Annotated in this window: 53 protein-coding genes, 1 tRNA gene and 3 pseudogenes (1 of these 57 cut by a window edge); 31 read left to right on the top strand and 26 right to left on the bottom strand. The window is 69.4% G+C overall.

The genetic code is table 11. The features are described 5' to 3' along the window. From J8M50_RS07275 to J8M50_RS07255, 5 genes are all read right to left on the bottom strand, one after another. Nucleotides 1-1,288 carry the 5' portion of a hypothetical protein gene (locus J8M50_RS07275; protein WP_063870998.1) on the bottom strand. Its footprint begins 305 nt before the window's first position, so 1,288 of the gene's 1,593 nt are visible here — the first part of the coding sequence; it begins with the start codon at nt 1,286-1,288; its stop codon lies beyond the left edge, outside the window. Further along, nucleotides 1,285-2,139 (bottom strand): ABC transporter ATP-binding protein, encoded by an 855-nt coding sequence (locus tag J8M50_RS07270; protein WP_010351387.1) that lies wholly within the window; start codon nt 2,137-2,139, stop codon nt 1,285-1,287. The genes J8M50_RS07275 and J8M50_RS07270 overlap by 4 nt, the downstream gene beginning before the upstream one ends. Beyond that, nucleotides 2,140-3,081, bottom strand: coding sequence for a zf-HC2 domain-containing protein (locus J8M50_RS07265; protein WP_010351386.1), 942 nt, complete (start codon nt 3,079-3,081; stop codon nt 2,140-2,142). Further along, nucleotides 3,078-3,632 (bottom strand): RNA polymerase sigma factor, encoded by a 555-nt coding sequence (locus tag J8M50_RS07260; RefSeq protein ID WP_010351385.1) that lies wholly within the window; start codon nt 3,630-3,632, stop codon nt 3,078-3,080. The genes J8M50_RS07265 and J8M50_RS07260 overlap by 4 nt, the downstream gene beginning before the upstream one ends. 76 nt (nt 3,633-3,708) lie before the next feature. Next, nucleotides 3,709-4,422: an HNH endonuclease family protein gene (locus J8M50_RS07255; RefSeq protein WP_029183522.1), complete on the bottom strand. Its 714-nt coding sequence runs from the start codon at nt 4,420-4,422 to the stop codon at nt 3,709-3,711. Between the two features lie 206 nt (nt 4,423-4,628). Here J8M50_RS07255 and J8M50_RS07250 point away from each other — a divergent pair, with 206 nt between their 5' ends. The 3 genes from J8M50_RS07250 (at nt 4,629) to J8M50_RS07240 (ending at nt 5,908) form a co-directional block, all read left to right on the top strand. Then, on the top strand, nt 4,629-4,814 hold the full coding sequence (locus J8M50_RS07250; protein ID WP_029183521.1) for an antitoxin: 186 nt from the start codon (nt 4,629-4,631) through the stop codon (nt 4,812-4,814). 189 nt (nt 4,815-5,003) lie between these two features. Continuing rightward, a complete protein-coding gene (locus J8M50_RS07245) occupies nt 5,004-5,381 on the top strand; it encodes a GNAT family N-acetyltransferase (RefSeq protein ID WP_010351382.1) in 378 nt (125 codons plus the stop codon). 8 nt (nt 5,382-5,389) lie between these two features. After that, nucleotides 5,390-5,908 (top strand): hypothetical protein, encoded by a 519-nt coding sequence (locus J8M50_RS07240; protein ID WP_040835568.1) that lies wholly within the window; start codon nt 5,390-5,392, stop codon nt 5,906-5,908. 7 nt (nt 5,909-5,915) lie between these two features. Here J8M50_RS07240 and J8M50_RS07235 read toward each other — a convergent pair whose 3' ends face one another. Further along, nucleotides 5,916-6,776 carry an alpha/beta hydrolase family protein gene (locus J8M50_RS07235; RefSeq protein ID WP_010351380.1) on the bottom strand — a complete coding sequence of 287 codons (861 nt, stop codon included), beginning with the start codon at nt 6,774-6,776 and terminating at the stop codon, nt 5,916-5,918. A 161-nt stretch (nt 6,777-6,937) separates the two neighbouring features. Here J8M50_RS07235 and J8M50_RS07230 point away from each other — a divergent pair, with 161 nt between their 5' ends. Then, a complete protein-coding gene (locus tag J8M50_RS07230; RefSeq protein ID WP_010351379.1) occupies nt 6,938-7,513 on the top strand; it encodes a TetR/AcrR family transcriptional regulator in 576 nt (191 codons plus the stop codon). Nucleotides 7,514-7,539: 26 nt separating this feature from the next. Here the strand turns inward: J8M50_RS07230 and J8M50_RS07225 are convergent, their stop codons facing one another. From J8M50_RS07225 to mfd, 4 genes are all read right to left on the bottom strand, one after another. Beyond that, nucleotides 7,540-7,908 (bottom strand): MerR family transcriptional regulator, encoded by a 369-nt coding sequence (locus tag J8M50_RS07225; protein WP_029183520.1) that lies wholly within the window; start codon nt 7,906-7,908, stop codon nt 7,540-7,542. A 38-nt stretch (nt 7,909-7,946) separates the two neighbouring features. Beyond that, the gene (locus J8M50_RS07220) at nt 7,947-8,693 is read right to left on the bottom strand and encodes an SDR family NAD(P)-dependent oxidoreductase (protein ID WP_010351377.1); all 747 of its coding nucleotides are present in this window, start codon (nt 8,691-8,693) and stop codon (nt 7,947-7,949) included. A 44-nt stretch (nt 8,694-8,737) separates the two neighbouring features. Further along, nucleotides 8,738-10,744, bottom strand: a complete 2,007-nt coding sequence (locus tag J8M50_RS49655) for a choice-of-anchor D domain-containing protein (protein WP_010351376.1) — start codon at nt 10,742-10,744, stop codon at nt 8,738-8,740. A gap of 341 nt (nt 10,745-11,085) precedes the next feature. Beyond that, complete coding sequence (gene mfd / locus J8M50_RS07210) at nt 11,086-14,619, bottom strand: transcription-repair coupling factor (protein WP_010351375.1); 3,534 nt, start codon at nt 14,617-14,619, stop codon at nt 11,086-11,088. A 282-nt stretch (nt 14,620-14,901) separates the two neighbouring features. Between mfd and J8M50_RS07205 the strand changes: the two genes are divergently transcribed. The 6 genes from J8M50_RS07205 (at nt 14,902) to J8M50_RS07180 (ending at nt 19,012) form a co-directional block, all read left to right on the top strand. Continuing rightward, complete coding sequence (locus J8M50_RS07205; protein WP_010351374.1) at nt 14,902-15,291, top strand: RidA family protein; 390 nt, start codon at nt 14,902-14,904, stop codon at nt 15,289-15,291. Nucleotides 15,292-15,428: 137 nt separating this feature from the next. Next, on the top strand, nt 15,429-15,917 hold the full coding sequence (locus J8M50_RS07200) for a hemerythrin domain-containing protein (protein ID WP_010351373.1): 489 nt from the start codon (nt 15,429-15,431) through the stop codon (nt 15,915-15,917). A gap of 79 nt (nt 15,918-15,996) precedes the next feature. Further along, nucleotides 15,997-16,548, top strand: a complete 552-nt coding sequence (locus J8M50_RS07195) for a DUF6879 family protein (protein WP_178854997.1) — start codon at nt 15,997-15,999, stop codon at nt 16,546-16,548. A gap of 27 nt (nt 16,549-16,575) precedes the next feature. Then, nucleotides 16,576-17,238, top strand: coding sequence for a helix-turn-helix domain-containing protein (locus J8M50_RS49650; RefSeq protein ID WP_075661552.1), 663 nt, complete (start codon nt 16,576-16,578; stop codon nt 17,236-17,238). Further along, entirely contained in the window at nt 17,129-18,277 is a 1,149-nt protein-coding gene (locus J8M50_RS07185) for a hypothetical protein (protein ID WP_306044585.1), read from the top strand. Before J8M50_RS49650 ends, J8M50_RS07185 begins: the two co-directional genes overlap by 110 nt. 30 nt (nt 18,278-18,307) lie before the next feature. Beyond that, nucleotides 18,308-19,012 carry a 2'-5' RNA ligase family protein gene (locus J8M50_RS07180; protein WP_029183517.1) on the top strand — a complete coding sequence of 235 codons (705 nt, stop codon included), beginning with the start codon at nt 18,308-18,310 and terminating at the stop codon, nt 19,010-19,012. On the opposite strand, the gene J8M50_RS50025 is transcribed toward J8M50_RS07180, so the two are convergent. Next, complete coding sequence (locus tag J8M50_RS50025; protein ID WP_075661551.1) at nt 18,893-19,444, bottom strand: ATP-binding protein; 552 nt, start codon at nt 19,442-19,444, stop codon at nt 18,893-18,895. The two genes, J8M50_RS07180 and J8M50_RS50025, sit on opposite strands and share 120 nt — an antisense overlap. Nucleotides 19,445-19,569: 125 nt before the next feature. Between J8M50_RS50025 and J8M50_RS07175 the strand changes: the two genes are divergently transcribed. Next, nucleotides 19,570-19,887, top strand: a complete 318-nt coding sequence (locus J8M50_RS07175; protein WP_010351369.1) for a hypothetical protein — start codon at nt 19,570-19,572, stop codon at nt 19,885-19,887. A gap of 245 nt (nt 19,888-20,132) precedes the next feature. On the opposite strand, the gene J8M50_RS07170 is transcribed toward J8M50_RS07175, so the two are convergent. Continuing rightward, complete coding sequence (locus J8M50_RS07170; protein WP_010351368.1) at nt 20,133-20,363, bottom strand: GntR family transcriptional regulator; 231 nt, start codon at nt 20,361-20,363, stop codon at nt 20,133-20,135. Nucleotides 20,364-20,537: 174 nt separating this feature from the next. On the opposite strand from J8M50_RS07170, the gene J8M50_RS07165 reads away from it, so the two are divergent. Then, nucleotides 20,538-20,882, top strand: coding sequence for a hypothetical protein (locus J8M50_RS07165; protein WP_010351367.1), 345 nt, complete (start codon nt 20,538-20,540; stop codon nt 20,880-20,882). Nucleotides 20,883-21,083: 201 nt separating this feature from the next. Here J8M50_RS07165 and J8M50_RS07160 read toward each other — a convergent pair whose 3' ends face one another. From J8M50_RS07160 to J8M50_RS07150, 3 genes are all read right to left on the bottom strand, one after another. After that, nucleotides 21,084-22,670: a P-loop NTPase family protein gene (locus tag J8M50_RS07160; RefSeq protein ID WP_010351366.1), complete on the bottom strand. Its 1,587-nt coding sequence runs from the start codon at nt 22,668-22,670 to the stop codon at nt 21,084-21,086. A 203-nt stretch (nt 22,671-22,873) separates the two neighbouring features. Beyond that, nucleotides 22,874-25,456 (bottom strand): ABC transporter permease, encoded by a 2,583-nt coding sequence (locus J8M50_RS07155; RefSeq protein WP_010351364.1) that lies wholly within the window; start codon nt 25,454-25,456, stop codon nt 22,874-22,876. After that, nucleotides 25,453-26,241: an ABC transporter ATP-binding protein gene (locus tag J8M50_RS07150; protein WP_010351363.1), complete on the bottom strand. Its 789-nt coding sequence runs from the start codon at nt 26,239-26,241 to the stop codon at nt 25,453-25,455. The genes J8M50_RS07155 and J8M50_RS07150 overlap by 4 nt, the downstream gene beginning before the upstream one ends. A gap of 437 nt (nt 26,242-26,678) precedes the next feature. On the opposite strand from J8M50_RS07150, the gene J8M50_RS07145 reads away from it, so the two are divergent. The 3 genes and pseudogenes from J8M50_RS07145 to J8M50_RS07125 all read left to right on the top strand — a co-directional run bounded on the left by J8M50_RS07145 (nt 26,679) and on the right by J8M50_RS07125 (nt 30,474). Then, on the top strand, nt 26,679-28,244 hold the full coding sequence (locus J8M50_RS07145) for an MFS transporter (RefSeq protein WP_078480496.1): 1,566 nt from the start codon (nt 26,679-26,681) through the stop codon (nt 28,242-28,244). Continuing rightward, nucleotides 28,196-30,208: pseudogene (locus J8M50_RS49025) on the top strand (polymorphic toxin type 17 domain-containing protein); the annotation flags it as partial. The gene J8M50_RS07145 and the pseudogene J8M50_RS49025, both read left to right, overlap by 49 nt. After that, nucleotides 30,205-30,474 (top strand): hypothetical protein, encoded by a 270-nt coding sequence (locus J8M50_RS07125; protein ID WP_141655542.1) that lies wholly within the window; start codon nt 30,205-30,207, stop codon nt 30,472-30,474. The pseudogene J8M50_RS49025 and the gene J8M50_RS07125, both read left to right, overlap by 4 nt. A 328-nt stretch (nt 30,475-30,802) precedes the next feature. Here the strand turns inward: J8M50_RS07125 and J8M50_RS07120 are convergent. Beyond that, nucleotides 30,803-31,135, bottom strand: a pseudogene (locus J8M50_RS07120) (transposase family protein); the annotation flags it as partial. On the opposite strand from J8M50_RS07120, the gene J8M50_RS50020 reads away from it, so the two are divergent. From J8M50_RS50020 to J8M50_RS07100, 4 genes and pseudogenes are all read left to right on the top strand, one after another. Then, complete coding sequence (locus tag J8M50_RS50020; RefSeq protein WP_306080741.1) at nt 31,085-31,360, top strand: transposase family protein; 276 nt, start codon at nt 31,085-31,087, stop codon at nt 31,358-31,360. The pseudogene J8M50_RS07120 and the gene J8M50_RS50020 sit on opposite strands and share 51 nt — an antisense overlap. 147 nt (nt 31,361-31,507) lie before the next feature. Continuing rightward, nucleotides 31,508-31,945 (top strand): annotated as a pseudogene (locus J8M50_RS07110) (polymorphic toxin-type HINT domain-containing protein); the annotation flags it as partial. Between the two features lie 357 nt (nt 31,946-32,302). Further along, nucleotides 32,303-33,184: a hypothetical protein gene (locus J8M50_RS07105; protein ID WP_141655541.1), complete on the top strand. Its 882-nt coding sequence runs from the start codon at nt 32,303-32,305 to the stop codon at nt 33,182-33,184. 221 nt (nt 33,185-33,405) lie between these two features. Next, on the top strand, nt 33,406-33,981 hold the full coding sequence (locus J8M50_RS07100; RefSeq protein ID WP_141655540.1) for a hypothetical protein: 576 nt from the start codon (nt 33,406-33,408) through the stop codon (nt 33,979-33,981). Nucleotides 33,982-34,360: 379 nt separating this feature from the next. Here J8M50_RS07100 and J8M50_RS07095 read toward each other — a convergent pair whose 3' ends face one another. The 5 genes from J8M50_RS07095 to J8M50_RS07075 form a co-directional block, all read right to left on the bottom strand. Next, nucleotides 34,361-34,588: a DUF397 domain-containing protein gene (locus J8M50_RS07095; protein WP_010351357.1), complete on the bottom strand. Its 228-nt coding sequence runs from the start codon at nt 34,586-34,588 to the stop codon at nt 34,361-34,363. 83 nt (nt 34,589-34,671) lie between these two features. Continuing rightward, the gene (locus tag J8M50_RS07090) at nt 34,672-34,983 is read right to left on the bottom strand and encodes a helix-turn-helix domain-containing protein (protein WP_010351355.1); all 312 of its coding nucleotides are present in this window, start codon (nt 34,981-34,983) and stop codon (nt 34,672-34,674) included. A gap of 71 nt (nt 34,984-35,054) precedes the next feature. After that, nucleotides 35,055-35,939, bottom strand: coding sequence for a DivIVA domain-containing protein (locus J8M50_RS07085; RefSeq protein ID WP_010351354.1), 885 nt, complete (start codon nt 35,937-35,939; stop codon nt 35,055-35,057). Between the two features lie 171 nt (nt 35,940-36,110). After that, nucleotides 36,111-39,011, bottom strand: coding sequence for an SUKH-4 family immunity protein (locus J8M50_RS07080; protein WP_223786175.1), 2,901 nt, complete (start codon nt 39,009-39,011; stop codon nt 36,111-36,113). Between the two features lie 7 nt (nt 39,012-39,018). Beyond that, the gene (locus J8M50_RS07075) at nt 39,019-39,999 is read right to left on the bottom strand and encodes an SMI1/KNR4 family protein (protein WP_010354878.1); all 981 of its coding nucleotides are present in this window, start codon (nt 39,997-39,999) and stop codon (nt 39,019-39,021) included. Between the two features lie 325 nt (nt 40,000-40,324). On the opposite strand from J8M50_RS07075, the gene J8M50_RS07070 reads away from it, so the two are divergent. Both J8M50_RS07070 and J8M50_RS07065 read left to right on the top strand, forming a co-directional pair. Next, a complete protein-coding gene (locus J8M50_RS07070; RefSeq protein ID WP_010354879.1) occupies nt 40,325-40,942 on the top strand; it encodes a YwqJ-related putative deaminase in 618 nt (205 codons plus the stop codon). Nucleotides 40,943-41,154: 212 nt separating this feature from the next. Next, nucleotides 41,155-41,655 (top strand): SUKH-3 domain-containing protein, encoded by a 501-nt coding sequence (locus J8M50_RS07065; RefSeq protein WP_010354880.1) that lies wholly within the window; start codon nt 41,155-41,157, stop codon nt 41,653-41,655. A gap of 39 nt (nt 41,656-41,694) precedes the next feature. Here J8M50_RS07065 and J8M50_RS07060 read toward each other — a convergent pair whose 3' ends face one another. After that, nucleotides 41,695-42,990: a sensor histidine kinase gene (locus J8M50_RS07060; RefSeq protein ID WP_010354881.1), complete on the bottom strand. Its 1,296-nt coding sequence runs from the start codon at nt 42,988-42,990 to the stop codon at nt 41,695-41,697. Between the two features lie 161 nt (nt 42,991-43,151). Here J8M50_RS07060 and J8M50_RS07055 point away from each other — a divergent pair. From J8M50_RS07055 to J8M50_RS07030, 6 genes are all read left to right on the top strand, one after another. Further along, nucleotides 43,152-43,223: transfer RNA gene (locus J8M50_RS07055), tRNA-Gln, on the top strand. 130 nt (nt 43,224-43,353) lie between these two features. After that, a complete protein-coding gene (gene glmU / locus J8M50_RS07050) occupies nt 43,354-44,799 on the top strand; it encodes a bifunctional UDP-N-acetylglucosamine diphosphorylase/glucosamine-1-phosphate N-acetyltransferase GlmU (protein ID WP_010354883.1) in 1,446 nt (481 codons plus the stop codon). A gap of 130 nt (nt 44,800-44,929) precedes the next feature. Continuing rightward, a complete protein-coding gene (locus J8M50_RS07045) occupies nt 44,930-45,910 on the top strand; it encodes a ribose-phosphate diphosphokinase (protein WP_010354884.1) in 981 nt (326 codons plus the stop codon). Nucleotides 45,911-46,128: 218 nt separating this feature from the next. Then, nucleotides 46,129-46,716, top strand: coding sequence for a 50S ribosomal protein L25/general stress protein Ctc (locus tag J8M50_RS07040; RefSeq protein ID WP_010354885.1), 588 nt, complete (start codon nt 46,129-46,131; stop codon nt 46,714-46,716). Nucleotides 46,717-46,821: 105 nt separating this feature from the next. After that, nucleotides 46,822-47,421, top strand: coding sequence for an aminoacyl-tRNA hydrolase (gene pth / locus J8M50_RS07035; protein WP_010354886.1), 600 nt, complete (start codon nt 46,822-46,824; stop codon nt 47,419-47,421). A 49-nt stretch (nt 47,422-47,470) separates the two neighbouring features. Beyond that, nucleotides 47,471-47,983, top strand: a complete 513-nt coding sequence (locus tag J8M50_RS07030) for a hypothetical protein (RefSeq protein WP_029184016.1) — start codon at nt 47,471-47,473, stop codon at nt 47,981-47,983. A 101-nt stretch (nt 47,984-48,084) separates the two neighbouring features. Here J8M50_RS07030 and ppc read toward each other — a convergent pair whose 3' ends face one another. Then, complete coding sequence (gene ppc / locus J8M50_RS07025) at nt 48,085-50,826, bottom strand: phosphoenolpyruvate carboxylase (RefSeq protein ID WP_010354888.1); 2,742 nt, start codon at nt 50,824-50,826, stop codon at nt 48,085-48,087. A 309-nt stretch (nt 50,827-51,135) separates the two neighbouring features. Between ppc and J8M50_RS07020 the strand changes: the two genes are divergently transcribed. The 3 genes from J8M50_RS07020 to J8M50_RS07010 are packed head-to-tail and all read left to right on the top strand — an operon-like array spanning nt 51,136 to nt 53,227. Beyond that, entirely contained in the window at nt 51,136-52,155 is a 1,020-nt protein-coding gene (locus J8M50_RS07020; RefSeq protein ID WP_010354889.1) for an acyl-CoA desaturase, read from the top strand. Next, entirely contained in the window at nt 52,152-52,829 is a 678-nt protein-coding gene (locus J8M50_RS07015; RefSeq protein WP_029184017.1) for a TetR/AcrR family transcriptional regulator, read from the top strand. Before J8M50_RS07020 ends, J8M50_RS07015 begins: the two co-directional genes overlap by 4 nt. Then, nucleotides 52,826-53,227, top strand: a complete 402-nt coding sequence (locus J8M50_RS07010) for a hypothetical protein (RefSeq protein ID WP_010354891.1) — start codon at nt 52,826-52,828, stop codon at nt 53,225-53,227. The genes J8M50_RS07015 and J8M50_RS07010 overlap by 4 nt, the downstream gene beginning before the upstream one ends. Nucleotides 53,228-53,351: 124 nt before the next feature. On the opposite strand, the gene J8M50_RS07005 is transcribed toward J8M50_RS07010, so the two are convergent. Continuing rightward, on the bottom strand, nt 53,352-53,729 hold the full coding sequence (locus J8M50_RS07005; RefSeq protein ID WP_010354892.1) for a VOC family protein: 378 nt from the start codon (nt 53,727-53,729) through the stop codon (nt 53,352-53,354). A 2-nt stretch (nt 53,730-53,731) separates the two neighbouring features. Then, entirely contained in the window at nt 53,732-54,517 is a 786-nt protein-coding gene (locus J8M50_RS07000; RefSeq protein ID WP_010354893.1) for a trans-aconitate 2-methyltransferase, read from the bottom strand. An 88-nt stretch (nt 54,518-54,605) separates the two neighbouring features. Here J8M50_RS07000 and J8M50_RS06995 point away from each other — a divergent pair, with 88 nt between their 5' ends. After that, on the top strand, nt 54,606-55,103 hold the full coding sequence (locus tag J8M50_RS06995) for a MarR family winged helix-turn-helix transcriptional regulator (RefSeq protein WP_010354894.1): 498 nt from the start codon (nt 54,606-54,608) through the stop codon (nt 55,101-55,103). Nucleotides 55,104-55,174: 71 nt separating this feature from the next. Here the strand turns inward: J8M50_RS06995 and J8M50_RS06990 are convergent, their stop codons facing one another. Further along, nucleotides 55,175-55,567, bottom strand: coding sequence for a peptidoglycan-binding domain-containing protein (locus J8M50_RS06990; protein ID WP_010354895.1), 393 nt, complete (start codon nt 55,565-55,567; stop codon nt 55,175-55,177). Between the last annotated feature and the right edge of the window lie 15 nt (nt 55,568-55,582).

Below are 55,582 nucleotides of genomic sequence, written 5' to 3'. Positions count from 1 at the left end.
GCCACAGGACCGTCACGGCGCGGGCCCGGCACAGCATCCCGCCGTCCGACGGGTCGTGTCCGGGGACGACCCGGTCGGCGAACCGCACCGCGAAGGCCAGCATCTCGTCGCCGCCGGTGTCGTCCGTGCCCCAGCCGGTGCCGACGGTCACGGCGCCGGGGGTGCCGTGCCGGTCGTCGTCCCGCGCCCATGCCTCCAGCGGGGGCATGCCGGCCACGCCGTCTTGGCCGGCACCATCGTGGTCGGCGCCGAGGAAGATCCGCTGCCGTACCGCGTACGGGCCCTCGGTGGCCGGGGCGCCGGTGAGGATGCCGTCGGTCACCCGCTGCCAGTCCCGGCTGCGTGCCAGGAACTCGGGGAACGCGCAGAACGTGACCCGGTCCGCGACCCGGCACCGCTGCCGGTCCCCGGGGTGGAGTTCGGCGTCCACCCTGCGCGCCACGACGTCGTCGGGGAGCGGCCGGTACTGGAGGACACCGGCGACGACCGCCGTCCCGGCCAGCACGACGAGGGCCACCCGCACCGGCGCCGCGCGCATCCCGGTGCGGACCAGCGCGAGCAGGGCCAGTACGCCGGTGACAGCGGCCAGGTAGACGAGGTGCTCGGCGACCGGGCGGTGCATCAGGTCGCCGGGCAGCGGCGCCGCGAACTCGTCCTCCACGCCGACCGGTCCCGCCCACTTCAGGCCCCGTACGCCGAGCGCCCCGCACAGGACCAGGACGCCGAGGAGCAGGACCGCGTACGGGCCCGCCGCCGCCGACGGGGTGAGGCGGGCCAGGGTCACTCCGGCGCAGCCCGCGAGCAGGACCACGGCCGGTCCGGTGGCGAGTTCGGCCGGGGAGGGGCTGCCGACGGCGGTGGGGCTCGCGGCGTACGCGGCGATGCGGGCCGTGGCCAGCAGGGCCGCCAGCGCTGCGGGCGGGAGGGCGGTGGTGAGGTGGGCGAGCGTGCGCCGCCACGGCGGCAGGCCGAGGACATCGGAGAGCGGCTGCGTGCCGCTGCGGTGCAGGCGCGTGGTGGTGAGGTTCGTCGCGACGAGCGCCCCTGCGGCCAGGAGCAGCAAGGGGAGTTGGGTGTACCGGTCCTCGTCCTGGAGCACGGGGTAGCGTCCGCGCGGTCCGCCGCCCCACGCCTCGTACGCCCACAGGGCCGCGTACAGGAGGACGGCCGTGAGGAAGGCCGGGTGGCCGAGGACGCGCGCGGATTCGAAGCGGACCAGGGCCCGTTGGGCGCGGGGGCTGTCGTGGGGAGCCTGAGGGCGGGGACGAGTCACTACGCCGGTGCTCATGCCGCCCCCGTCCGCTGCCCGTCGAGGAGCAGCAGGTAGCCGTCCTCGATGGTCGGTTCGACCAGGGACGCGCCCGGCGGCGGGTCCCCGATGTTGTGGAACGCGCCGACGCCCGTGCGCCACGCCGCGAGGGCGCCCGGCGTGCGTTCGGCGCTGCTCCAGACGCGGCCCTCGGCCAGGAGCGCCAGTTCGGCCGGGGTGCCCTCGAAGCGGACGGTGCCGTGGTCGAGGACGACGACCTTGTGGCAGAGGGCCGCGACGTCCTCCGTCTGGTGCGTGGAGAGCAGGACCGTCCGGTCCTCGCCGAACCCGGCGACGAGTTCACGGAACCGCAGCCGCTGTTCGGGGTCGAGGCCCGCGGTCGGCTCGTCCAGGATCAACAGCTCGGGGTCGCCTACGACGGCCGCGGCGAGGCCGACGCGCTGGCGCATGCCGCCCGACAGCCTGCGGATGCGCCGGCCCCGGTCGGCGGTGAGGCCGACCTCCTCCAGGACCCGGCGGGCCTCCGCGCGGCGGGTGTCGCGGTCGCCGATCTCCTTGAGGATCCCGACGTAGTCGACGAACTCGAACGCCGTGAAGTGGGCGGGCAGTCCGGGGTTCTGCGGGAGGTAGCCGAGCCTGCGGCGCAGGGCCTGCCGACCCGTGGGGGTCAGCGGGTCGAGGCCGAGGACGGACAACGCGCCCGCGTCGGGGCCGGTCGCCGTGGCGAGGACGCTCAGCAGCGTCGTCTTGCCCGCGCCGTTGGGTCCCAGCAGGCCCGTCACCCCGGGGCCCAGGGTCAGGGAGACGTCGTCCAGGGCTGTCCGGCGCCCGTAGCGCACGCTCACTCCGGTGACCGTGACCGATCGCATCTACGCCGCCCTCCTCGTCGTCGTCCGGCTCCGCGCCGTGGGTCTGTCGAATCCGTCGCGCAGGGCGACCAGCGCCCCCGCCGCCAGCAACGCGACGCCCGCCATGACGAGTTGGGTGCCCGGGAGCAGCATCCGGGTCGCCGCCGGGAGGTCCGTGTTGTACGTGGCGCCCAGGCACAGGGCCCAGGCCGCGAGCGTAAGGCCGATCGTCGGCAGCGCGTCCATCCGGCTCGACAGGGCCAGGCACAGGGCCGTCAGCATCAGCGACGGCACGAGCCAGCCGAGCCTGGCGAGGAACGGCAGCGGCAGGCCGGCCGCGCCCGCCGCGCCCAGGGCGAGGCTGAGGAGCTGCACCGCCGCCGCGCGCAGCAGGACGACCCGGAAGCCGCCCAGCGGGGACACCGCGAGCCATACGTACGCCGGGTCGAAGCGGCGGCCGGTGACCGTGACGACGCCGACGGCCGACAGGGCGGGCACCAGCGCGAAGTACAGCAGGGGCGCCGACGCCGACCCGCTCCAGCGCGCGGCGGCCACGGCGAGCAGGAGCAGCAGGGCCGCCCCGGCCCACCAGGACCGGCGCAGGCCCGGCATCGCCGCGCACAGGCGGGCGGCGTCCTCGGGAACGCCCACACGCAGGGCGCACCGCTCCAGGAGGCTGCGGTCCGGTTCGTCGACCGCGTGATCGACGCGCTGCCACAGGGCGGTCAGGCCGGGGTCGTCCGCCATGAGGGGGGCGAGCTGCTCTCGGCAGTCGGCGCACTGGTCGACGTGAGCTTCGACGGCGTCCCTGGCCGCTGCGGGGAGGGGGCGGTTCGCGTACGCGCGGAGCAGGGCGGTGGTCGGGTGGGACGGGTCTCCATCGGGGACGCCGGGGCGCGGGTCCGCCGGCCGTACGCCGTTCACCCGTCCCTCCCCCGCCTCCCGGTCCCGGCGCCCCGTCACGACGTCAGCCGTTCCCTGAGGAGCCTTCTGGCCCTGGATGCCCGGGACTTGACCGTTCCCGGCGGGATGTTCAGGCGTTCGGCGGTCTCCTGGACCGTCAGGCCTTCGAGCGCCGTCGCGCGGACGACCGCCCGCAGGTCGGCGGGGAGGTGCTCGACCGCGTCCAGCGCGCCGTCCCCCAGCTCCGTCATGAGCTGGTCCTCCGGGGACGCCGCGTGCCGTCCGGGCAGGCGGGCCAGGCGGCCCAGCAGCCGGCCCCGCCGCTCGTGCGCCCGCCGCGCGTCGATCAGGCGGTGGCTGCCCGCCCGCCACAGCCACCCGTTCACGTCGCCCACCCGGTCCCCCCGGCGCTCGCGGCGGCGCCAGACCTCCACGAAGACGTCCTGGACGACCTCGTCCACCAGCGCGTGGTCCGCGCACCGCTGCCGCAGCCGGCCTCTGAGCCAGGGCGCGAACCTGCGGAACAGCTCCTCGAACGCGTCCCGGTCGCCCTCGGCGACCGCATCCAGCAGTTCGGCATCACTGGGCACCCCCTTCCGTTCGGCCTCCACACTCCCTTCGTCGTAATGAGCACCGCTTCGGGTTCACGCCTGAGATGTGACCTGCATCACATCGATTTGAGAGGGTTCACTTACGTTTCGCGGTGAATCGTTCCGGCGCCTTCGTCGGATTCCCCCCGGTCGGCAGCTTCTGGTTCGAGCACCCCTTCAGCACCTTCTCCATCGCCGCCTTCTCCGCGTCGCTCACCCACAGCTCGTACTTCTTCTTCACCGCGACCTGCGCGGCGACGTACGCGCAGCGGTACGACGCGTTCGGCGGGAGCCAGGTCGCCGCGTCGCCGTCGCCCTTGGAGCGGTTCGTACTCGCGTCCACCGCAAGGAGGTTGAGGGGGTCGTTGGCGAGGGCGATGCGCTTGCCGGCGTCCCAGTACTTGGCGCCCTTCTGCCACGCGTCGGAGAGGGCGACGACATGGTCTATGTCGACCTGGCTCTTGCCGCGGCGGTACGTCACGTCCTTGCCGGAGTAGGGGTCCTTCTCCAGGACCCCGTACGAGACCTTGCAGTCGCCGCCGGTCAACTTCACGTCCGCCAGGTCCCGTTGGAGTATGTCGTCGCGCGTGTTGCAGCCGTTGGAGTCCGTGTCGGCCCACGCGGAGCCGAACGCGTCGCGGGAGTAACCGGTCTTCGGCGCGCGGCCCTTGACCGGCAGCGCCTCGGCCGCCGCGAGCGCGGCGCCGCTCTGGGGGCCGGACGCGCCGCCCCCGTCCTTCGTCTCGCTGCAACCCGCCAGTGCCGTGACCAGCACGGCGGCGATCGCCACCCCACCCCGAACACGCTTCACGCGCGCCCCTCCCGATGTCCTCTTGTGCCGTTCCGGTCACCCCGCACCGGACGTTTTCCCCGGTCAGGGCCGCGTACACGCTAGCGGGAGGGTGTGCGGGGTCACTCCGTGGGTGCGGCCGGGTCGCGCGGCCACCCCCTTCGGGTGGGCATTCGGAGCAACCCGGACATATGGTCGTGATGGATCACCTCCGGAAGGAGCCTTCGATGGGCCTCTTGGACAGGTTCAAGAGCAACAAGGCGATGCAGGACAAGGCCAAGGACATGTCCGACACCGCCGAGAAAATGATCAACGAGAAGACTGGCAACAAGTACGAGAGCCAGGTCGACCAGGCCCAGCAGAAGGCGGAGGAGGCACTGGGCATCAAACGCGACCAGCCGGAGCAGCAGTAGCGCACGCCTTGAGGCGACCGGGATACGCCGCTTCCACCTCCGACGGGGGGTGGGGGCGGCGGCCGGACGTGAGGAGGGGCGGACGGGTACGAGGCGGACTGGGCCAACACCCTGCCGGGCGAAGGCTGTTGAGGCGAACGCCGCGCCGGGCAACGGCCGTTGAGGCACCCCGCCCGTAAAGTCCCCGCCATGTACCCGGTCCTCCGACGCGGCGAGCACCTGGAACTCCGCGAGCTGCAACCCACCGACACGGACGCGGTGTTCGCGATCTACGGCAGCGAACTCGCCACCGCCCACCTGTCGTTCGAACCCCGCACGCGCAACGAGGTACGGGACCTGCTGTCCCGCGCCCGAACATCCGCCCGCACCGAGTACGTCCTCGCGATCACCGACGCCACCACCCTCATCGGCGTAGGCCGCCTGGCCACCGACCCCCACCAACCCCGCGCCGCCACCCTGGGTTTCACCCTGAACCCCACCTCCTGGGGCACCGGCCTCGGCACCGAAACCGCCCGCCTCCTCCTGGCCCCCGCCTTCGAGGACGCACGACCGGTGAACGCGGCATGATCCCCGCCATGGACCACCACCCGTACTCCCCCTCCTGGCTGGCCAGTTGGCGTGACGACATCACGCACACCGTCGACACCCTGCTCCCGGCGTTCGAGGAGACGTACGGCTATCCGCCGGGCCGGAACGAGATCCGCCCCGCCACCGGGGAAGACCTCCGCGCCGCCCGCGAGTACGCCCAAGAGCCCCTGGTGTTCGGCGAGTTGCGGATGTTCTACGAGTCGTTCGCGGAAGTGTCCCTGCCGGACATCGGCAACGGTTTCTTCATCCACCCGGCCCACGCGGTCCTGGCCCAACTCGCGACGGAAGGGCCGGTCTTCGCCTCAGGAGCCGACGACCCCCACGGAATGGTGATCGCCTCGAACGGCGGAGGAGCGCTGTACGTCGCCGACCGGGGCGGAGCGATCCACCGCCCCACGCTCCAGGGCGAGTTCGTCGAAGTCGCCGGCTCCTTCCCGAAGTTCCTCGACCAGGTCCGCCGTCACGTCGTCCGCTTCGCGGAATCGGGATCGGTCAACGGCCTCTGACAGCAAGCTACTTCCACTCCAGCTTCCCCAACTCCCCCGGCTCCTCGGCCCACATCTCCCCCGACACCCCCAACGCGCCGCGCAGGAACCCCGTACTCACCCGCTGGATCATCGCGACCCGCGCCGGACTCTCGTCCGTCGTCTCCGCGACCTCATACCCGACGATCCCGCCGAGCGAGTGCTCACCCCCGAACACCGTCAACAGCCCTTTGGGGCCAGGGCTGTGGACGTACGGATCAGTGAACCAGTCGGGCCCCCGCGTGGACAGGTGGGACTGGTCACGGTCGCCCGCGACGACGAGCACCGGCGGAGTCATCGTCGCGAACGAGGGCCGCATGAAGGGGAATTGCTCGGCGGCGAAGGGGGTCAGGTCGTCGCCGAGGCCGGCCGTCGCGAGCAGGACGCCCGCCTTGACGCGGGGGTCGGAGAAGTCCTCGCCGAGGACCCGCGCGCCGAGCAGCGTACCGACCGTCTGCCCACCCCAGGAGTGCCCGGCGACGGCGATGCGGGAGGGGTCGACGCGGCCGGACAGGCCCGGTACGGCGGCGATCAGGACGTCGAGGGAGTCCAGTACGCGCACGACGTCCTCGATGCGGAAGCGCCAGATCCGCGGCGTACGGGGGTCGTCCGCAGGGATGCTGAGGGTCCGGGAGTCGAGGTGGGTCGGCTGGAGGACGACGAACCCGTGGGCGGCCCAGTGATCGGCGAGGGGCGCGTACCCGTCGAGGGACCAGCCGTAGCCGTGGGAGAGGACGAGGACAGGCAGGTCGGTCCCCAACAGCGGCGCGGAGACGCGGACTTGGAGATCTTCACCCCGCGAGGGGGCCGGCAGGAGGACGGGTTTCACGGACACGATCGACGCGGGCATGGCTGTGCCATCCGTTCGCAGCTCGGGGGACGGCTCCGCACGACCGCGCGACGGCATGACAGCCCGCCCCCGGTCTGCCATGATAGGCAAAGCGGAACCCTGTTCCACTTACGATACGGAACACGGTTCCGCTTAGCAAGGCCGACCCGAGGAGCACCCCCGTGCCCGCCGACACCCCGTCCACCCCCCGCCGCAAAGACGCCCGCCGCAACCAGCAGACCCTCCTGGACGCCGCCGCCGCCGTCTTCGTCACCTCCGGCGTGGACGCCCCCGTCCGCGAGATCGCCACGCGCGCCGGCGTCGGCACCGGCACGGTCTACCGCCACTTCCCCACCCGCGCGGACCTGGTCATCGCGGTCTACCGCCACCAGGTCGACACCTGCGCCGAGGCGGGCCCCACGCTGCTGGCCACGACCCCCACCCCGTACGCGGCCCTCGCCGCATGGACCGACCTCTTCGTCGACTTCCTGGTCACCAAGCACGGCCTGGCGACGGCGATGCAGTCGGACAGCACCTGCTACGGCACCCTCCACACGTACTTCCTGGACCGCCTCCTCCCCGTCTGCACCGACCTCCTGACCGCCGCGACCGCCTCCGGCGAGATCACCCCCGGCCTGGACGCCTACCAACTCCTGCGTGGCATCGGCAACTTGTGCGCGGGCGCGGAGAAAGACATCCGCTACGACGCACGCCGCCTGGTGTCACTGCTGGTCGCGGGGTTGCGACAGGCGCAGTAGGGGTACGCCGCACACGGCCCGCCTCGTCACCGACGCGGCGCAGCACCCCGTACAACCCCCCGCAGCACCCCCGCCAACCGCTCCCGCACCTCCACCTGCGCCGCGATCCGCGCATCCAGCACCGCCAGCCGCTCCGCCGCGACCCGCAACCCCCGTTCGGACGGCGGCGCGGTGGCGACGTCCCCGTCCAGGCAGGGCAGGAAGGCGTGGACGTCGTCGAGGGTGAGCCCGGCGGCGAGCAGGTGGCGGATGTTGCGGACGCGGACGACGGCCCGCTCGCCGTAGACGCGGTAGCCGTTGGCCGCGCGGTCGGCGGAGATCAGCCCGGCCTCCTCGTAGTGCCGCAGCGCGCGGGGGCTCGCCCCGGTCGCCTCGGCCAGTTCCCCGATCCGCATCGGCCCCACCTCCGGGACCACTGGTATCACGCGAGGACTCACCCGACGACCGCCCCGCCGTCGACGGACAGGACGACCCCGGTGACGAACGAGGCGCCGGGGGACGCGAGTTGGACGATCGCCCAGGCGATCTCCCCGGCCCGCCCCACCCTCCCCAGCGGCGTGTGCGTGATCTGCCACTCCCGCAGCGCGGCCAGCCGCTCCGGCGTCAGCCCCTGGTGTTCCCCGATGGGCGTGCCGACCGCGCCGGGCGCGACGGCCACCACCCGCACCCCGCGAGGCGCCAGTTCGACGGCCCAGCTCCGGGTGAGGGTGTCCAGCGCGCTTTTGGTCGCGGCGTAGACGGAGTTCCCGGCCCACCCGCGCTGTCCGACGGACGTGCTCACGTTGACGACGACCCCGCCGGCCGCCTCCAGCGACGGCAGCGCGGCGCTGGTCAGCAGGACGGGCGCGACGAGGTTGGTGGCGAGCTGCTCGGCGACCGCCTCCGGGGTGACGTCGCCGAGCGCCGAACTGCGCACGATCCCGGCGTTGTTGACGAGGACGTCCAGCCGCCCGTACCGCTCCAGGACGGTCCCCACGATCCGCTCGGGATCCTCCGTGACGTCCGCGACCAGCGGCTCGATCCCCTCGTACCCGTCCGCCGTCTCCCGCAGCGGCGCGGCGCGGCGGCCGATCGCGACGACCCGGTCCCCCTCGGCGGCGAAGGCGCGGGCGGTGGCCCGGCCGATACCGGTGCCGGCTCCGGTGACGACGACGGTCCTGTGTGTGGTGCTGGTGTCCATGCGGGTGATCGTCGGACCTTGACGCCGGTGGCAGGGTCAACCCCTCACCGGATGTCGGGCTTGAACACCGCCGTCACCTCGCTGTCCCGGTCCTGCGGCGGCGAGCAGGAACCGCTGCCGGTGCAGGCACCGAGCCACTCCGAGAACATGGTGCCTTTGGCGGCGGTCGGGATCAGCGAGTCCGGCGCCTCCACCGGATCGCAGTTGTGCCGATCGTCGGCGCCGGTGCACAACGGGTTCCCCCGGGGGTCGGAGACGGTGACCTGGTTGCGCCCACCCCCGGTCAGCGTGAGTGTCACGCTGGGGTACGCCGTTCCGGTGAGGTCGGCGGTGACCGTCCTGGCCGACGAGGTGACCGTGAGCTGTCCGCTGTCGGCTCCGATGCGGCCCGGCGAGAACTCGATGGTGATCGTGCAGGAGGCGCCCGCCGCGAGTTCGGTGCCGCAGTTGCCGTCGGCGTAGGAGAAGCCGTTGGAGCCGGGGATGGTGATCGACCCGAGAGTGACGGCGGTCGTACCCGTGTTGGCGAGAAGGAAACCCCTCAGGGGCGCGTCGACGGATGGGAAGCGCGAGGTCCGGCCGAAGTCCTGCGCGGACGGGGTGAGGCGCAGTCCCGCGCGCGCGAGGGGCGGCGGTTCGCTCCCGCCTCCGCCGCTGTCGCCCGGCGACACGGACTCCGACTCCGAGGGGGACACCGACTGCGACACAGGCGGCGACGTGCTCTCCGTATCCGAGACCGACGCCACCGGACCCGCCGACCCCACCGACGCGGAGCCGGAACTCCCCCCGCCACCCCCTTTGCCGACCACCTGCGCGACAGCCGTCCCCACCACCAGCACCCCCACCACCGCGGCAGCGACGACAGCGACCCGCCGCCCGCCGCCCCTGCCCGACGGCGCGCGAGGCGGCGTCGACGGCATCGGCGGCACCACCGGCCCGTCGAGCAGCGCCAGATTCGCCCGCGTCACCTCCGCGCCGGCGGTGTCGCCGAGCTGCGTACGGAGGTCCAGCGCGCGTTGCAGCATCCTGCGCGCGTGCTCCGTACGGTCGTGCAGGAAGTGCTGCACCCCCTGCTGATGCGTGAAGTACGCCTCGGACGCGACGTCCCCGGCCTCGCGCGCGGCGGTGATCCCCTGCGCGAGGGTGTTCTGCCAGGCCTGCCAGTGGCTCTGGATGAACAGAACGCGCTCCAGGACGGTGACGAGCCGGACGACGGTCTGCCACTCGCGACGTTCGGCGGCGACCCCGAGGAGCCCGATGGCGGCATCGAGCGCCCCGCGCGCGTCGGGCCCGGTCGGGTCACCGGAGGCGAGCCAGGTGACGAGGGAGCGTACGGCGGAGGCGAGCCCGATGTGGCGGTAGAGGATGTGCCGGTAGGGCTCGGCCTTGCAGACAGGCAGCCCGAACCGGTCGTCGCTCTGTTCGGCGAGCCCGCGCGCGGAGAGCGATTCGAAGGTCTGGGCGACGTACGCGACGTCGGCCATCTGCGCGAGCACCCCGGCGGGCAGCAGCGCGCCGCCGAGCAGCGTGAGCACGGCGAGCACCCGCTTGGCCTGCGGCGCGAGTGCGGAGACGCACAGTTCGTCGAGGACGCCGGGATCGCCCGCCGCGCGCGCGGTGACGTCGGCGAGCGTCATCCCGTCGTAGCGCACGAGCGCGGCGGCCTGCCGCAGGTGCAGCGGCTGCCCGCCGACGGCGGCCACGAGACGCCCTACGGCGGCCTGCTCGGGGCCGGACAGGGGGCGGCCGAGGTCCCGGGCCAGGAGGGCGGTCGCGGCGTCCTCGGAGAGCCCTTCGAGGGCGTGCGCCTCCGGGAGCGTGGGCGTCCCGGTGGCGAGCACCAGCACGCAGCCGCGCAACACCTGCTGGAGGTAGCCGAGTTGGGCGGCGGTGTACGTGACGTCGTCGAGGGCCACGGTCCCGTCGACGGCCCCCAGCGCCCGCGCGCACTCCTCGGTGGTGAACCTGACAGGCCCCTGCCAGACGTAGTAGGACCGCATGAGGTCCTGGAGGAGGTCCTCCAGCGCGGTCGCGCCCGCTCTGACGTACACGCTGTCCGGGACGCTGCGCAGGAGGGCCGTCCGGCCGCTGCCGCAGGGCCCGGTGAACTCGACCGTCTCGCGGGCGCGTACGCGGTCGAGTTCCCCCGATCGCCCGACCAGGTACGGCCGTTGGCGGCTCGGCGAGCGCGCGCGGGTACGGGGTCGTCACCGACGGCGGTACGCGCGTGAGGCGGGCGCCGTGACGGCCGGTCAGCGAGACGGAGAGGTTGCCGAAGACGACACTGTTCATTCCTCCCCCTGGGAATGAACGGGGCACCTGACAGGCGCCGGTGTCTCCACCATCGATCCGTCACCGGCGCCTGTCAAGAATGCCCCCTTTACTACCTTCTCTACGACCCGAGAACGGTTGCCAGGAACTCCCCGGTCCAGCCCAGGAGTTCACGCCCGACGAGCGGCTTCCCGCCGACCTTCGCGGTCTTCGGACGGGGTACGAGGACCTGGTGCGCACCCGCCTTGACGACCGTCCCCGGGTACAGCCGCTTGAGCCGCAGCTCCTGCGACTCCCGCAACTCCACGGGCGCGAACCGGATGTTGGTGCCCTGGAGGACGATCTCGCCGACCCCGCACGCGCGCGCCAGCATCCGCAGGCCCGCCACCAGCAGGAGGTTCTCGACGGGCTCCGGCAACTTGCCGTAGCGGTCGGTGAGTTCCTCGCGTACGGCCCTGATGTCGTCCTCGGAGTTGGCGGAGGCGATCGACCGGTACGCCTGGAGGCGCAGCCGCTCGCCCGGCGCGTAGTCGTGCGGGACGTGCGCGTCGACCGGCAGCTCGATCTTGACCTCCAGCGGCGGCTCCTCCTCGATCTCGCCGTTCTCCAGCTGCTTGCGGTAGTCCGCGACGGCCTCGCCAACCATGCGCACGTACAGGTCGAAGCCGACGCCCGCGATGTGCCCGGACTGCTCGCCGCCGAGCAGGTTGCCGGCGCCGCGGATCTCCAGGTCCTTCATCGCGACGTACATGCCCGCGCCCATCTCGGTGTGCTGGGCGATCGTCGCGAGGCGTTCGTGCGCGGTCTCCGTGAGGGGCTTCTCCGGCGGGTACAGGAAGTAGGCGTACCCGCGCTCGCGGCCACGCCCCACGCGCCCGCGCAGCTGGTGGAGCTGAGAGAGGCCGAAGGTGTCGCCGCGCTCCACGATGAGGGTGTTGGCATTGGAGATGTCGATGCCGGACTCGACGATCGTCGTCGACACCAGGACGTCGAACTTCTTCTCCCAGAAGTCGACGACGACCTGTTCCAGGGCCTGTTCGCCCATCTGCCCGTGCGCGGTGGCGATGCGGGCCTCGGGGACGATCTCGCGCAGGCGCGCGGCGGCCCGGTCGATGGACTCGACCCGGTTGTGGATGTAGAAGACCTGGCCCTCGCGCAGGAGTTCACGCCGGATCGCGGCGCCGATCTGCTTCTCCTCGTACGGCCCGACGAACGTCAGCACCGGGTGGCGCTCCTCGGGGGGCGTGGTGATCGTCGACATCTCGCGGATGCCGGTGACGGCCATCTCCAGCGTGCGCGGGATGGGCGTCGCCGACATCGTCAGCACGTCGACGTTCGCGCGCAGCTTCTTCAGCTGCTCCTTGTGCTCGACGCCGAAGCGCTGCTCCTCGTCGACGATGACGAGCCCGAGGTCCTTGAACTTCGTCTCCGACGCGAACAGCCGGTGCGTGCCGATGACGACGTCCACCGCGCCCTCACGCAGGCCCTCCAGAGTGGCCTTGGCCTCGGTGTCGGTCTGGAAGCGGGACAGCGCGCGGACGTTGACCGGGAACTGCGCGTACCGCTCGCTGAACGTCCCGAAGTGCTGCTGCACGAGCAGGGTCGTCGGCACGAGCACGGCGACCTGCTTGCCGTCCTGGACGGCCTTGAAGGCGGCCCGCACCGCGATCTCGGTCTTGCCGTAGCCGACGTCGCCGCAGACCAGGCGGTCCATCGGGACCGTCTTCTCCATGTCGTCCTTGACCTCGGCGATCGTGGTGAGCTGGTCCGGCGTCTCCGCGTACGGGAACGCGTCCTCCAGCTCGCGCTGCCAGGGCGTGTCCGCGCCGAACGCGTGTCCCGGCGCGGCCATGCGCGCGCTGTACAGCTTGATCAGGTCGGCGGCGATCTCCTTGACGGCCTTCTTCGCGCGCGCCTTGGTCTTCGTCCAGTCCGCGCCGCCGAGGCGGTGCAGGGTGGGCGCCTCGCCGCCGACGTACTTGGTGATCTGCTCCAGCTGGTCGGTCGGGATGTACAGGCGGTCGCCGGGCTGGCCGCGCTTGGCGGGCGCGTACTCGACGACGAGGTACTCGCGCGTGGCGCCCTGGACGGTGCGCTGGACCATCTCGACGTACCGGCCCACGCCGTGCTGCTCGTGGACGATGTGGTCGCCGGCCTCCAGGGTCAGCGGGTCGACGCTCTTGCGTCTGCGCGCGGGCATGCGCGCGCCGTCCTTGCCGGCCGCCTTCTGACCCGAGAGGTCGGTCTCGGTGAGGACGGCGAGCCTGAGCGCGGGGTCGACGAAGCCGTAGTCGATCGAGCCGCACGCCACGTGCACGAGGGACGGCTGGATCGCGCCCAGGTCGATGTCGAGGCGGGCGGCGATGCCCTCGCCGCCGAGGACCTCGACCGTGCGCGAGGCGGTGCCGTGGCCCTCGGTGACGAACACCGTGCGCCAGCCGTCGGCCAGCCAGCCCTTGGTGTCGGCGAGGGCCTTCGCGGTGTCGCCGCGGTAGGTCTCGGGGGCGTGCATGGAGAGCTTCAGGGTGTCTGCGTCGAGCTCTTCGTCCGCCGCGAACGGGGAGACCGACCACCACATCATGTCCAGCTCGCGCGCGCGGTCCCGCACGTCGGCGATCGACCACAGGGAGGCCGCGCCGACGTCGATCGGGGCCTCGCCGCCGCCCGCCGTCGCCGCCCAGGACGCGTGCAGGAACTCCTGCGAGGTCGCCACGAGGTCCGACGCGCGCGTGCGCACGCGCTCCGGGTCGCAGACGACGGCCATCGCGCCCTTGGGCAGGACGTCGATCAGCAGCTCCATGTCGTCGACGAGGACCGGCGCGAGGGACTCCATGCCCTCGACGGCGATCCCTTCGGCGATCTTGTTCAGCAGCTCGCCGAGTTCGGGGTGGTCCTCGGCGAGCGCCTGCGCGCGCCTGCGGACGTCCGCCGTCAGCAGGAGTTCACGGCAGGGGGGTGCCCACAGGCCGTACTCGGCGACTTCGAGGGAGCGCTGGTCGGCGACCTTGAAGTACCGGATCTCCTCGACGTCGTCGCCCCAGAACTCGACGCGCAGGGGGTGTTCCTCGGTGGGCGGGAAGACGTCCAGGATGCCGCCGCGTACGGCGAACTCGCCGCGCTTCTCGACGAGTTCCACGCGCGCGTAGGCGGCGGCTGCGAGGGCCTCGACGATCTTGTTCAGGTCGGCGGTCTGGCCGGTCCTCAGCGCGACCGGCTCTAGGTCGCCGAGGCCCTTGACCTGCGGCTGGAGAACGGACCGCACGGGCGCGACGACCACCGACACCGGGCCCGTCTCCGGGTCGTCCGCGCTCGGGTGCGCCAGCCTGCGCAGGACGGCCAGCCGGCGCCCCACGGTGTCGCTGCGCGGGCTCAGGCGCTCGTGCGGGAGCGTCTCCCACGCGGGGTACTCCGCGACGCCGTCCGCCGGCAGCAGCGTGCGCAGGGCCGCCGCGAGGTCCTCCGCCTCCCGGCCGGTCGCCGTCACCGCCAGCACCGGCCGGCCGGACTCCCGCGCGAGCGCCGCGATCGCGAACGGGCGCGCCGCCGGGGGGCCGACCAGGTCGACGTGCGTGCGGTTGCCGTCCGAGGCCGCCTGGACAGCTTCGGACAGGGCCTTGTCCTTCAGAACGGCGTCTAGCAGACCGTGCAGGCTCATGGAATCTTTCCGGTGAGGGGTACGGGCGAACACCAACCACCCGACGCGTCTCACGGGCCGGGGGTCATCCAGCGTACGACCTGCCGCCGACATGCGCCGGGCCTGTGGACAACCGTCGGGGTGTGGACGCGGCCGTCACCCTCTGCCCTGGGCAGCGCACGGTGTCTTTGTTGACGCCGCGGACCTGACAACCGGCCTGACCTGCAAGGTCACCTCGGGGTTCCCGGGGCACCAAAAAGTGCGTTCTTCCACGTCAGAGCGGGTTTCCCTACGGTCACCGGTATGACGATCACCTTGCTGAACCCGAACGGCCTCCCTTCGATCGACGTCTACCACCAGGTGTCGACAACTTCCGGAACCCGCACCCTCTACCTCGCCGGCCAGGTCGCCTGGGACGCACCGGCCGACCTCGCGACCCAGGTGGAACAGGCGTACGTGAACGTCGGCACGGCCCTCACGGGTGCCGGCGGCGCCTTCACGGACGTAGCGAAGCTCACGGTGTACGTAGTCGACTGGACGCCCGACAAAATGCCGGCGCTACTGGAGGGAATCGCCCGGGGCACGGCCCGCCTAGGCGTCGACCACAGGCCGCCGGCGACGTTGATCGGGGTGGCGGCGCTGGACGTACCGGAGCACCTGGTGGAGATCGAGGCGGTCGCGGTACTGGACTGAAGAGCCACCCCGCGAAACCGGCGCCGTACGCGGGCTGTTGCCGTCCAGTCGGTCGCATGATCGGATAGCACCAGCATCGCGTGCTGGTGACGGCCCCCGTCAGGCATGGAGGTGTGGAACCGAAAGGGCCGCCACCCGTGGCTTCCCGCAGCGGCGACCGCGCAGTCGCCTTGAGCCGACAGCTCGCACAAGCGCACCAAGAACTGCGTCGCCAGATCGGCGAGATCAGAACGGGCATCGGGCACCGCCGGTCGGGCGACGACGTACTTCTCACCCACTGCCTGGCCTTCTGTACCGCGTTGACCTCGCACCATGAGGGCGAAGACGACGGAATGTTCTCCCAGTTGCTCCGGGAACGCCCCGATCTCGCCGCGACGGTCGCGAACCTTGTCGAGGACCATGGACTCATCGCCTCGATCCTGTCCCGCGTGAGGGAACTAGCTGACAGCGCCACCGCATCACACGGCCCGGACCTGGAAGCGATCGGGCGCGAGCTGGACGGACTGGCGGCGATCATGGAGTCCCACTTCAGCTACGAAGAGCGGACGATCAGCAAGGCACTCGACGCCGGAACAGCCGACCCTGACTGGCCCGACATGGTGTTCGGGTTCGGTTTGAGAACCTGACCACCGACATACCGTGAGGTGCTGAGGCCCGTCCGCTGTCTGTCCTGCGGTCCGTCGAATGCGGTCACCCTCTGAAGTCCTGGCAAGTTCAGATGGACATCCCGGGCCACGAGTCGGCGGTGGAAATCCCCCGACGTTTGAGGAACTGTTCCGCGACTGCCGAGAGTCGGCTGTCCACCTGGAGATGCGGGACGCCTACATGAAGTCGGACCCGGCCTTCACGGACTGGCAGGCCGGGACGGCGTTCGACCCCGCCGAGCGCTGGGCCGACTGGCACCGCCTCGTCACCGCCGCGACCTCGCGCGGCGTCGAGGTACGCCGGGCACGGATCGTCTCCACCCCGGTCAGCGAGTACATCCGCTTCGAGTACGACGTGACGGACGGCCTCAACATCGCGGCGGGTGAAGAGGTCCGCTGGCTGTCCCGCCGCAACGCCACCGACATCGCGCTCCCGGGGAACGACTTCTGGCTCTTCGACTCCCGCCTCGTCCTCGTCAACCACTTCGACGGCGAGGGAGAGAACATGGAGGTCGAACTCACGGACGCACCGGACGTCGTACAACTCTGCGACACGGCCTTCGAGTCCGTGTGGAAGCGGGCCACCCCGCACGCAGAGTTCCAGACGCCCTGACGGCCCGGACAAGATCTGCGCACCACCATGACCTCGTCGTCTTCAAGCCGGACCGAAGCCGGCCTCACCAAAAGGGCGTTGGCGGTCCGTCTGGGCTGGAACGAGTCGAAATGCTCGCGCTTCGAGAGCGGCACACGTCCGCCCTCGGAGCGCGATCTTCGTGAGTGGACGACCGCGCGCGGCATCGACGGCATGTACGTCGAGTGGCGCAAGATGGAGCGGACCGAGCTGAAGCAGGCCCAGGAGTCGGTCCTCCCCCTGGTTGATCCCCGGCCCCGTGCAGACGGCCTCGTACATCAGCGCTCTGCTCACCTCCATCCGCGACCGCCGTGGCCTCATCGACGATGTGCCGACGGCCGTCAGCCTGCACGCCATATACAGCCGCACCGTCGAGCCACATGTCGGTGTGCCAGACCTCGGCGCCGACAACGCGTCTTCAACCCGTTCGAGTCAACTTACCCAGGCACATTGCCTAGTTGGTTGTTGCATCGCCATGCTGTCGGAAGTCGGGGGGTGCCCGTGACGGGTGAGTACTGCGCCGGGAGGGACGGCCATGCCGCGGACGACGTTGTTTCGGCACCTGCTTCAGCAACGGCATCTGACGACGCACGACGCTTTCGCCACCCAGTACGGCCGGGCCGCCGTTCGGCTGGCAGAACTCGACCGCGACCCCCGTTTGGCGTCTCTTGAGGTCTCTCCACGCCAGTTCGACCGCTGGTACAGCGGGGAGTTACTCACCCTGCCCCGTCCTGATGCCTGCCGGGTGCTGGAACACATGCTCGGCAGGCCCGTCTCTGAACTGTTCGCCGCAGCACGCGAGATGCCTGCGAGCCTTCGGGAGTCGCCGAGCGTACTTCCACAACGCGAAGCCGACGAGAATCCGTTGGACATCGTCACCAGGACCCAACAACTCACAACAGGGAACGCCGACGGCGCGACGCTCGCCTTCATCAGTTCCTCCCTGAAGGAGATCGTCGAACGGTACGAACAGGACGGGCCGTACGTCCTTCGCCCTCAGGTCCGCCAGGTACGGAGGCTCACCCACACTCTTCTCGACGGCCACCAGCCTCCGGGCATCCGCCGTGAACTCTTCCGCCTCGCCGCCCGCGCGTCGGGCCTGCTCGGCTACATGGCCGTGAACACGGGAGACTTCGTGCTCGCGGAGGCGTACCGCGCTCCGCAGTACGTTCAGTCGATCCGCCTGCTCGTCAACGGCAGGGCTCGGGCGCTGGGAAAGACGGGAGACCGCCGGACTGCTGAGAAGGTCATCGGGCAGGCTCTCCACCTCTCCGACCTCCACGAGATCCCCGCCGGACTGACCCCCTGTATCGCTTTCGAGCCGTACGGCCGTGCCCGGACGCTGGCCAACGCCGTGACCTCGCACGTGGCGCTGCGCAACACCGCCCAGGTTCTGCGGGATGCCGAGCAGATCGACGATCTGGTGGAGCACTCGGCCTCCGCGTGGAGCCGTTCCCTCGTACGTCTCGATGTCGCCGCTGCGTTGTTGCAGCAGCGTGTACCCGAGGTCGATCACGCGATGTCACTGGGCCGTGAAGCCTTGCGGCTCTGTGCGGATAGGCCTATCAGCTCCGTCTACCAGCGTTCCCGTGACCTGCGTGCGCAGGCGGCGCCATGGTGTGATCGTCCGTCGGTACGCGATTATGGCGAGGAGTTCGGGATCTGGAGCTCGCAGCCGGCAACTTCGGCCATGGCGTCTGCCGCGTCGTAGGGGCCGGTGCGAATCGAAGGAGTACGACGGGTGTCCCTGCTCAGCACCGATCCCGCCGCCTTCCCCGCCGAGCCCCCTGCCGACCCGCTCGATCCGGCTGCCATCGCGGCCCACGACTGGGCGGCGTTCAGTACGCTCGACGAGCTGACCGACCACTGGTCGCGCCCCGGCTGGACGGACGGCAGCCGTGCGTACTACTGGATGCTCACTTTTCCTGACGACCGGCGCCTCGCGGCTCTCGCCGGGCACTGCCAGGAAGAACTGGCACCGCTCGGTCTCGACCCCGTCCCGCTGGACGGACTGCACATCACCCTCGCACGGGTGGGACCACCCGGCAACGTCACCTCCGGCCAGTTGAACAACTTGGCCCGGGACACGGAAAGTCTGCTGCCCACCGCGTTCTCCGTACGCGCCATGCCGCTGGCCGGCTCCCGAGGCGCCGTACGCCTGTCCCTCGGCCCCTGGGAACCCCTGCTCCGGCTCCACCACACGCTCGTCGAAACGGGGAGAGCCGCTGGCCTGGCCTCCGAGAAACCGACGTCCGCTTTCCGACCCCATCTGAGCCTCGCCTACAACAACCGCCGCCGCCCCGCTGTCCCCGTCATCCAGTCGGTGTCACGGCTTCGTGTGCTCCCGGCTGTCGAACTCTCCGTACCTGCCGTCCAGTTGGTCGAACTCCGCCGCGAGGGACGGACGTACCGCTGGGAGGTACGGAAGAACGTCCCGCTCGGGTAGCCCACCGGCGTCCAGGGGGAGAACCACGACAACCTCCTTGCCGATCGCGGTCGGCCGGACCAGCCATCCGGCGGTCAGCTCCTCGATGAGGAACAACCCGAGCCCGCTGTCCGTCAGTTCATCCGACGATGCCGTTGCCGACCGGGTCCGTACTGCTGACACGTCCCGTCCCGAGTCATGAACCCACAGCACTGCCGCGTTCCCGTACACCTCCAAGCACATGCAGTCCGGTCCACCGATCGTGTGCCTGACGGTATTGCCCACGAGCTCCGAGGCGACCAGTACGGCGTCCTCGACCCGTTCGGGTGAGGCGCGCCCGGCGAGGGCCTGACGTACGTGTCTGCGCGCGAGGCCCGAGGGCTTGGCGCGGCCGGCCAGATTCAACCAATGACGCCGTACCGGCGCCCGCTCGCAGAGGGGTTCTTCGTTCACCGCGTCCGTCGCCGTTCCTCGTTCCCGACAGCACTGGACTCGTCAGCTTCATCGGCGGCGAGCTGCGGCGGTACGCCGTCAGCTCTCGGTGAGACTTCCCCGCAGAGCCCTCCAGGAGATTGACGATGCCGAACAACAGCACGCCGTACCCCCAGGGGTTCACCACCCCCGAGATCCTCGACGACTGCGCCGACTGCACGGCCCTGGTCGGCAAGTGGGCCAGACACACGAGGAGGAAGACGACGACCGGCGAACCGAACAAGGACTACGACCCGTCGGGCGGCGAGCGACGCGGCGGTCCTGTGGAAGATGCACGTCGCGAACACGCACGACGGATCGCGGTGAGACGCCTGCTCCACCGCTACGGCTGGACCACGTACCTCGGCGTCGTGGCCGTCAGCGCGATCCCCCTCCTCGGTCTGGCGGTGCTGAACCGCCTCTGACCGCACCTCAAGAGCGGCGTCAGAAGGAACCCGGTTCGACGATCTCCTCCCCCTCGCCGTGAGGGGTCTCGAACCGGGCGAAGAAGTCGTCCAGTGCCGACTCGGTGACCGTCAACGCGTTCGCATCGTCACGCCGGTTGCGCCCGTTCAGGCACCGGAGCAGTTCAGCGCGCGGGACCGGGAAGTACAGCAGACGTACGACCCCGCCGGCCCGGCAAGCAGGTACATCACAGGGGTGGACACCGTCAGTCGCGCTTCCTCACGAACGACCCCATGCTCGGCGTGGTAACGATCAACCCCTCGGCACGGAGGGCGGCGGTCGCCTTGCGGACGGTCGGGCGGGCCACGTCGAACTCCTCGCCGAGGCGCACCTCGGACACGAGGTGGTTCGGCGGGTACTCGCCGCTGGCGATGCGCTGGCGGACCACGTCGGCGATTTGCTGCCACTTCGGGCGGCTGGGATCGAACTCGTACACCGCTGGACCGTACCTATAGGCAGCCGCAGGCTCCTAGAAGTCCATGTAATTTCCAGGGGTGGACAGGGCATTACAGCTAACGCTACCTTCAGGATACGAAAACGCCCCGAAGGACCGGGCCTAATCGGTCCAACGGGGCTGGCCAAGACAGCTTCGAAGGAGCTGACCCGACGTATGCGCGATGCTATCGCCCGAGCCCTCACCTGGGCCCGCCTCATCCTCACCCCCCGCCCCCGCCCCGGCCGCCACTCCCCCGCCTATCTCACCGCCCAGCCCACCCCCGACGGCCTCGCCCCCGTCTCCCCTTGGTCCCGCCCCTGGACCAGCATCAGCAAAGAAGAAGCCGCCGAAATCTTCCGCCTCCAGATCGAGAACGACCAACTGGCGCTGAACGCCTGGGAGTTGCGGATCCAGTGGGAACGCAGGCGAGCCGCAGCCCTCGCGACGATGGGCATCGACCACCCGTACACGTACCCCGACGCACCTTTCGACGCCGCCTCGTTCAGGACGCACACGTGAACCGGGAGGTGCTGCTCGCGGACGGACCGCCCGCGCGGACGGAGGAGGACTGCTGCCACTGCGGGCGCCGGACCCTCGTACCGATCCCGTGCACCCGCAGGGACGACGTCTATGCCTGTCCCGACTGCCTGCTCATCGCAAGCCACCGGACATGAACAGAACCCGGTGCCGAGGAGTCCCCCAAGACTCCCCGGCACCGGGTCACGCTCGCAGCAGGGTGACCGTGCGCCCCGACGGAGTGGTCTGCGTCGAGAACGCGGTGCGTTCGTGGACGGGGGCGGCTTGGGGGCGGGTGTCGAAGACGACGAGGGTGCCGGTGGACAGTTCCGTACGGTCCAGGTAGTCGTCCAGCTGGGCTAGGCCGTCGGTCAGGGGGTCGGGGCGGCCCTGACGCCACACCTTCAGTTCCAGCGCCTCGCGCTGCACGGACCGCGATCCGTCGGACTCGTTCGTGTAGGGCTGGCGGATCAGCAGGTCGATGCGGCGGCGGCCCACCCCGTACTCCCGGTCGATGTAGCCCGCGCCGTTCACGATGCGGTGCAGGTACGCCATCATCACCAGCTGAGCCGCCGCCTCCGGGTAGGTCGAGCCGGAGGCGAGGATCTCGCCGTTCTCCCGCCAGAACGCGGCGAACGAGCGCAGCAGCTTGTCCATGTCGATCCGGCCGTCCGGCAGCCGGAAGCTGCTCGGGGTGTCGGTGACCGAGTCCTCGGCACCGCTCCCCAGGACGCGGACGATGACCTCCCGGTAGATCGGATTGGCCACCCGCACCGGTGTGTCCACGGCGATCAACCCCAGATCGCGGACGTACGACCGGTCGTCGTCGTAGGTGACGCCGATGTCGGGCAGCTCACCGGCGATCAACGGCTCGATCACCCGGCGTACCCGGTCCTCGCCCAGGCGGGCGACCAGCGAGTCCAGGTGCGTGGCCCGCGCCAGGATCAGCCGCTCCTTCGCCTGGTCGACATGCTCTGCCGTGATCGGCTCGGACGGCGGGACCTCCATCTCCTCGACGATCTCCCGCGCCAGCGCGTTGACCAGCCAGGGCTGTCCTTGCGTGACGCAGAAGGCGCGTGCCAGCGCCTCCTCGGTGAACACCTGTCCCGTCTGCGCGGTGTGCTGTCCGTACAGCTCGACGACCTCGGCCTCGGTGAAGTCACCCAGGCGCAGCGAGGCGACCTTGATGTTGAACGGACTCGACGTGCCGAGCCTCCCCGGGTCCCCGCCCGAGGCCGCCTTGTAGTCCCGCACATCGCGCAGGCCGCACAGCGCCACCGAGTGGGGGAAGCTGCTGCGCCCGGTCGTGAAGCCGTTGCGCAGCTGACGCAGCACACTGCGCAGGCTCTCTCCGCGCAGCGCGTCGATCTCGTCGAAGAACAACACGAGCGGACGGGGGGAGCTGAGCGCCCACTGCTTCAGCCCCTGCTGAAGCCGGGCTCCGGGCGCAGCTTCGGGCCAGACCGGGGGCGGGGCGAGTTCCACGGGGAACTTGGCGATCTCGGCGGCGTACCGGATCGCCTGAAGGACCAGTTCCTCCGCCCAAACAACGTCCTCCCCGGCTGGCTCCGCGTTCTCGCACGAGAAGTGCAGTGCCGTGTACCGACCGGAGGCTGTCAGCTCGCGGGCCAGCGACGCGAGTGCCGTGGTCTTGCCGGTCTGCCGTGGCGCGTGCAGCACGAAGTACTGGCCCTGGTCGACATGCCTACGTGCCCGGGGCAGCCGCTCCTGGCCGGGCAGCATGTAGTGCAGGTCGGGGGTGCACGGCCCTGCCGTGTTGAAGTAGCGCACGCCTCAGACGCTAGCCGACCCCACTGACAATCGGCGTCTCGAACGGGCAGGGTCCCGGCCGCCGCACCTGCCCTGACCGCCTGCTGCTCACGAGCCCCCGGACATGAACAAAACCCGGTGCCGAGGAGTCCCCCAAGACTCCCCGGCACCGGGTCTTCCCCCGCAACCCCCGTATGCGGTGGTCCAGTTCCCCCCTTCTCGGATCAGTCCGTGGCGATCGCGTTGAGGACGTTCATCCGGCCCGCCCTGAACGCCGGGATCAGTGCGGCGAAGAGTCCGACGAACGCCGAGCCGATGAAGACGCCGATGATCGTGGGCCAGGGAATCTCCAGGACGCCGAGACCCTGAAGTGCCAGGAGTTTCTGGGCAGTTGCGCCCCAGCCCATGCCCAGCCCGAGGCCCAGCAGAGCACCGAAGAGGGCGATCACGACCGACTCCATGCGGATCATGCGGCGGAGTTGGCGCCGGGAGAGGCCGATGGCCCGCATGAGGCCGATCTCCCGGGTGCGCTCCACCACCGACAGCGCCAGGGTGTTCACCACGCCGAGGACGGCGACGATGATCGCGAGGGCCAGCAACCCGTAGATGAGGTTGAGGAGTTGGCCGATCTGGTCCTTCAACGCCTGCTTGTAGTCGGTCTGGTCACGGACCTTGTACTGCGGATAGTCGCGCATGGACGACTTGAGCGCGGTGTACGCGGCGTCCTGCTGCCCCTTCTGCGCGGTCGCGAAGAGGATCGTGTCGAGCGGCATCTTGTCGGCCGGAACGTACTTCGCCATCGTCGTGATGGCCGTGTACATGGCCCCGGAGTCGATGGCGACGTCGCTCTTGGTGATGGCGCGGACGGTCAGGGACGCCGTACGCCCGTCCTTGAAGGCGATCTTCAGCGTGGAGCCCAGCCGGACGCCGTGGTCCTTGGCGAAGTCCTCGTGGACGGACATGGAGTCCGGCTTGTACGCGTCCTTGAGGTTGCCCTGGACGGTCTGGCCCCGCACGTCGTCGGGGTACGTCGGGTCGGCCGCGGTGATGGCCGTGTCCTTGGAGACCTTGCCGTCGGGGGTGGTGAAGTCGGCCTCGGTCCACTTGTACTCGGTGACGTGGCTGAGCCCCGGCGTCTTCTTGACGGCCTCGACGGCCTGCGGCGTGACGAGCTGTCCGCCGTCGGCCTGGATGATGAAGTCGGTGCCGACGGTCTTGTCGAGCTCCGAGGTCGCGGAGGCCACCATGGAGGAGCTGACGACGGAGAGGCAGGCGACCAGCGCGAGCCCGATCATCAGGGCGGCGCCCGTAGCCCCCGTACGCCTGGGGTTGCGCAGCGCGTTGCGCTCGGCCATGCGCCCCACGGGACCGAAGGCCCGCAGAAGTACTACCCCCAGTACTCGTACGATCCCGCCCGCGAGCAGCGGTCCGATGATGACGAACCCCAGGAGGGACAGGACGATGCCGAGCCCCAGCCAGAGCGCGCCCTCACCCGCCTTGTCGGCAGTACCTGAGAGGTAGAGCGCTACCCCTCCGGAGCCAGTCAGCAGCAGCCCGATCAGGGCCCGTACCCATCCGGCGCGTCCGTCCGCAGGGGTACCCGCGTCCCGCAGCGCGGCCATCGGCGAGACCTTGCCCGCGCGGCGGGCCGGGAGGTATGCCGCCAGTACGGTGACGACGACCCCGAGGACGATCCCGATCGCGGGGGTGGTCCAGGCGACGGTCAGGTCGTCGGTGGAGAGGTTCATCCCGGACGAGGCCATGAGCTTCATCAGCCCGACGGCGATCCCGACCCCGGCCCCCACGCCCAGGATCGACCCGACGACCCCGAGGAGCAGCGCCTCGACCAGCACCGACCGGTTGACCTGCTTGCGCGAGGACCCGATGGCCCGCATGAGCCCGATCTCCCGGGTGCGCTGCGCGACCAGCATCGAGAACGTGTTGATGATGAGGAAGATGCCGACGAGGAAGGCGATCCCGGCGAAGCCGAGCATGGCGTACTTGAGTACGTCCATGAGGGAGCCGACCTGCTTGCGGTTGGCGTCGGCGGTCTCCTTGGCGGTCTGCACCTTGAACTGACCAGCGCCGAGCGCGGAGTTGACGCCCTGCTTCACCTGCTCGTCGCTGAACCCGGCAGCCGCCGTGACGTTGACGTTCGTGTAGACACCGGTCCGGCCGACCAGCGTCTCCTGCGCGGTCTTCGTGTCGAAGTAGAAGATCGCCGCACCGGGGTTGGTGACCTGGAAGGCGACGACACCGGAGATCTTCGCCTTGTGCGTGCCGAGGGCGCTGATGACGCCGATCTCGTCGCCGAGCTTCAAGTGGTGCTTGTCGGCGGTGTCTTCGTCGACCATCACCTGGCCGGCGCCCTTGGGCACCGCACCCGAGGTGATCTTCATGGTGCGGGCGTCGTTGCTGTTCCAGCTGCCCACGATCGTCGGGCCGCCGCCGTTCGGCGAGAGGTTGTCCTTGTCGGCGTCGACGACGGTCACGGAGGTCGAAAACACCGTGCCCTCCGCCGACTTGACGCCCTTCGCCGTGCGGACGGTGTCGACGACCGACGCCGGCATGACCGGCGGCTTGCCGTTGTCGGACTTCGTCTCGCCGGTGTCGGAGGCGCCCTTGGGGCTCACCGTCACATCGGACGACGTCGCCGCGAACAGCTTGTCGAAGGTGGTGGACATGGTGTCCGTGAACACCAGCGTCCCGCAGACGAACGCGACCGACAGCAGCACGGCTATCGCCGAGAGCGCCATCCGCCCTTTGTGCGCGAAGAAGTTGCGCATCGAGGTCTTCACGACGGTCATGACGTACGCCCCCGCGCGTCGAAGTCCTTCATGCGGTCGAGGACGGTGTCGGCGGTCGGCCGGATCATCTCGTCGACGATCCGCCCGTCGGCGAGGTACAGCACGCGGTCCGCGTACGACGCGGCTACGGGATCGTGCGTCACCATCACGATGGTCTGGCCGAGGTCGTCGACGGACCGGCGCAGGAAGCCCAACACCTCGGCGCCCGCACGGGAGTCGAGGTTCCCGGTCGGCTCGTCGCCGAAGATGATCTCGGGCCGGGCGGCCAACGCCCTTGCCACGGCGACGCGTTGCTGCTGGCCGCCGGAGAGCTGGTTGGGCCGGTGCTTGAGCCGTCCGGCGAGCCCGACGGTCTCGACGACCTGCGCCAGCCACGCCTTGTCCGGCTTGCGGCCCGCGATGTCCATCGGCAGCGTGATGTTCTCCAACGCGCTGAGCGTGGGAAGCAGGTTGAACGCCTGGAAGATGAACCCGATGCGGTCGCGCCGGAGTTGGGTGAGCTTCTTGTCCTTCAGCCCGGTGATCTCGGTGTCGTCGAGGTAGATCTTTCCCGAGCTGACCGTGTCGAGCCCGGCGAGGCAGTGCATCAGCGTGGACTTCCCGGACCCCGAGGGACCCATGATCGCGGTGAACTCCCCCCGCGCGATGTCCACGTCGACATGGTCGAGCGCGACGACGCGGGTCTCCCCCGAGCCGTACGCCTTCACGACCTGCCGCCCCCGTGCGGCGACGGCCGTACGCCCTCCGGAACCCCCGTGCCGGGGAATGGTCACGGCCGATGTCATGGCAAGTCTCCTATGTCGGTCATCAATTGGTACGCGGGTGCCCGTCGCGTTCTTCGTCTGCCGCGGCGGTCCGCGCCGGCCGGCCCTGATCGGTACTGGCCCTGAGCGGTACGACGTTGAGTCTGTCCCCCGGGAGGGGTACGGCACATTGGGGCCGGACCCCGTCTTCCCGGGGGGTTAACCCCACCCCCCGACGAGGGGGGTACCCGGTGATCCGGTCGCCCCCGTCGACGTAAAGCCAGATTAAGGACCGACCCCGTGCCCTCTCGTCCTCCGTCGGGACGAACCCTCCCCGAGACGTAGTACGGAGGTACCCCTAGGGGACGTCCACCGACGGGTGGAGACGTTTCCGGGCCTATCTCCACCCTCCCGCTCCACCCAGGCTGCACCCTGCCGCGACGGGAGGGTCAAGTGAGAAGCTGGGCGGCGGCGGATAGATGCAAGGGGCACGCGACTGTGGAGGGCCTGTGACGGGGAGTGTTCGGCCGCTCATACCTGCGACGGAGGGTCGTAGTACCCCCGACCGACGGGGCGCGGTGGTCGCCGCGCTCATGCTGTCGATGGCGCTGGCCGCGCTGGACTCCACGATCGTCTCCACCGCCGTCCCCCAGATCGTCGGGGACCTCGGCGGGTTCTCGGTCTTCTCGTGGCTCTTCTCCGGCTACCTGCTCGCGGTGACCGTCACGCTCCCGGTGTACGGGAAGCTGTCCGACACGTTCGGCCGCAAGCCGGTCCTCGTCGTCGGCGCGGCCGTGTTCCTGCTGGGCTCCCTGCTGTGCGCGTGCGCCTGGAACATGGGCGCGCTGATCGCGTTCCGCGTCGTGCAGGGCCTCGGCGGCGGGGCCCTCCAGGGGACGGTCCAGACGCTCGCCGCCGACCTCTACCCGCTGGAGCAACGCCCCAAGATCCAGGCGAAGTTGTCCACGGTGTGGGCGGTGTCGGCGGTCGCGGGTCCCGCGGTGGGCGGGCTGCTCGCGGCGTACGCCGACTGGCGGTGGATCTTCCTCGTCAACCTCCCTGTCGGAGCAGTGGCGTTGTGGCTGATCGTCCGTCATCTCCACGAGCCCGCACGGGAGTCGGCACCCCGGGCCCGCGTCGACTGGGCGGGCGCCCTCGCCGTATTCGCCTGCGGAGGCGTCCTGTTGACCGCGCTCGTCCAGGGCGGCGTCGCCTGGAACTGGCTCTCGGCGCCTTCGCTCGGCCTGTTCGGCGCCGGGCTCGCGCTGGTGGCGGTCGTGGTGGCCGTGGAACGCCGCGCCGCCGAACCGATCATCCCCGGCTGGGTGTGGCGCCGCCGCCCCATCGCGGCGGTCAACTTGGCGCTGGGCGCACTGGGGTTGCTGATGGTGGCGCCGACGGTCTTCCTCCCGACGTACGCGCAATCCGTCCTCGGCCTGGGCCCGGTGGCCGCCGGTTTCGTCCTCTCGGTCTGGACCCTGAGCTGGCCCATCTCGGCGGCGCTCAGCCAACACGTCTACCGCCGCATAGGTTTCCGCGACACGGCGCTCCTGGGCATAGCCCTGGCGGCCCTGATCCTCCTGGCGTTCCCCCTCCTCCCGTACCCAGGCTCCCCCTGGCAACCGACGCTCCTGATGCTGGCGTTGGGCGCGGCCCTGGGCCTCTTCCAACTCCCCCTGATCGTCGGCGTCCAGTCGACGGTCACCTGGGGCGAACGAGGCACAGCCACCGCCTCGATCCTCTTCTGCCGCCAGACGGGCCAGACAATCGGCGCCTCCCTCTTCGGCGCGATAGCCAACGGCGTCCTCGCAACCCGCCTGGGCGGAGGCGGCGACCTCGACTCGGTCACCCGCTCCTGGGGGTCGGCCGGGACACCCGACCACATCCGCCGGGCGGTCGCGGATGCGGTGCATGCGGTGTATATCGGGGCGGCGGTGGCGGGGGTGATCGCGTTCTTGGCACTGCTGCTGATCGCTCCGCGACGGTTTCCGGCGACGCGAAGACGACGTACTGCTACACGAAGACGGCCCAGCCGCACACGCTGAGCGGTACGACCACGGGTACGGACTGCGCGGTCCCGCAGAAGAAGTACACGTACGACACCACCGGCAACACGGTGGAACGGCCGGGGAAGAGCGGCGCCCAGGCCCTGACCTGGTCCCCCGAAGGCAAACTGAACAAGCTCACCGAGAACGGGACCTCGACCGACTACCTCTACTCGGCCGACAACTCCCTCCTCATCCGCGCCACCCAGAACGGCGAACGCGTCCTGTACGCCGGCGCCACGGAACTCCACCTCCGCGCGGACGGCACGGTGTGGGCGCAGCGCATGTACGCCGGCCACGCCCTCCGTTCAAACGAGACCGGCACCAACAAACTCACCTACCTCACCAGCGACCACCACGGCACTTCTTCCCTCTCCCTCAACCCCGACACAGCCCAGACCTTCACCAAGCGCTACACCACCCCCTTCGGCGCCGACCGAGGAACCCCCCTCTTCGGCCCCTGGCCTAACGACAAGGGCTTCCTCGGCAAAACCCGCGACGCGACGACGGGCCTGACCCACATCGGCGCCCGCCAGTACGACCCCACCACGGGCCAGTTCCTCAGCGTCGACCCCATCCTGGACCCGGCCAACCCCCAAACCCTCAACGGCTACAGCTACGCCGGCAACAACCCCGTCACCTTCAGCGACCCCACCGGCCTGAAGATCGACAACTGCGCCACCTACAGCTACTGCACCGCCAACGGCGGCACCATCGACGAGGTCAAGCAGAACCACCCGCCCAAGCCAGCTCCAGCAGCCTCCAGCGGCCGCGGAAACGGCACCGCGAGGAGTGGTAGCGCAAGCGGAAACAAGGGAAACTCAAACGACAGCGATTTCGATGGCCCCTGGATTGCAGCGACAACCCCGTCATCGGACGACGCCGACCGAGTGGCCGGCCAGTACTATCTTTTCGGGACCAATAAGCTCACAAACACCGTAGGCGGCTACTGGTTCCCCCAGACCAATGCATTCAACAAACCAGAAGTAGTCTGCTACGGCCGCCTCGCCTGCAATAAGGCGTACGCCTACTACCTCGAAAATCCGAATGACGTGGCAGGAGCGAAGGTAATTGCCGCCACCTACTGCCGCGCTCACGAAGATGAATGCAATCAGGATGCCCGGGTGTGGGAGCGCTCGATAGAGATAGGAAATGAGTTCGTTGCAGCCCTGGGAATGGGGCGAGGCGGATTGATGGGTGGTGGCATCAAGGGCGCCTGCAAGTGCTTCCTTGCCGGAACCGATGTCCTCATGGCCGATGGCAAGACCAAGGACATCGAGGACATAGAACTCGATGACAAGGTCCTGGCGACCGACCCGAAAACCGGTGAAACCGGCCCCCGTGAAGTCACCCGCCTCATCCGTACCGAAGGCGACAAATACTTCAACGAACTCTCCATCGCCACTCTGGACGGCATCGAACACCTCACCGCCACCCACGAGCACCCCTTCTGGGCCCCCTCCGAACACAACTGGATACCGGCTGGCGACCTCAAACCGGGCATGACCCTGCGCACGGACGACGGCTACACCGTCATCGTCACGGGGAACCGGGGGTTCACCAAGAAAGCTCGGACGTACAACCTCACCATCGACGAACTGCACACGTACTATGTACTCGCCGGTGCCACGCCGGTACTCGTTCACAATAGCGACTGTTGGAGCGTTAAAGCGAGAATGCGTGCAGCCGGTCCGGGGGATGAATTCGGCCTGCCGAATCAAGGTCGCATTCGATATGTCCCTCCGAAGAACTACAATCCCGCGAACCCCTTGCCGCGAGGTCGTAGCGGTGGATACATTGACCGATTCGGTAACGAGTGGACAGTGGGGCCATCGCGCACCGAGGGGCATCCTTTCGAGTGGGATGTCCAGTTGTCGCGTCAAGGGCGCGAGAAGATCGGTTGGCTCTCTCGCGATAATCGCCACGTTAACGTAGACCCCTTTGGGGAGGTAACCCATAGATGAGGGAGTTCAATTTCGATGAAATCGTCACCGTTCTCGAAACCAGCCACACCGCAGAACTCGGAGTTGCCGGTTCCTCAGGAGTGATTTTGGGCAAGAGTCAAGGAGTCGACGAGAGGATCTACGCTGTCCTCGTCGGAGATGAAACGACCATGCTCCCAGAGTCTGTCCTCATGCCAACCGGGCGCTACATCGATCCAGATGAAGTGGACAGCGGTGAATCCATCAAGGTTCAAGCAGAAAGGTACCCGGAAGAAGGAGTCGAGTAATTAAGATCCACTCGGTTTCTTCGCCGCTCTGCATTCTGAAGTCGGGGCAAGCTACGCCGATGTTGGGATTTATGTGCGGCGGAGTTGAAGCCCCGTCAGGTGTGTCCTGACGCTGACTCTGTCGGGGATCTTGGCGGTCTACTCATTCTCTGGCGGACCGCCAAGACCTCGGCCGGGTAATTCTGTGCTGGTCCAGGTGATTCTGGAAGGCGGTCGGCGGCCGGGACGGAGGTGCTTCTCCGGTCGGCAGCCGTCGGCTGAGGCGCTCGATATTCGCGGCGATGGCTGTGAATACGTGCTGTAACAACGGCTAAAATAATGAGCCTTTTCAGCGGTGCCGCTCCAGGGCGAGGATGGCGGCTGCGATTGACGACATGCGGTTGGGACTGCATCGGGCTTTGCGGAAGATCCGCCAGGACTTCAGTCGTGCGACGCCTCGCTCGACCGGGGCGCCTACTGCCGAAAGCGCGCGGTTGACGGTGCGCTGGGTTGGTGTGAGGCCGCGGCCTGGTGGGCGTCTGCGTGGTGTTGTCACCCATGGGCCGGCTCCTATGTAGGCGCGGTCGGCGAGGATCGGGATGCCCTGGCGTTCGCAGATTCGGATGATCCGGTGCGTGCGGGCCGCAGTCAGGTCGTGCGCGCGGCCGGGCAGTGCGGGCGCACAGTCGACATCACGGTCCATACCCACTACATCATCACCGTATGTGAACGGCTGAGGCTCCCGATCCTGGCCGACAAAGCGTATGCAGGCGCTGGCGGGACCATTCAGGTGCCTTCCAAACGACACCTCGGACGACCACTGACCATCAGGCAGGCCAACGTCAACCGCGCACATGCCCGACTGCGCCTGCCCGTCGAGCGGGCCTTCGCCCGCCTCAAGTGCTGACGCATCTTCCGCAAAGCACGCATCAACCCCAACCGACTCACGTCAGCCGTGAAAGCGGTTCTCACCCTTGGGTGTCACCGCTGAAGATCCTTATCATGTGAAGGCAAGGCCAATTCGGGCATTTGCAGGGCCCTGCGCACCCGCCCCTGCAAGTGCTTCCTCGCTGGCACCGACGTCCTCATGGCCGACGGCAAAACCACCAAGAACATCGAGGACGTAGAACTCGGCGACAAGGTCCTAGCGACCGACCCGAAACCCGGCGAAACCAGCCCCCACGAAGTCACCCGCCTCATCCGCACCGAAGGCGACAAAAACTTCAACGAACTCTCCATCGCCGCCCCCAACGGCATCGAACATCTCACCGCCACCCACGAACACCCCTTCTGGGCCCCCTCCGAACACGACTGGGTACCGGCTGGCGACCTCAAACCGGGCATGACCCTGCGCACGGACGACGGCTCCACCGTCATCGTCACGAGGAACCGGGCCTTCACCAAGCAGACCCGGACATACAACCTCACCATCGACAAACTGCACACGTACTATGTGCTGGCAGGCAGTACCCCAGTCCTCGTTCACAACAGTGGCGACGATGCCCGCTTCAGGTATCTTGATCGGCCTGGATTTAGCAACTGACGCAAGCGGCAGGACTTACTACTCGGGCATGTTCGGTCCGAACCACACGGCAGCGGGCGTAATACGTCGACACTCCAATAACAACAACCGCTTCAACCCCGCCAACGGGGATAGACTCAGAGTTGCCCCAGGTACTCGCACGTACGGAGAGTCCCGCCTCATGGAGCAGCGACTGGCCGAGCAGTACAGCACCATCATTGGTAAATCCGGGAACGATTATCGCGGAAATCGCCAGAACCCGCTGGACGGTAAAAAGCTTGCTGAATAAGAAGGTTGCGAGGCAAAGAAGCTCTCTGGAGGGTGTTAATGGATAAGGCGTCCCCCAAGGATCACGCTCTTGCCGAGTTCGCATCCAAGCTATCGGTGATCTCATCCAGCTTCACTGAGCAGACGGAACAAAAAATCACTCTCAGTGAACTACTGGAAATCATCGGTGTGGCCGTTCCTGGCGAGATAAGGATCCCTGTCAAGTTCAAGGTAAATCTCAAGGGGAAGCGTCACGAGGGGACGAGCAGGTCGCACGTCAGCGAACTGAATGACTCAGTATTCGTCGAGGCATCAGAAGCCCTTGCAGGCTTGCTGAACTGGGGGAGTGAGCCGGCGACGACGACCGATCTGGCTTCGCTCCTCGAGTTGGCACTCAAGGCCTCGGATGTTGAGTTTGCAGATGTACGCACAGAAGAGATCTCCCAGATTTCCGCCGTATCCCCGAAGCGTGTCGCGAAGACGAAGATCGGCGACATTGTCGCGATCCCGGCGAAGGCAGGCGGATACCACATTGCTGCGATCGTGGCTAAAAATCGGTTCGGAACGGCCCTCGGGTTCTTTCGCGGAGTATTCAAAGCCCCGAGGGTTCGGGCCCGGATGTTCGATATTGCTGGCATTCCGATCTACACCGATGAGCAGCTAATCGCGGCCGGAGTTTGGCCTATCGTCGATCACGACGAAGGCTTGCTTAAATTCTTCTCAGGTGAACCTGAAATTTACCACGCGCCAGACGTGTGGCCGAATAGAGATTTCGGCGCATTCGGTGCCGCCGAAACATCCGACGGGAAAATTCGGTCAATCGATGAGGAAGAGGCTGACTCTGCGGGAATCGGAGACGGATCTTACCGGCAAGTACATATGAGCGAGTATCTCCAGCGTCTCCTTGATGAAGGATTTAATGGTGTCGACCAGAAGTCCTGACTTTAGTCAGCATTGGCCGGTGAAGTAGGCGCATGCCACAGAGGCGCCCACGTGAAATATTCTTCGCATGGGCACCTTGACCTCGATGTTTCGATCGCGGCCAGGGTGCTCTGTCCGAGACCGGCCGCCCGAACAGAGGTGACGTCAAGGGCGCAGGGCATTTCTACGGCAAGCTCATGAATGTTCCAGGATGCAGCTGAGGCACGAGGGGGTACATGGTCGTGAATACCGAGATCCCGGCGCAGGCAATGAAGGATTATGGTCTGCGATTTCTGGGATTCAGACGCGGAACTGGACTCCCTACCTACATCGCCGGAATGGTTACGTCCTGCCACCCCGACGAAGGCCGCAGAGATCGGACTGTCGCACTCGACGACCCTGATCGCGTCTCGAAGGCAAACGCCGACTGGTTCGAATTGGCGACAGAATGTGGACTGTTCTCCGTCGACCGCCAGTTTCTGCTCTCCATCAGCATGCCGCGCCCCGACGCGGTTGACGATACGGATGTCGAGGGAGTCTGGGGCCTTGTCGAGCTCATGGACGACTGGGACATCATGGGTGCGGGCTGTGCGGTCGGTGTCACAGGGAGCCGATACGGCTGTCCTGCGTTCGTCATGTCTGCTCTCGACGGATCTGTCTTCGTGCAGGGCACGTTGTGGCAGGACAGTATCGGGACTGCCGCCCTCCCCAACCCTCAGCGTGTGCGATCTCTCCGGGATATCGCCGTTCTGAGCGTCGGGAAGCCGTACCGGACAGCCGCTGAGAACGAGGACACGCTGGCCTGGCTCGCCAGGTAGAACCAGGCATGAAGGGGAAGCCCCGCCGGTATACGGCGGGGCTTCCCTCGTTGGGTCACGTACGAGACCGACACCTACACCCCACATGTAGAGCGGTCCGTCAACAGGCATGAGCAGGTTCTCGCCTGCGTACGGTCAGCTGCCCACGGTCTCTTCGATCTGCTCGAAGCCGCCCATCGCTGCGTTCGGGGACGTTCACCTTCCAGGCCCGGCTTTCGGGGCGGGCAGCGTGATCGTGAGTATGAGGTCCAGTAGCCCACCGGGACTCAAGGCGAGGGACGACGCAGAGGGCCCGCGGCTGTTCAACGGTGACTTTCGAGTGGCCAGGACCGAACGGATTCGGGTTTGCTTCCGGGAGAGCTCTCCAGACTGGTCGGGATCAGTCGGCGCCGCGTACGTGGTCGATGAGCAAGCCGAACGAGGCTGCACCGAGGAGAACAACGGGGCCGTGTGGGCTCTTGGAGTCCCGGATGGCCATCTGGCCGCAGTCTCGGCGTACGTCCGCGACTTCGACGCAGGTGGACTGGTCGCTGCCGCTGTAGCTGGACTTGAACCAGGCGGCTCCCGGGAGGTCGGCGGCGGGGCAGGCCACGGCCTTGTCGGGCATATGTGTTTCCCTTCAGGTACTTCTTCAGGGCCTCCGAATTCCATGATGGCCATATTGCTGGTGAGGCCAGGGTGGAGTGCGGATTAGTCGATCACAGTCCGCAGTTCGGTGGGGTTGTCCGAGCAGGTGAGGATCTCCCTGCGGCCTTGCCGGACCTGGGCCAGCGCGCCCGGGGTCTTCTGGGTGGAGGCGCAGGGTGAGCTGGAGATGAGGGCGTATGCGTAGGGCGAGGGCAGGACATTGGCGTACGCGGGCAGAAGGGTGCCGACCTCGGTGCTCTTGGTCCGGTACTGGCCGGTTTCCACGCGGCTGAGCCGGGTGTTCTCCCGGCCGAGGACGGTCGCCGCGTCGGCACGGGTGAGCTTGGCGGTCCTCCGGTAATAACGCAGGCCCATCACGTACGGCGGTCATACCGGAGTGGAGCCCTGCGCGAGGGGCACCTCCGCCGACAGTTGCCGTCCAGGGGCTACTCCACCGCCCGGCCCGTCAGGGCGCTCAGGCTGGTGCGGACGTAGTCCATGTGGGCTCGTACGTCGTCCCAGCGTTCGCCGTGTTCTCGGAGGACTCGTTCCGTTTCTCGGGCGATGTGGTCGGACTGGTGGTGGGCCTTCGTCAGGAGCGCGTCAGCGTGGTCGCGGGCTCGGGTGTGGAGGTGGGTCGCGGATTTTTCGGCCTCGGTGTAGGTGTTTCGGGCCTCCGCCAGGGCGGTTTCCGCTCGGGCGATCAGGTGGGAGTAGTGGGTGTCCAGGGTGCGGGCGCGGGCCAGGGCTTCTCGTTCGATCGCCTCCATGCGGTGGTCTCGGGTCTGGTCCTGGCGGGTGAGGAGGGACTCTGTGCGGCTGCGTACTTCTCGTAGGCCCTCCAGGGCTTTCGCTCGGCCTTCCTTCACCTCGCGTCGTGCCGTGACGCGGATCTCGTCCGCTTCGGCGCGGGCTCGGGCGACTCGGTCTCGGCCTCGTTCCTCCGCTTCCGCCAAAATAAGGCGGGCCTCCGATTCCGCTTTCTCGCGGATGGCTGCGGCTTGTTCGTCGGCTTGGGCCGACTGTTCGCGTGCCTCGTGGCGGGCTCGTTCGCGGAGGGAGTCCGCCTCGTGCTGGGCCAGGCGGAAGAGGTGGTGGGCCGTTTCGCCGAGGGTCTCGTAGCTCTGGGGAGTGAGGTGGGTGACGGTCTCGCGGAGGTGCGTTGCTTGCGACTCTGCCTTCTTCGCCTGCACCGTCAGGCGTGCCGCGCGGTCCCATGCCGCGTCGCGGTCCGCGCACAGGGCCGCGATGTACGCCTCTACCTGAGAGGGACGGTACCCCCGTCCACGTACCGTTCCGAACCCGTACGGCGACACCGACGCGCTGCCCATGCTGGAAACTCCTCACGAGATCCGAACGGTTTTGCGCATATCTTGACGGTTCGGATCGAAAGGTGCGTAACGTGACACTCCGTGAGGGGGTTACGGGCCTCGGGATAGAAAAAGTCCGCAACCGGTTGCTGCCGGTTGCGGACTCTTCATAGAGAGACCGTCAGGGACGTGTCACAGCAGGCCGTCCCACATCTGCTCCAGCAGCACCGACCACCAGCTGTCCGGCGAGCCCAGCGCCGCCGGGTCCAGTGAGGCGAGCTGTGCCTGGAAGTCGACGGTCCAGCGGCCCGCCTGCTCCGGGTTCAGGCCGTACCGCAGCCGCCACATCCGCCCCAACAGGGCGAGGCAGCGCGCGAATTCAGGCAGGCCCGAGTTCACGAACTGCGGCGCGACCGGGGCGCCGCCGGGGCCCGCCTCTACGGGTACGGCGACGATGTTGGCGGTCCCGTACTGCACGCAGATCGCCTTGCCGAAGTCGCTGCCCATCACGAGGTACGAGCCGGCGTCCGCCGACGGCTGCACGCCCCGTTCCTGCGCGAGTTCCGCCAGCGTCGGGACCGGGCGGCCCGGCTGGGCCTGCGCCCAGAAGAACGGGCCCATGTCCAGCGGGAGTCCGGCCGCGACCAGCATGTGCGCGACGACCGGCGGCACCCCCTGCCTCGCCACCGCCGCCTGCTCGAACCGGAACACGCCCGGGCCGAACGCGGCGGCCAGCTCCTGGCCGATCGCCTCCGGCGGTACGGCGGGTGCCTGCTGCACCGGCGGCAACGGGGCGCGCACCGGGGCGGGCCTCGCCGGGCCGTCCGCGACCTGGTGCAACTCGCCCTGGTGCGCGAGGAGTTGCTGCATGCCCTGCTGGCGGCTCGCGTGGTCCGTGCCGTACGGGGCGATGCTCGTGATCCTCGCCTGGGGCCACTGCTCCCGGATCATCCGTGCGCAGTACGCACCCGGCAGCTCGCACGACTCCAACTCCGTGTGCAGCTCCAGGACTTGGCCCGGGGGGACGTTCATCCCGCGCAGCTCGTGGAAGATCTGCCACTCCGGGTGCGGGGTGCCGGGCGCGGAACGCCGGATGAGCTGCTGCTCGGAGCCGTCCTGGGCGCGGTAGCGCAGGACGGCCTGGTAGCCGGGGCCCACGGTCGGCTGGCCCGCCGGGTTGGGGTACCCGTACGCCGCTGGGGGCATGCCCTGGGGTACTACCGGAGGGGGACCGGGTACGCCGGGAGGGGGACCCGGGACGCCCGGTGCACCGGGTACGCCCGGGAACGGTGCCGTGGGTGCACCGGCGACACCGGGAGCGCCGGGAGGCGTGCCGGGTGCGTTCGGCGGTGCGCCGGGGATGCCGGGGGCGCCCGGTGGGGGCGGGGGCATGCCGGGGCCGCCGGGCGGGGGCGCGGCCAGCATCGTCGCGGCGTGGTGTACGGCACCCGGGGTGCCCGGGGTACCGGGAGCGCCGGGGGCCTGCGGGGCACCGGGAGCGCCCGGCGGAGGCGGCGGCATGGCGCCGGGCGCCTGTCCGGCACCGGGGTGACCAGGGCCGGGGGGCATCGCCGGAGGGGTGCCCGGAGCTGCCGGTGCGCCTCCCGGTCCGCCGGGTACTCCCGGCACGTCGCCCTCAAGGGCGGACACCAACTGAGTAGGTACGTACGCGTTGGCGGCACCCGCCGGTCCAGCTCCGGGAGCGGCGCCCCCAGGCCGGCCCGGTACCCCGGGCGCACCCGGCGGAGGCGGCGGCGCGCCCGCGCCACCCCTCCCCCGGCGCGGAGGCGGTGCCGCACGGCTGGTCGCGGCGTCGGCGATGTCCCCGGCGTGGGGAGCGAGCCCCCGGCCGGGTGAAGCGGGTGCGCCTCCGTCTCCGCCGGGAGCAGCGGAGTTGGGGACACCGGCACCCGGCGCCCCGGCAGGAACACCGGAGTTGGGAGGAACAGGCGAGTTGGGAGCACCGACGCCGGGAACCCCGCCAGGAGCACCCGCGTCAGGAGCGCCGCCCCCCTGATGCCCGCCCGGAGCACCGGAGTTGGGCACACCGGCGGCATGAACCCCGCCAGGAACAGTCGAGTTGGGGGAACCCGGCCCCGGCACCCCACCAGGGACACCGGAGTTGGGAACGCCGCCCCCCTGATACCCGCCCGGAGCCGCCGAGTCGGGACCGCCAGGCCCCGGAACCCCGCCCGGACCGGCCAAGTTGGCCCCACCCGGACCACCCGGACCACCCGGACCACCCGGACCACCCGGACCACCCGGACCACCCGCCGTCTGGGGATACCCGTACGAAGCCCCCGCCGCCCCACCCCCCGGCGCACCCACCGCAGGCCCAACAGCCGTAGGCGGCAACTGACTCCCCCCGGACATCAACGCGGTCGGCGCATCCGCACCGACCCCGGGACCCCGCCCCCGGTCCCCGTCGCTCAACGGCGGAGCGAACACGGTCGCGGGCAGCGGAACGGACCGGTCCTCGCCACCGTTCGTATCGGTCCCGGCCCAGGGAGTCGCCCCAGCAGGAACAGCAGGAGCCCCGGCAGGAGTCGACGCCCCAGGCCCACCCGGAACACCCGCTCCCCCACCGACTCCAGGAACCGCCCCCGAGGAAGCCGCGCCAGAAACTCCAGCACCAGCCCCAGAACCCTGCGCCCCAACACCCGCTCCAGACCCCGGCGTCACCCCACCCCCCGAGTCCCCATCCCCCCGCTCCCCGATCCCCAACTTGTCCGCCGCATCCTGCAACCACTCCGGCGGCGTCAACAAAAACGACGTCTGGTTCAGATCCACCCGAGCCGCAGCAGCCGGCACCGCATCCGCGACCGCCCCCGCCTCACCCCCGTACCGCTCCTCGTACCGACGGACAACCTCCCCAACCGGCAGAGCGGGCCACAGCGTGGCCTCGCCACTGTCCCGGGCGATGACCAGCCGTTGCGAACCCCCGTCCCCGCGAGGCCCCTCCGCCCGATCCTCCGCCCACACCACGAACCCGAGGCCGAACTCCCGCACCCGCACCTCCCGGTGCTGATACACGGGCACGTCCCCGTTGACCCACTCCTCCGCACGCTCCTGCGCCTGCGCGAACGTCACCATGTGCGGATCACTCCCCAGCAACCGGAACGACGCGGGCGAAGCCGCCGTCCACCATCAGGTTGGCCACCGTCTCCAACTCCGGTGGATCACCGGCGAGTCGGGACAGGAACGCGTCGAAGTCGTCGCCGCAGGGCACCAGGAGGCGTTCGACGCGCTCGGCCGGCGGCCACGTGGGATCGGCGTCGCGGACATCGTCGTACGCGCAGAACCAGACCGAACCGAGGCGCTCGCCCTTCACCTTGACGGCGACGAGGCCGCCCTGGACGAAGCCGACGCCCAGGTAGTCCTTGGTGAGGTGGTCGCGCAGGCACTTGTTGACGTACACGAGGTCGTTGACGGCGGCCTCGTCGCGGACCGTGAAGAACGGCTGGTCCACGAGGAGCCCCAACTCGGCGTCGAGCGCGGCCCCGACGGGTGCGCAGCCGCCCGCGGCCTTCAGGAAGGAGCGGTACGCGCCGGGCAGCCGGTAGCCGAGGTCTTCCTCAACTCCCTGCACCTGCGCCTCCGTTACCGCCACACCCGACTTCGGCAGCCGGAAGTGGGCGGGCCGGATCTCCTGGAGCGGCCGGGTGCCCCGTTTCGCGTGGTCGACGCGGGCCGTCGAGATACCGCCGTGATGGCGCAGCAGCGCCTTGACGTCCACGGGTATCAGTTCGAGGCGGCGCGTCCCGGCGACGTGGTGCCAGGTCCAGCCGTGCGGGGTCGCGACCTGCGAGACCGTGTCCCACAGCTCGTGCCCGGCGGCGGACTGCGCGGCGTTCGCCGACACGTAGTCCGTGAGGCGTAGTTCGTCGACGCCGAACCCCTCCGGGGGGTCCGCGATCTCCGCCACCGCCCGCGCGTACGGCGAGAAGTCGGGGTAGCCGCGCTCGTCGACCCGTACACCTCTGGGGTGACGGCCCGCCCGGACCGGGTCCGGAAAGTGCACGACCTGCCCGGCGTATGCCGCGTTCGGCGGCGCGGTCTGCCCGAGCCGACCTGTCGTCATGGCGGTTGCCCCCTGCGGCGCTCTGTACGGGACCCGCCGGCGGTTCCGCTTTCCGGCACCGCTGCGACACTCCCCGTATCCGACTGTCTCCACCGCTTCCCGGCACACGTCCGTCGCGCACCCACGGTGCCGACAGCCTATGCGGTACGGCCGGACGGGTCACCGGCCCTCCACTTCGTCCCCCCTGAGTACGGTGACCTGCCGTCACCCTCTGGTGACAGCCCGACCCGTCCCTGGCGTGTCGCCACGCCCCAGCTTCCGCACAGGCCACGCCATTTGGCACCCTGTGTCCTCCGGGGGGATGCCCGGGGAGGGAAAGACGATCATGAACGCGACGCAGACAGGGCCGCACGGCACGGACCGCAACGCAGGCGACACCGTTCACGGAACGTCACCCGGCGTCCACAGAACACCCCACACGTCACCGGTCCCACCACACAGAGAAGGCGACCAGCCACACGGAAACAACGGAGGCGGCGACCCCCGCATCGGCTGGTCCGCCGACGCCCCCCACACCCCCGCCCTCCGCCACCGCCGCGACGGCATACTGCCCACCGTCGCCGCCGCGCTCTCCGTCCGGGGCGCCACCCTCACCGGCACCGCCGCCCGCGGCGACCAGCCGCCCCCGCTGCACCACCTCGTGCAGGACTTCTTCGACACGCTCCCCAGCGACCGCCGCGACCGCTTCACCGGCCGCTGCGCCGAGGCGCTCCTCATCTCCCGGCACATCAGCGCCGCCGACGAGGCCCGCAGCCGCCGCGCGGCCCGCAAGCCGATGACCAACGGCGAGGCCCGCAAAGCGCTCAAGCAGGCCAAGCTCACCACCCGCCACATCCGCGAGGACGGCGACCCCCTGCACGGCACGTTCGCACCCCCGTGCCGCGCCTGCACCGCCCTCACGGCCCACTTCGGCATCCGGATCGTCGAGACGTCCGAGGACTAGACGCGTACGGGAGGGGGACGGGGGCAGCCGTAAGAGACGCGGGGACGGGAACCGCGTACGGCACCGGCGCGGGAGCCGCGTACGACGGGGTGACGGGAGCCCCGTACGACGCCGGTCCCCGCGACCCCCACAGAACCATCCACCCCCAAAACGCGTCAACAACACCGAAAGCCCCACGCACCACCGTCCCGACCTCGACGAACGAACGGCAGATGCACCACACCGACCGCACCTCCACCACCCGCTTCCCCGTACCCGTGGACGCCGCGCTCCGAGCCGCCGGCTGGGTACCCGGGCGCTGGGACATCAAACAAGCCGAGTTCTGGGCGGACACCCTCCGCGACCACGTCTCCCCGGCGGGCCACCGGCACGCGGTCTTCCCCGCGGCGGTGGAGGCCTGGGCGGAATTCGGCAGCCTCCGCATCATCCCCACGGGCCCGGGCCGCCAGATCGCCCCCGCGACCTTCCACGTGGACCCCCTGCACGGCCTCCACCAGCCCAGAACCCTCGCGGACCTGGGCCGAGCCCTGGCCACGGACCTCTCCCCCCTGGGCGCCGACCCGGAGACCCAGACGCTCCTGGCCATCGACACCGCAGGCGGCATCTACGCCCTGGACCACACGGGCGACTGGTACCTGGCCCCCACGATCGACCAGGCCCTGTCCACCCTGATATCGGGCACGACCCCGACCCGCCTGACGACAGCGACCTGAACACCGGCGGGGCGCGTCACCCACCCGGCCCCACCCCCCTCAGCTCCCCGCCGGAATCACCGCAGACACCCGGAAACCCCCCGCCTCCGTAGGCCCGGAGACGAACACCCCACCCAGCGCCACCACCCGCTCCTTCATGCCGACCAGCCCGTTCCCCCCGGAAGGCAGCCGCGCCGAGGACGCCGCCTCCGGCGGGGGCCCGTTCTCGACCTGCATCGCGATCTCCTCGTCGCGATGCGCGAGACGGACGTACGTCTTCGCGCCCGCCGCGTGCTTGTGGACGTTGGTCAGCGCCTCCTGGACCACGCGGAACGCGGTCTGTTCGATGACGGCGAGGTACGACCGCGTCTCCCCCTCGACGGACAGGTCCACGACCATCCCCGCGGCGGCGGACTGCCCGACCAGTTCCTCGACGTCCGCGAGACAGGGCCCCTCCCCCTCCGCGACGGCCCGCGACGCGGCGGCAGCGGCGGCGACCCCGACGGCCGCCAGCGGCAACTCCCCGCTCGATGCCACCGTCCCGCTCCGCAGCACCCCCAGCATCTCCCGCAGCTCGGTCAACGCCTGCCGCCCCATGTCCCCCACAAGTGCCGCGTTGCGTACGGCCTTCTCGGGATCCTTGCGGGCGACGGCCTGCAACGCGGCGGCATGGACGACCATCAGGCTCACCCGGTGCGCGACCACGTCGTGCATCTCGCGGGCGATCCGCGTCCGCTCCTCCCCCCGGGCCCACTCGGCCCGCTCCTCGGCCCGCTCGGCGAGCAGCTGAAGCTCCCGCTCCAGGCTGTCGGCCCGCTCGCGGAGGGACTCCATGAGCCGCCGCCGGGCCCCGACGTACAGCCCGAGGAGGACGGACGGCGCGGTCACCCCGAGGGCGGTCCCGATGGAGGCGAAGAGCACGAACCAGTTCCCGGCCAGGACGTCCCCGGGCGACAGCCCCTGCTTCAGCCGGACGAACGTGACGACGAACATCCCGACGAACGACATCCCCGCGAGGGACCCGATGATCCGCCGGGGCAGCTCGGTCGCGGCGAGGGTGTACAGCCCGACGGTCCCGAGCAGGAACCCCATCTGCGCCGGCGTGATGGCGATGGAGACGAGCACGACGGCGATGGGCCACTTCCGCCGTACGACGAGGACGCTCCCGGCGACCACCCCGAACAGCATCCCCGCCCACACGGGAATCCCGGCGTCACGGGCGAACGGCCACCCCTCCGCCGCGCACTCGACGACCGACAGGGCCGCGATCCCCAGATCCAGCGCGGCGCTGCGCCACCGCCCCCACCACCACGGCCCGGCCCGCCCCGCAACCGCCTCTTCCCCCGTCCTGGTCATACGTCCACCCTACGGGCGCCCCTGCCCCGTTTTCCGGAAACTTATCCCGACAGGGCCCCGCCCCACGGCACTTGTACCGTCGCACGGAGGCGGTTCGGTACGGCATAGTAGGAAGCGCCACTCGGCCAACCCGGCCCTTTGTCCGGTTCGGCCGTAAATATTCCCCTGTGGTGTAATTGGCAGCACCGTGGCTTTTGGTGCCATTTGTCCGGGTTCGAGTCCTGGCGGGGGAGCAAGAAAAGAGCAAGAGAACAGAGACGGGCCCTGGCTGATATCTCAGCCAGGGCCCACTCTCATGTCCCCCCGGAAACGCCCCGGTATCCTTCGGGTGTCCCCACCCACACACAGCCGAAGGGCAACCCCGTGAGCGCCATCCGCCCGGCAGCCGTCGTCGTTCTCGCAGCGGGTGAGGGCACCCGTATGAAGTCGGCCACACCGAAGGTCCTGCACGAGTTGTGCGGCCGGACCCTGGTGGGCCATGTGCTCGCCGCGGCGAGGGAGTTGGACCCGGAGAACCTCGTCGCCGTGGTCGGCCACGCGCGCGAGCAGGTGACGGCGCACCTCGCGGAGACCGACGGCGCCGTCCGCACGGCCGTCCAGGAGCAGCAGAACGGCACGGGTCACGCCGTACGCATGGCGCTGGAGGAGCTCGGCGGGACCGTCGGCGGCACGGTGATCGTCGTCTGCGGTGACACCCCCCTGCTGACCGGTACGACGCTGACGGCGCTCGCCGCCACCCACCACACCGACGGCAACGCGGTGACGGTGCTCACGGCGGAGGTGCCGGACGCGACCGGGTACGGGCGGATCGTGCGGGACGCGGACGGCGCCGTGACGGCGATCGTCGAGCACAAGGACGCCAGCGGCGAGCAGCGGGCGATCCGGGAGATCAACTCCGGGGTGTTCGCGTTCGACGGGAACCTCCTCACGGACGCCCTGAAGAAGGTCCGTACGGACAACAGCCAGGGCGAGGAGTACCTGACGGACGTCCTCGGCATCCTGCGCGAGGCCGGTCACCGCGTCGGCGCCTCGGTGGCGGGCGACCACCGCGAGATCGCCGGCATCAACAACCGCGTCCAGCTCGCGCAGGCCCGCCGCATCCTGAACGACCGCCTCCTCACGCAGGCCATGCTGGACGGCGTCACGGTCATCGACCCGGCGACGACCTGGGTCGACGTGACGGTGACGTTCGGTCAGGACGCCGTCGTCCACCCGGGCACCCAGCTCCAGGGGACGACGCACATCGGCGCGGGCGCGGAGGTCGGCCCGGGCACCCGGCTGACCGACACCCGGGTCGGCGCGGGGGCCCGCGTCGACAACACCGTCGCCCTCTCCTCGACGATCGGCGAGAACGCGAGCGTCGGCCCGTACGCGTACCTGCGCCCCGGCACCCGGCTGGGCGCGAAGGGCAAGATCGGTACGTACGTCGAGACGAAGAACGCGTCGATCGGCGAGGGGACGAAGGTCCCGCATCTGTCGTACGTCGGTGACGCGACGATCGGTGATTTCAGCAACATCGGCGCCGCGAGCGTGTTCGTGAACTACGACGGTGAGAGCAAGCACCACACGACGGTGGGCTCGCACTGCAAGACGGGTTCGGACAACATGTTTGTGGCACCCGTCACGGTCGGGGACGGCGCTTACACCGCCGCCGGGTCCGTGATCACGAAGGACGTACCGCCCGGTTCGCTGGCCGTGGCCCGTGGCCAGCAGCGGAATATCGAGGGCTGGGTGGCCCGCAAGCGTCCGGGAAGCGCCGCGGCGAAGGCGGCCGAGGCGGCGTCCCGGCAAGGCGAAGGCGAAAGCTGACCGAAAACGGCTGCGCCGAACAGGGCGTACCGTGATAAGTGCACACCCGCACCCACCAGCTGAGACGCTTCCCCACGCCCAGTTGTGAAACGGCGTCGCGCGGCTGAGACACCTCTGAGGAGACAGTGCTGTGACCGGGAACAAGACGACCGGCGAGAAGAAGATGATGTTCTTCTCCGGCCGCGCCCACCCCGAGCTTGCCGAGGAGGTCGCCCACCAGCTGGGGGTCGGGGTCGTTCCGACGAAGGCCTTCGACTTCGCGAACGGTGAGATCTACGTCCGCTACGAGGAGTCCGCGCGCGGCGCCGACTGCTTCGTGATCCAGAGCCACACGGCTCCGATCAACCAGTGGATCATGGAACAGCTGATCATGATCGACGCGCTGAAGCGGGCCTCGGCCCGGTCGATCACCGTGATCGTGCCGTTCTACGGCTATGCCCGCCAGGACAAGAAGCACCGTGGCCGTGAGCCGATCTCGGCCCGCCTGATCGCGGACCTGATGAAGACGGCCGGCGCGGACCGGATCCTGACGGTCGATCTGCACACCGACCAGATCCAGGGCTTCTTCGACGGCCCCGTCGACCACCTCTTCGCGCTGCCGCTCCTCGCGGACTACGTGGGCGCGAAGGTCGACCGGAACAAGCTGACGGTCGTCTCGCCGGACGCGGGGCGCGTGCGCGTCGCCGACCGGTGGTGCGACCGGCTCGGGGCGCCGCTGGCGATCGTCCACAAGCGGCGGGACAAGGACGTCGCGAACCAGGTCACCGTCCACGAGGTCGTGGGTGAGGTCAAGGGCCGGGTCTGTGTCCTCGTCGACGACATGATCGACACGGGTGGCACGATCTGCGCCGCCGCGGACGCGCTGTTCGCGCACGGTGCGGAGGACGTCATCGTGACGGCGACGCACGGTGTGCTGTCCGGGCCCGCCGCCGACCGGCTCAAGAACTCCCGGGTGAGCGAGTTCGTGTTCACGAACACGCTGCCGACGCCGGGGGAGCTGGCCGTCGACCTCGACAAGATGACGGTGCTCTCGATCGCGCCGACCATCGCGAGCGCGGTGCGTGAGGTGTTCGAGGACGGTTCGGTGACGAGCCTCTTCGACGAGCAGTGAGGTTTCTGCAACCGGTTGTGAGCGGTTGCTGATCGTTTTGGGGATGGCCTCCCTTGCCGAGTAGACTGCGAAAGTTGCTCGGCGAGGGAGGCCGTGCCTTTTGAAGGGGTTCCTTTAAAAGGGCATGGTGGTCCGTTATCGACGCGCTCTTCGTAGCAGGCCGTTGTACATGGCCGGGTGACCCGACCGTCTACTACCTGTACGAGGAGTTGATCCCCATGTCCGAGGTCAAGCTTGCCGCGGAGTCCCGCAACAGCTTCGGCAAGGGTGCCGCGCGCACCATCCGCCGTGAGAACAAGGTTCCGGTCGTTCTCTACGGCCACGGCACCGAGCCGAAGCACCTCACCCTCCCGGGCCACGAGCTGCTGCTCGCGCTCCGTACGCCGAACGTCCTGATCTCCCTGGACATCGACGGCGGCAAGGGCAACGAGCTGGCCATCCCGAAGGCCGTCCAGCGCCACGCCATCAAGGGCTTCCTCGTCCACGTCGACCTGCTCCTCGTCAAGCGCGGCGAGAAGGTCAACGTCGAGATCCCCGTGCACACCGAGGGTGAGCTGGCCTCCGGCGGCAACCTGCTGGAGCACGTCCTCAACGCGCTGCCCGTCGAGGCCGAGGCGACCCACATCCCCGAGTCCGTCACGGTCTCCATCGAGGGCCTCACGGCCGGCGACGCGATCCTCGCGAAGGACATCGCGCTGCCCACCGGCACGATCCTGTCCGTCGACGGCGACACCGTCGTCCTCCAGGTCCTCGCCGCGCAGGCGGAAGAGGCCGCGGCGGGCTCGGACGAGGCCGCGGAGGCCTGAGCCTTCACCGGCTGAGCGGGGGCGCGAGCCTTCGCCGGTTAAGCTCCAGCCGCCGTTCCCTTCTAGGGGGCGGCGGCTTCGGCATGTATCAAGGAGACTTCCCTCATGACCACCCCCTCCTCCACCGACCCCTGGCTGATCGTCGGCCTCGGCAACCCCGGTCCCGAGTACGCGATGAACCGCCACAACATCGGGTTCATGGTGGCCGATCTGCTGGCCGAGCGGATGGGGGGCCGCTTCAAGCGGGCGGGCAAGGCGCAGGCGCAGGTCCTCGAAGGCCGCCTCGGCGCACCCGGCCCCGCGAGCCGCCGGGCGGTGCTGGCCAAGCCGATGTCGTTCATGAACCTCTCCGGCGGCCCGGTGAACGCCCTGCGCGACTTCTACAAGGTCCCCCTGTCGAACATCGTCGCCATCCACGACGAACTGGACATCGACTACGGCACGCTGCGCCTGAAACTCGGCGGCGGCGACAACGGCCACAACGGCCTCAAGTCGATGACGAAGTCCATGGGCCCCGACTACCACCGCATCCGCTGCGGAATCGGCCGCCCCCCGGGCCGCATGCAGGTGGCCGACTTCGTCCTCAAGGACTTCTCTTCCACGGAACGCAAAGAACTGGACTGGTTCGTGGACCGCGCGGCGGACGCGGTGGAGGCGCTGGTGACGGAGGGGCTGGAGAGGGCGCAGCAGTCGTACAACTCCTGAGCCACCCCGTCTGACCAGCCAACGTTGACGGACCGCGTCGGCATGGCCAATGATCCCCGCCATGCCAGCCTCCCGTCGTCGCCGGGCGGCCAAGTCTCGTCGTTCGTCCGCCGCTCTGCGGGTCGGGCGGGTTGTGTCGATGGGGATGGTCGCTCTTCTGATCCTGATCGCGGGTGTCTGGGCGTCCTGGGGGACGGCACAGCACGTGATGCTGCCGGGGGGACGGGAGAAGGGGACCGTCGTGGTGACGGGGTGCGGGGAGGAGGCGTGTACGGGTCCGTTCACGCCGGTGTCCACGGGGGCGACCGCGCGCAAGACGATGACCATCCCCGAGCCCATCGCGGTGGAGGTCGGCCAGACGTACTCCGTCGTCGTGAAGCCGGACTCCGACGAGGCGGTCCGCTCGGGCCCCGCCGGGATCCTGTACGCCTGGGTGCCGTTCGGGGGCGCCCTCCTGCTCGCGTCGATCATCGTCGCCGGCGGCCTGCGCAAGGCACGGCTCGCGTGGGTGATGGCGGGGTCGGGGGTCGCGCTGGTGACGGCGGCTTTCCTCGCGGTGTGAGCTTTCAACTCGTACGAGGATGAGGGCCCCCGAACCGCACCGCGCCCAACCACGCCAAAGGGCGCCCCAGTTGCCCGAGGCGCCCCTCAACTCACCGCGTATCAGCCGGTGTTGCGCAACCCCGCCGCCACGCCGTTCACCGTGAGCAGCAGTGCCCGCGACAGCACCGGATCCGCCTTCTCCCCCGCCGCAGCCGCGTCCCGCTGGCGCTTCAGGAGCGTCACCTGGAGGTACGAGATCGGGTCGAGGTAGGCGTCCCGGATGGAGAACGTCTGCCTCAACACGGGCTGTGCGTCGAGGAGTTCACTCTCGCCGGTGATCTTCAGAACCTCGGCGACCGTCAGCGCGTGCTCGGCCTTGATGCGGTCGAAGACGTGCTTCAGCTCGTCCGGCACGAGTGTGTCGACGTAGTGCGCGGCGATGCGCAGGTCCGTCTTGGCGAGGGTCATCTCGACGTTGGAGATGAAGTTGCGGAAGAAGTGCCACTGTCCGTGCATCTCGTCGAGGACAGAATCGAGCCCCGCCTCGCGCAGCGCCTTGAGCCCGGAGCCGACCCCGTACCACCCGGGGACGATCTGCCGGGACTGGGTCCAGCCGAAGACCCAGGGGATGGCGCGCAGTCCGTCGAGCGAGACGCCCGAGCCGGGGCGGCGGGAGGGCCGCGAGCCCAGGTGCAGGTCGGCGAGCTGGTCGACCGGCGTCGAGGCGAGGAAGTACGTCGGCAGGTCGGGGTCCTCGACGAGCTCGCGGTAGGAGGCGTGCGCGGCGTCGGAGACGACGTCCATGGCCGCGTCCCACCGCGCCAGCGCCTCGTCGGACTGCCGGGGGGCCGTGTGCAGCGCGGAGGCCTGAAGCGTCGCGGCGACCGTCAGCTCCAGGTTCTCCCGGGCCAGCGAGGGGATCAGGTACTTGTCCGAGATCACCTCACCCTGCTCGGTGACCTTGATCTCCCCCTCCAGGGTCCCCCAGGGCTGCGCGAGGATCGCGTCGTGGGAGGGACCGCCACCCCGCCCGACGGTGCCACCACGCCCGTGGAAGAGCCGGAGCCGTACCCCGTACCTGTGGGCTACATCGCGCAGCCGGCGCTGGGCCCGGTGGATCTCCCACTGAGACGTCGTAATACCCCCGAACTTCGAGGAGTCGGAGTACCCCAGCATGACCTCCTGCACATCCCCCCGGAGAGCTACGAGCCGCCGGTACGACGGGTCGGACAGCATCTCCTCAAGGATGGTGTCGGCGGCCTTCAGCTCGTCGGTGGTCTCCAGCAGCGGCACGATGCCGATCTTGGCCCACCCGGCGTGCAGGTCGATGAGTCCCGCCTCGCGCGCGAGGACAGCGGCGGCGAAGACGTCGTCCGCCCCCTGGCACATCGAGATGATGTACGACTCGATGACCTCGGGCCCGAACACCTCCAGCGCCCGCTTGACCGTGAGGAAGACCCCGAGCGTCTTCTCCCCGGCCGCGTCGACGGGAGCCGGCATCCCGGCCAGCGGCCTCCGCGAGCGCAGCTCCTTCGCGAGGAGCTTCGTCCGGTACTCGCGCGGCATGTCGGTGTAGCGCCACGACTCCTCGCCGAGCCGGTCGAAGAGCTGGCCGAGTGCGTGGTGGTGGGCGTCGGCGTGCTCGCGGACGTCCATGGTGGCGAGCTGGAGACCGAACGCGGCCAGCGTGCGGATCGTCCGGTTCATGCGGCCGTCGGCGAAGAGCCCGCCCCGGTGCTGGCGCAGGGACTCCTGGATCAGCGTCAGGTCGGCGAGCAGCTCGCTCGTACCGAGGTAGTCCCGGCCCTCGGCGTGCGGGATGCCCTTGGCGAGGCGGGTCTTGGTGTTCTCCAGCTTCTGCCGGATGCAGGTGGCCTTGAGCCGGTAGGGCTCCTCGGCGTTGAGCCGCTTGTAGCGGGGGCTGATCTCGGGGAGCCGTTCGAGGTCGAGCGCGAGGGAGTCCAGTAGCTCCTGGGTAGCACCGGTGTAGCGGATCGAGTTGGACAGGAACCCGCGCAGTTCGTCGATGGTCTCCAGCGCGTCGTTGATGCCGTGCTCGTGCTGGAGGATGAGGACGTCCCAGGTCACCTGGGGGGTGACGTTCGGGTTGCCGTCGCGGTCGCCGCCGATCCAGGTACCGAAAGTAAGGGGTCGGGTCTCCTCCGGAAGTACTACACCCACCCGCTCCAGCTCGGCGGTCAGGTCCTCCAGGACATCGCCGACCGCGTTCGCGTGCAGCTCGTCCAGGTAGTAGATCGCGTTGCGGGCTTCATCGGCCGGCTCGGGGCGTACCACCCGCAGTTCATCGGTCTGCCACACGAGGTCGATGTTCTCGGCGAGACGGGTGTCGTAGCGGCGCCGGTCGGACTCGATGACCGGGGTCTCCAGGAGGGCCGCGATGCGCCGGAGCTTGTTCAGGACCGAACGGCGGGCCGCCTCGGTGGGGTGCGCCGTGAAGACGGGCCGGACGTTCAGGTTCCGTACGCTCTCGCGGACGTGGTCCGGGTCGGCGTCCTTGAGGCGGTCGGCCGTCCGCGCGAGCAGTCCGCCCTCGGCGGCACGGCGGGCGCGCAGCTCACGGCCCCGGTGCACCTGCTCGGTGACGTTCGCCAGGTGGAAGTACGTGGAGAAGGCGCGCACCAGCTTGGCGGCGGTCTCCAGTTCGATGCCGCGCAGCAGCTCGGCGGCGGCTTCGCCGTCCTCCCGGGTGAGGCGGCGGACCTTCTCGACGAGGTCGAGGAGTTCGGGACCTTCCTGCCGTACGAGGGTCTCGCCCAGGAGGTCGCCCAGCCTGCGGATGTCGGCGCGCAGCTCGGCGGAGGTGGTCTCCTGGGCAACAGTCTGGTCGTCGGCACTGCTCACAGGTGCGGCTCCTTGCAGTGGTGAAGCTCATCTGGCATCTGGAGGAAACCCGAGGTCAGGCGGGTACGCGGCTGACTTTCGCATACAGGCCGGACATCAGGGAAGAAAACAGAGCGGACCGCGCTGTCCGACCGAGTCCAAGGATAGGTGTCCAGCGGCACGCGCAGTCTGTCGGGCTCTTGCCGCACCGGACCTCGCTGCCATACTTACGACGCCGTAGGTTACGGAACCGTAGGAAACCGTCCTCGGCCAGGGCCGACAGAGCCCTGGGTACCTGATCCGCACCCTCGACCCCACAGGGGACGCCCCATGGCCACAAGCTCCGATGTGATCGACGACGCCCCGGAGGCGACGCCCGGCGCACCACTGCCGTCAGGGCAGTCGGCGACGCTGGGCGGGGAACAGAAGCGTTCGCTCGAACAGATCACGCTCCTCCTCTTCATCGTCGTCCCGTTCCTGGCGATCCTCGCGGCCGTGCCGCTGGTGTGGGGCTGGGGGGTGAGCTGGCTCGACCTCGGCCTGATGGTCTTCATGTACTTCCTCGGCTGTCACGGCATCACGATCGGCTTCCACCGGTACTTCACGCACGGCTCGTTCAAGGCGAAGCGCCCGCTGCGGATCGCGCTCGCGATCGCCGGGTCCATGGCGGTCGAGGGGCCGCTGGTGCGCTGGGTCGCCGACCACCGTAAGCACCACAAGTTCTCCGACGCCGAGGGCGACCCCCACTCGCCGTGGCGCTTCGGGGAGACGATCCCCGCGCTGCTCAAGGGGTTGTGGTGGGCGCACATCGCGTGGATGTTCGACGAGGAGCAGACGCCGCAGGAGAAGTACGCGCCCGACCTGATCAAGGACACGGCGATCCGGACGATCTCCCGTACGTTCATCGTGTGGGCGTTCATCTCGCTGGCGATCCCGCCGCTGGTCGGGGGCCTGGTGACGATGTCCTGGTGGGGTGCGTTCACCGCGTTCTTCTGGGGTTCACTGATCCGCGTCGGTCTGCTGCACCACGTGACCTGGTCCATCAACTCCATCTGCCACGCCGTCGGCAAGCGCCCCTTCAAGTCCCGTGACCGCTCCGGGAACGTGTGGTGGCTGGCCGTCCTGTCCTGCGGCGAGTCCTGGCACAACCTGCACCACGCCGACCCGACGTCCGCGCGGCACGGTGTCGAGCGCGGGCAGATCGACTCCTCGGCCCGTCTGATCCGCTGGTTCGAGGCGTTCGGGTGGGCGTACGACGTGCGCTGGCCGTCACGCTCCCGTATCGATTCCCGCCGCAACACCGACGATGACCGTTCCCGGCGCCGGAAGGCGAGCGCCGAAGCGGCATGATGGACGCCGTGGCCATCGATCCCAGCAGCACCGCGAGCAACGAGAAGCCCCGGCGCGCCCGCCGGACCCGGATGACCGGGGCGGAGCGCCGGCAGCAGCTCCTGGAGATCGGCCGCACCCTCTTCGCGGCGAAGGGTTTCGAGGCGACGTCGGTGGAGGAGATCGCGGCGAAGGCCGGGGTCTCCAAGCCGGTCGTGTACGAGCACTTCGGGGGCAAGGAGGGTTTGTACGCGGTCGTCGTCGACCGTGAGATGCGGCGGCTGCTGGACATGGTCACGAGTTCCCTCACCGCCGGGCACCCCCGCGAACTCTGCGAGCAGGCCGCGTTCGCCCTGCTCGACTACATCGAGGAGTACACGGACGGCTTCCGCATCCTCGTCCGCGACTCCCCCATCCCTCAGTCCACCGGCTCCTTCGCCTCCCTGATCTCCGACATCGCGACGCAGGTGGAGGACATCCTGGGCCGCGAGTTCAAGAGCCGCGGCTTCGACCCCAAACTGGCCCCTCTCTACGCCCAGGCCCTGGTAGGCATGGTCGCGCTGACGGGCCAGTGGTGGCTGGACGTCCGCCGCCCGAAGAAGGCGGAGGTCGCCGCACATCTGGTGAACATCGCCTGGCACGGGTTGGACGGCATGGAGGCGAAGCCGCACCTGATAGGGCGCCGGAAGTCGTGACCCTGCTCCGCACCCACCCCGTCTTCTCCTGGTCCCTGATCGTCCTGGGCGCACTGGCCACCCTCGCCTCCGGCACGGCGGCCGTCGCCCACCTGGGTCTGCTCCACGCCCAGGTCATGCACATCACCGGCTGCGGCTACCTCCCCAACCTGCCGGGAAACGGCCGCAGCACGACCGAGGCCCACTATTCCTGCGAGGGCACAGTCCCGGGCGCTTTCGTCCACGTCTCGTTCCCGTCCTTCCCCGACACGTCCGCGCTGGTCGCGCAGGAACCGTGGGGTAAATGGGTCCCGGTGACCCACGCGTTCTCGTCCCGCCTGGGCTGGACCCTGGCGACCCTGCTGCCGGCGGGGTTCGTGGCGCTGTGCCTGCGGGGGCGGCGCCGACGGAACGGCTGAGGTTCGCCTGAGGCAAGCTGATCGTCGATCCCCGACCGACCGGGTCGTACGCCTATGGCTCGCCCAACCTCCGCCGACTACCGGGTCCTGTACGTGATCGACGACGAACTGATCCGCATCCTCGTCACCCACCTGGGCCGCACACCGTAGCGGTCGGCATCGCCGCCAGGAACTCCAGCCGGTTCCCCACCGGGTCCGACGTGTAGAACCGGACCTGGCCGGGGAGTCCGTCGTCCCAGGTGACGTCCCCGAAGCGGGTCGCGTACGCCTCGATGTTCGTCACCCGCAGCCCCGGGTGCGCCTTCCTCGCCGGGTGGAAGTTCTTCTCGATGCCGATGTGGATCTGGACCGGCCCCGACTGGAACCAACAGCCGCCGCGCGCTGCCAGGGCCGGGGGTTTCGGGATCTCCGTCATGCCGAGGGTCTCCGTGTAGAACGCCCGCAGCAGGGGTTCGCTGCCCGGTGGTGCCGCCAGTTGGACGTGGTCGATCGACGTCAGCATGCCTACGCCCCCTTCGTCGCCACCGCGAACAAACGGCGGAACGGCAGGACCGTGCCGTACGGCTGTGCCGGGTACGCCTGGCGGAGCAGGTCCCGGTACTCGGTCACGAACGCGTCCCTCGCCTCGGGGTCGTCCGCGAGGGTGTCCAGGGCGGGGCGGAGGCCGGTGCCCTTGACCCAGTCGAGGACCGGGTCGGGGCCGGGGAGGACGTGGAGGTACGTGGTCTGCCAGATGTCCGCCGTGCCGCCCAGGCGGGCGAGGTAGACCTCCGGCGCGTGGACGGAGCTTTCCGGGCGCAGGACGTCCGCCAGGCGGGGCTTCCAGCGGGGCGTGTTCGCCAGGTCCCGCATCAGCGCGTGGAGCGGCGCGTCGATGTTGTCCGGGACCTGGAACGCGAGGGTGCCGCCGGGGGTGAGCGCGTCGAGCCAGGCGGGGAGGGCGTCGAGGTGGCCGGGGACCCAGTGGAGCGCCGCGTTGGAGAGGAGGAGGTCGTACGGCTCTGAAGGGGCCCACGTCGTCAGGTCCGCGTGGGCGAAGTCGAGGTCCGGGGTCGCGTACGCCGCCGCGTCGGCCAGCATCTGCGGGGAGTTGTCGTAGCCCGTGACGTGGGCCGTGGGCCAGCGTTCCGTGAGGAGGCGGGTCATGTTGCCGGGGCCGCAGCCGAGGTCGGCGATGCGCGGGCGGGGCGCGGGGAGGCCGGGGATCCTCGCGAGGAGGTCCGCGAAGGGGCGGGCGCGGTGGTCCGCGTGGCGCAGGTACTGGGCGGGGTCCCAGGAGGGGCTGGTCATGGTTCCACGATGCCTTCAAGTTTCTCTCGACGTCAAGAGACTTGACATCAAGAGACTTCACATCGACACAACCACTACACTGATCGCCATGGAGGACGAGGTCGATCGGCTGGTCGCGGCGTGGCGTCGGGAACGCCCCGACCTCGACGTGGAGCCACTCGAAGTGCTGAGCCGGGTCAGCAGACTGGCCCGCCACCTGGACCGCGCACGCCGACTGGCGTTCTCCGAGCACCAGTTGGAGCCCTGGGAGTTCGACGTCCTCACGGCGCTGCGCCGCGCGGGCGCCCCGTACCAGCTCTCCCCCGGCCAGCTCCTCACGCAGACCCTGGTCACCTCGGGCACGATGACCAACCGCATCGACCGCCTGACCCAGAAGGGCCTGGTGGAACGCCTCCCCGACCCCACGGACCGCAGGGGCGTCCTGGTCCGCCTCACCACAGAGGGCCGCGACCGGGCGGACCAGGCGCTGGCGGGGCTGCTGGCGCAGGAGAGGGCGATCCTGGCGGAGCTGTCGGCGGGCCAGCGGGGCGAACTGGCGGCGCTGCTGCGGCAGTTGACGGCCCCCTTCGACAACATCCCCGGCTGAGACCGGCTCGTCGAGGACATACGAAAGCTCCCGACCCCGGTGGCGCCGGAGCCGGGAGCTTTTCCATGCCCTTACACCTCGTAGTGCCCGGTGGCCCAGTTCAGGCAGCTGAAGGTGTTGTGCCCGACGATGCCGTCGACGCCACCGGCGCAGTGGAACTCGCCCTGGAACTTCCGGACGTATTTCAGGGTGTTCTGACCGAAGTAGCCGTCCGTCGCGAGGCCGGCGTTGTACGCCTCGTTCAGCTCCTGCTGGAGGATCTCGACGCAGGCGTCATGGTTGCCGGGGGCGTAGGAGAGGTTGTGGTCGGGGACCCAGTAGCCGCGCGGAGCGACGTCCGAGTTGTAGTACTGGATCATGTAACAGTTGCCGCTGGCCGAGGCGTTCGTGGCGGTGGCCACGGTGCCGAGGCCCGCGAGCATGACCACGCTGGCGGCGGCGCCGGCGATCTTCTTGAGGTTCATCGCTGTAGTCCTTGT

Origin of the sequence: Streptomyces acidiscabies, from assembly GCF_020010905.1 — a bacterium.
Lineage (GTDB): Bacteria > Actinomycetota > Actinomycetes > Streptomycetales > Streptomycetaceae > Streptomyces > Streptomyces acidiscabies.
Note: the sequence above shows the minus strand (reverse complement) of the source record. Positions and strands in the feature narration are given on the sequence as shown.

What these genes read in the sequence shown, in the direction of transcription:
- J8M50_RS07105 (WP_141655541.1), top strand. Translation starts at nt 32,303, where the DNA reads ATGGATAAGGCGTCCCCCAAGGATCACGCTCTTGCCGAGTTCGCATCC.
- J8M50_RS07030 (WP_029184016.1), top strand. Translation starts at nt 47,471, where the DNA reads ATGATCCCCGCCATGCCAGCCTCCCGTCGTCGCCGGGCGGCCAAGTCT.
- J8M50_RS07155 (WP_010351364.1), bottom strand. Translation starts at nt 25,456, where the DNA reads ATGACCGTCGTGAAGACCTCGATGCGCAACTTCTTCGCGCACAAAGGG.
- J8M50_RS07000 (WP_010354893.1), bottom strand. Translation starts at nt 54,517, where the DNA reads ATGACCAGCCCCTCCTGGGACCCCGCCCAGTACCTGCGCCACGCGGAC.
- pth (WP_010354886.1), top strand. Translation starts at nt 46,822, where the DNA reads ATGACCACCCCCTCCTCCACCGACCCCTGGCTGATCGTCGGCCTCGGC.
- J8M50_RS07075 (WP_010354878.1), bottom strand. Translation starts at nt 39,999, where the DNA reads ATGACGACAGGTCGGCTCGGGCAGACCGCGCCGCCGAACGCGGCATAC.
- J8M50_RS07270 (WP_010351387.1), bottom strand. Translation starts at nt 2,139, where the DNA reads ATGCGATCGGTCACGGTCACCGGAGTGAGCGTGCGCTACGGGCGCCGG.
- J8M50_RS07220 (WP_010351377.1), bottom strand. Translation starts at nt 8,693, where the DNA reads ATGGACACCAGCACCACACACAGGACCGTCGTCGTCACCGGAGCCGGC.
- J8M50_RS07060 (WP_010354881.1), bottom strand. Translation starts at nt 42,990, where the DNA reads ATGACCAGGACGGGGGAAGAGGCGGTTGCGGGGCGGGCCGGGCCGTGG.
- J8M50_RS07235 (WP_010351380.1), bottom strand. Translation starts at nt 6,776, where the DNA reads ATGCCCGCGTCGATCGTGTCCGTGAAACCCGTCCTCCTGCCGGCCCCC.
- J8M50_RS07085 (WP_010351354.1), bottom strand. Translation starts at nt 35,939, where the DNA reads ATGGGCAGCGCGTCGGTGTCGCCGTACGGGTTCGGAACGGTACGTGGA.
- J8M50_RS07145 (WP_078480496.1), top strand. Translation starts at nt 26,679, where the DNA reads ATGCAAGGGGCACGCGACTGTGGAGGGCCTGTGACGGGGAGTGTTCGG.
- J8M50_RS07175 (WP_010351369.1), top strand. Translation starts at nt 19,570, where the DNA reads ATGCCGAACAACAGCACGCCGTACCCCCAGGGGTTCACCACCCCCGAG.
- J8M50_RS07240 (WP_040835568.1), top strand. Translation starts at nt 5,390, where the DNA reads ATGGACCACCACCCGTACTCCCCCTCCTGGCTGGCCAGTTGGCGTGAC.
- J8M50_RS07245 (WP_010351382.1), top strand. Translation starts at nt 5,004, where the DNA reads ATGTACCCGGTCCTCCGACGCGGCGAGCACCTGGAACTCCGCGAGCTG.
- J8M50_RS07205 (WP_010351374.1), top strand. Translation starts at nt 14,902, where the DNA reads ATGACGATCACCTTGCTGAACCCGAACGGCCTCCCTTCGATCGACGTC.
- J8M50_RS49650 (WP_075661552.1), top strand. Translation starts at nt 16,576, where the DNA reads ATGACCTCGTCGTCTTCAAGCCGGACCGAAGCCGGCCTCACCAAAAGG.
- J8M50_RS06995 (WP_010354894.1), top strand. Translation starts at nt 54,606, where the DNA reads ATGGAGGACGAGGTCGATCGGCTGGTCGCGGCGTGGCGTCGGGAACGC.
- mfd (WP_010351375.1), bottom strand. Translation starts at nt 14,619, where the DNA reads ATGAGCCTGCACGGTCTGCTAGACGCCGTTCTGAAGGACAAGGCCCTG.
- J8M50_RS07250 (WP_029183521.1), top strand. Translation starts at nt 4,629, where the DNA reads ATGGGCCTCTTGGACAGGTTCAAGAGCAACAAGGCGATGCAGGACAAG.
- J8M50_RS07125 (WP_141655542.1), top strand. Translation starts at nt 30,205, where the DNA reads ATGAGGGAGTTCAATTTCGATGAAATCGTCACCGTTCTCGAAACCAGC.
- J8M50_RS07040 (WP_010354885.1), top strand. Translation starts at nt 46,129, where the DNA reads ATGTCCGAGGTCAAGCTTGCCGCGGAGTCCCGCAACAGCTTCGGCAAG.
- J8M50_RS07005 (WP_010354892.1), bottom strand. Translation starts at nt 53,729, where the DNA reads ATGCTGACGTCGATCGACCACGTCCAACTGGCGGCACCACCGGGCAGC.
- J8M50_RS07015 (WP_029184017.1), top strand. Translation starts at nt 52,152, where the DNA reads ATGATGGACGCCGTGGCCATCGATCCCAGCAGCACCGCGAGCAACGAG.
- J8M50_RS07020 (WP_010354889.1), top strand. Translation starts at nt 51,136, where the DNA reads ATGGCCACAAGCTCCGATGTGATCGACGACGCCCCGGAGGCGACGCCC.
- J8M50_RS07095 (WP_010351357.1), bottom strand. Translation starts at nt 34,588, where the DNA reads ATGCCCGACAAGGCCGTGGCCTGCCCCGCCGCCGACCTCCCGGGAGCC.
- J8M50_RS07150 (WP_010351363.1), bottom strand. Translation starts at nt 26,241, where the DNA reads ATGACATCGGCCGTGACCATTCCCCGGCACGGGGGTTCCGGAGGGCGT.
- J8M50_RS07165 (WP_010351367.1), top strand. Translation starts at nt 20,538, where the DNA reads ATGCGCGATGCTATCGCCCGAGCCCTCACCTGGGCCCGCCTCATCCTC.
- J8M50_RS07080 (WP_223786175.1), bottom strand. Translation starts at nt 39,011, where the DNA reads ATGGTGACGTTCGCGCAGGCGCAGGAGCGTGCGGAGGAGTGGGTCAAC.
- J8M50_RS06990 (WP_010354895.1), bottom strand. Translation starts at nt 55,567, where the DNA reads ATGAACCTCAAGAAGATCGCCGGCGCCGCCGCCAGCGTGGTCATGCTC.
- J8M50_RS07090 (WP_010351355.1), bottom strand. Translation starts at nt 34,983, where the DNA reads ATGGGCCTGCGTTATTACCGGAGGACCGCCAAGCTCACCCGTGCCGAC.
- J8M50_RS07225 (WP_029183520.1), bottom strand. Translation starts at nt 7,908, where the DNA reads ATGCGGATCGGGGAACTGGCCGAGGCGACCGGGGCGAGCCCCCGCGCG.
- J8M50_RS07070 (WP_010354879.1), top strand. Translation starts at nt 40,325, where the DNA reads ATGAACGCGACGCAGACAGGGCCGCACGGCACGGACCGCAACGCAGGC.
- J8M50_RS07065 (WP_010354880.1), top strand. Translation starts at nt 41,155, where the DNA reads ATGCACCACACCGACCGCACCTCCACCACCCGCTTCCCCGTACCCGTG.